This window comes from Nocardioides sp. NPDC092400, from assembly GCF_040684155.1.
GTDB lineage: Bacteria > Actinomycetota > Actinomycetes > Propionibacteriales > Nocardioidaceae > Nocardioides.
The window spans coordinates 1-56685 of the sequence record NZ_JBFBFJ010000002.1; the positions used below are offsets into that span (position 1 = coordinate 1).

Genomic DNA, 56685 nt, shown 5'->3' on the forward strand with positions numbered 1-56685 from the left:
GGGATCAGCACCGCACCGATGACCAGGTCGGCCTCGGTCACCTGCTGCTCGATCGCCAGCTTCGAGGACGCCAACCCGTGCACCCGGTTGTTGTAGCGCCAGAACGACATCCGCAGCTTGTCCAGGTCGGTGTCGAGCAGCGTCACGTCCGCACCCATGCCCAACGCGATGTTCGCGGCGTTCTGCCCGCTGACACCGGCACCGATGATGACGACCTTCGCGTTCGCCACACCACCGACACCACCCATCAGCACCCCCCGGCCACCCTCGGCCTTGAGCAGGCTGTAGGCACCGACCTGCGGGGCCAGGCAACCCGCGACCTCCGACATCGGGTACAGCAACGGCAACCCGCCCGAGGGCAGCTGCACCGTCTCGTAGGCGATCCCGGTGACCTTGGCGGCCAACAGCTGCTCGGTCAACGCCTTGTCGGCCGCCAGGTGCAGGTAGGTGAACAACGTCAGGTCCTCACGCAACCGGTGGTACTCCTCAGCCACCGGCTCCTTGACCTTCAACACCATCTCCGCAGCACCCCAGGTCTCGTCGGCGTCCCCGACGATCCTCGCGCCCGCCGCGACGTACTCCTCGTCCGGGATCGACGACCCCACACCCGCACCCGCCTCGACCAGCACCTCATGGCCGTGCGCGACCAGCTCGTGCACCCCGATCGGCGTGATCGCGACGCGGTACTCGTGGTTCTTGACTTCCTTCGGCACGCCGATGCGCATGTCTGGCTCCTGGATCTGGGTGAGGTGGCTGTGGGTGGTGGCCCCGAGACGGGCCCCGAGAGATGAGCCCCGAGAGGCGCCCCCGGCGGTGGCCGCCGGGGGGTGAAGCGGGTGCTGCGTGGGTCAGCCGGTGACTGCGCCGGCGACCCGCATGAGCGCGCGGTCCCGGCTCAGGACGTTGGCCGCCCACTCGTCCGGGTGCTGCTCGGCGTGGAGGTCGTCCGCGACGCGGGCGACCAGCTCCGCCGGCCACTCCTCGACCTCGCCGTGCTCGGCGCCCATGCGGAGGTACGCCGGGCCCATCAGCTCGGCGTGCCGGGTGAGTCCGCCGCGCGTGTTGAGGTCGGCGGTGGCGAACGGCCCGAGGACGGCCCACCGGCGGCCGAGCCCCTGGCTCACGACCCGGTCGACGTCCGTGGCCGAGGCGACCCCGTCGCGCACGAGCCGGTAGGCCTCGCGCAGGAGGGCGCCCTGGAGGCGGTTGAAGAGGAAGCCCTCGACCTCCCGCTCGACCCGGACCGGCGCCATGCCGGCGGCGAGCAGCAGGGCGTGGGTCCGCTCGACGGCGTCGGCGGAGGTGAACTCCGCGGGAACCAGCTCGGCGACCGGGAGCAGGTAGGGCGGGTTGCCCGGGTGGACGACGAGGCACCGGTCGCGGCCGGGAAGGTCGGCGGCGAACCGGGAGACCGGCATCATCGACGAGGAGGACGCGAGCACCGCGGTCGGCGACGCGACCCGGTCGAGCACGGCGAAGAGCTCGCGCTTGACCTCCTCGGACTCCACGACGCACTCCTGGACGTGGACGGCCGGGCCGACGACCTCGGCGAGGTCGTCACCGACCTCGACCCGCGAGGCGAGGGCCTCCGGATCCGCGAGGAGTCCGTGGGCGGCCAGCTCGTCGGCCCGCTCCCGCACCTCGCGGGGCACAAGGTCCCGGCGGGCGGCGTCCACGTCGTGGACCCGTACCTGGTGCCCGGCGCGGGCGAAGACCACGGCCCACGCGACGCCGATGCTGCCGGCGCCGACGACGGCGACCGCGGAGCCGCTCACGCGCGGCCCTGCTTGCGCAGGTGCGCCCGCCAGGTCGTGGCCCAGCGGTCGGGATCGTCGAGCGAGGAGCCGTCGATCTGGCCGACGACCTGGTGGTGCGGCGAGGTGCGGACCAGCTCGGGGTCGGCCCGGCCCTCCTCGAGCACGTGCGCCATCACGTCGATCCAGTAGTCGATGTCCTCCAGCGACCACGTCTCGCCGGCCTCGGGGGTGAACGGCTCCGGAACGATCCACGGCTCGTGGCTCATCCAGAACGCGTCGATGCCGTGGTCGGTCATCCGGTTCTGGACGTCGGCGGCGGTGAGCCCCGTCTCGGCGGTGTACTCCTCGAGGCTGAAGCGGGTCATCTCCAGCCGGTGCTGGGTGGCCTCCGGCACCGACTTGGTGACGCCGCGCAGCCCGAGGAGCCGCTTCTCCATGTAGTTGTTGGCGAGCACCGAGAGGTCGGCCGCCTCCTTGATGCCGTCGCCGCCCATGGCCAGCAGCCATGAGTAGGCCTTGACGACCTGGTTGACGTTGCCGAGGTACTCGCGCACCCGTCCGACACCGCGCTCGTTCTCGCGGCGCACGAACCCGTCGGGCGTCTCCTCGACCAGCGGACCGGGGAGGTACGGCGCGAGCTCGGCCGTGCAGCCGTAGGCGCCGACCGCCGGCCCGCCGCCGCCCTTCGGCACGCCGAAGGTCTTGTGCAGCATGAACATGCAGGCGTCGAAGCCGAGCTCGGCGGCCCGCAGCCGGCCCATCACGCCGTTGAAGTTGGCGTGGTCGTAGAAGCAGAGCCCGCCGACCTCGTGGACGGTGCGCACCCACTCCTTGACGTGGGGGTTGTAGATGCCCATGTCGTCGGGGTTGTTCATCATCAGCGCCGCCGTGCGCTCGGAGACGACCGCCTTCAGGGCGTCGAGCGAGGGGTAGCCGTCGGCCTCGACCGGGAGCGTGATGATGTCGAACCCGGCCGCGGACGCCGTGGCGGGGTTGCAGGGGTGGGCCTGGGCGGTCGTGATGATCTCGCGCCGGGTCCCGAGCTCCCCGCGGTCGGCGAAGTAGGCACGGGTGACCGCGGCGTGGGTGAACGCCGCGGCCGCGCCGCCGCCGGGCTGGAAGACGAAGCGGTCCATGCCCGAGAGCCCGCGCAGCATCAGGTCGAAGCGGTGCACCGCCTCGAGCAGGCCCTGGATCGTGCTGTCGTCCTGGTCGGGGTGGATCTCGGCCAGGCCGTCGCGGGCGGCAAGCTGCTCGTTGAGGCGGGGGTTGTACTTCATGGTGCAGGTGCCGAACAGGCTGATCCCCACCATCCCCATCGTCTCCTGGGAGAGGTGGAGGTAGTGGCGCAGGACGTCGGGCTCGGCCACCTCGGGCAGCGCCGGGGCGACCGCGCGCAGCAGGCCGGCCGGGAGCGCCGCTGCCGGGTCGAGCGCCTCGATCGGCTCGGGGGGAACGTTGCCGCGGCGCCCGGCGCCGCTCATCTCCATGATGAGCGGCTCGTCCCAGACCGGGGCCTGGTACCGGCGCAGTCGTGCCGCCGCGGAGGGAGTGGTCTCGGTCATGACAGCACCTCTTTCAGGGCCTGCACCAGGTGGTCGATGTCGTCGGCGGTGTGGATCTCGGTCACGCAGAACAGGGCGGACTGACCCAGCCAGGGGAAGTCCGCGGAGAGGTCCTTGCCGCCGAAGATCCCGTGCTCGCGCAGGCCGGCGTTGACCTCCGCGACGGTGCGGCCGGTGGCGGTGAGGTCGACGACGAACTCCTTGAAGAAGCTGTCGGGCCAGCGCACCTCGACGCCGTCGACCTCGGCGACCCGCCCCGCGGCGTACCGCGCGTTGGACAGGATCGTCCGGCCGAGCTCGGCGAAGCCCTCGGGTCCGAGCAGGGCCATGTAGACGGCGTTGGCGACGGTCCACAGGTAGACCGAGTTGCCGGTCCAGTCGTTGCCGTCCTCGCGGGAGCCGTAGGACGTCTGGTGGAACAGCGCCATGCCGAAGGTCCGCTCCCCGCGGACGGTCTCGGCCAGGCTGACCTGGAGCGTGGGGTACTCCCGCGCGTAGCGCTCCTCGTCACGGGTGGCGATGAACCCGCCCACGCCGCCGCCGGCGTGGAGGTGCACACCGAGGGGCTGGGTCGAGCCGACGACGATGTCGGCGCCGAGGTCGCCGGGCGCCGCGAGCAGCCCCAGCGAGACCGGGTCCACGCCGAGGACGGTCTCGGTGCCGTTGGCACGGCACGCCGCGGCGATCGCCGCGGTCGCGGTCTCGACCACTCCGAGGTGGTTGGGCGTCTCGAGGTAGACCGCCGCGGTGTCCGCGTCGAGGGCCAGCGCGGAGACGTCGACGCAGCCGGTGGCCGGGTCGACGTCGACGAGCCGCACCGCGATCGGCTGGTTGCCCTCCGCCAGGCCGCAGTAGGTGCGGATCACCGCGAGTCGCTCGGGGGAGATCGAGGCCGGTACGACGACTTCGCCACGACCGGTGAGCCGGGCCGCCATCCGCAGCGCGTTGCCCGCGGCGGCGCCCCAGCTGTAGACCGGCAGGCCGACGAAGTCCATGCCGAGCAGCTCGCCGAGCATGGAGGCGTACTCGAACCAGGCCTGGTTGCGGCCGAGGTCGGAGGACGGCGTGCCCCAGACCGGGGTGAGGAACTCGCTGCGGCCCACGATCTCGTCGACGACGGCCGGCACGTGGTGCTGCCAGGTCCCGGCGCCGAGGAAGCTGAGGTTCCCGACGCAGTCGTCGTTGCGGTCGACCAGGGTGCGCACGCGGCGGCGCAGGGTCGCCTCCGACCTGATCCCGGGGGCGAGGCCGTTGCCGGAACGGGAGACGTGGTCGGCCGGGATCTGCTCGAACAGCTCCTCGACGTCGTCCACGCCGACGTACGCCAGCATCCTGGCCTTGGCCTCGGCCGTGGAGTTGGGCATGTAGGGATGTGCCACTCGGGCTCCTCTCGTCACGCGGCTCACGCCACGACCCTCAGGACGGTGCTGCGGGACGGCCCCGTGCGCACCCGGCGGTAGCCGACCAGGCGGGATGCCAGGCCGGGGTCGTCGATGTCGACGTGGAGCACCGGCTGGGCCAGCGCGTCCACCTTCGCAGGGGTCGCCAGGACCTCGATCCGGTCGGTGCCGACCGCGGCCAGGACGGCCGGCGACAGCTGCTGGTTGCCGCGGCCGAGCAGGAAGCCCTGACCTCCCACCACGCCGAGGACCAGGCCGGCCCGGGGGTGCTCGGCAAGCAGGGCGAGCAGATCGGCCTCGCTGGCGTCCACGGCCACCGAGCGCCCGTCGAGGACGGCGTCGACGCCCAGCGCCGTCGTGGGCACGCCCAGCGCGGCTCCGACCTCGGCCACCGTGGTGCCCGGCCCCAGGAGGTAGAGCCGGCCGGGCTCCATCTCCGCGGCGACCCGGCGGGCCAGCGCGGCGGCGTCGTCGGTGGCGGTGCCCGCCGTGCCCTTGCGCGCCTGCACCGCCGAGCGCACCGCGGGCACCTGCACGGTGCCGTGCAGGCGCACGTCGCCGGCCTCGTCGCGGTCGACGACCTCGGCGGGCCGGGTGGCGGTCTCGTCACCGGCCAGGAAGCGGGCGGCGGCGGCGGCCGCCGCCTCCGGCGTGGTGCCGAAGACGCCGGAGTGCATCTTCACCCCGGCCGGGACGCCGAGCACGGGCACGTCACCGACAACGGCGGCGACGTCGCGCGCGGTGCCGTCACCGCCGACGAAGAGCACCAGCCCCACGCCCGACCGGACCATCGCCCGGACGGTCTCGCGGGTGTCCTCGGCGTCGGTGCCGGAGCGCGCGCGCCCGGGGCGCGTCGGCAGCTCCGTGACGTCCCACCCCCGGTCGCGCAGGTGGTCGGCCCCGAGGACCCCGCCGCCGGCCACGACCCGCAGGTGCGGCGCCAGCTGCTGGAGGCGGGCGAGCGCCCGGTCGGCCCGGGCGGGGGCGACCGGGACGGCGCCCCGCTCGAGGGCGCGGTCCAGCCGGCCGTCGGTCCCGTGCAGGCCGACCCGGCCGCCCATCCCGGCGACCGGGTTGACGACGAGGCCGAGGACCGGACCGCTCACGCGAGGCCGAGCTCTCGGCACACGTCGTCGAGGGCCTGGCGGGTCCCCGCCACCATCTGGTCCAGCTCGGCCTCGGTGACCACGAACGGCGGCGAGAAGGAGATCGTGTCGGCATTCGGCAGCGCCCGGGTGATGACCCCGAGCTCGCGGGCCCGCTTGACCAGCGCGCCGGCGACCTTGCCGCGCGGCTCGAAGCGGCGCAGGCCCTCCTGGGACTCCACCAGCTCGACGGCGCCGACCAGGCCGTGCCCGCGGACCTCCCCGACCAGGGGGTGGCCCTCGAAGGCCTCGCGGAGGCGGGCGTGCAGGTGGTCGCCGCGCGCCTTGGCCTGACCCATCAGCCCGTCGCGCTCGATGATGTCGAGGTTCGTGAGCGCGGCGGTCGCGGCCAGCGGGTGCGCGGAGTAGGTGTAGCCGTGGCTGAAGAGCCCGTAGGTGTCCGAGCCCGACGCGATGACGTCCCAGACGGCGTCGGAGACCAGGCAGGCCGACAGCGGGACGTAGGCCGAGGTGATGCCCTTGGCCACGGTCATCAGGTCCGGCTCCATGCCGAACGCCTGGGAGCCGAACCACTCGCCGGTGCGGCCGAAGCCGCAGACGACCTCGTCGGCGATGAGCAGCACGTCGTGCTTGCGCAGCACCTCCTGGATCGCCGGGAAGTACGACGCCGGGGGCACGATCACGCCGCCGGCCGCCTGCAGCGGCTCGGCGATGAAGGCGGCGACCGTCTCGGGCCCCTCGGCGATGATCTGCTCGTCGAGCTCGCGGGCGAGGCGGGCGACGAACTGCTCCTCGCTCTCCCCCTCCTGGCCCTCGAAGCGGTGGTGGGGCGCGCGGGCGAAGCGGACCATCGGCAACGGCAGGTCGAAGCCGGTGTGCATGCCGGGGAGGCCGCACAGGCTGCCGGACATGACGGTGACGCCGTGGTAGCCCCGCTCGCGGGAGATGATCTTCTTCTTCTCCGGGCGGCCCAGGACGTTGTTGTAGTACCAGACCAGCTTGACCTGCGTGTCGTTCGCGTCCGAGCCGCTGTTGCCGAAGAAGACCTTCGCCATCCGGCCCGGGGCCTCGGTCACCAGACGGTGCGCGAGCCGCGCGACCGGCTCGTTCCCCATCGAGGCGAAGGTGTGGTAGTAGGCCAACGTCCGGGTCTGGGCGGCCAGCGCCTCGGCCATCTCCTCGTTGCCGTAGCCGATGTTGACGCACCACAGGCCGGCCATCGCGTCGAGGTACTCCCGGCCCGACACGTCGACGAGCGTCGACCCGCGCCCGCTGGCGATCATCAGCGGCCCGGTGCGCTCGTGGTCCTTCGCGTGCGTGAAGGGGTGGAAGAAGTACTGGCGGTCGAGGTCGTCGACGTTGCTCGCGATCGTCATGTCTGCCTGCATCTCGGGAGTCCGGTGAGTCCTGGGAACCGTAGCACTTTTCGTGCGCAAAGCGTACGATTGGGCGCAGACCGGCCACAACCTTGTCGGCCGCGACCAGAGAGGCACCTGTGAACACGACTTTCGAGGCCGACCGGTTGACCGATCGGGCACTGCTGCGCACCCAGCTGTTCATCGACGGCGAGTGGCGCGACGGCGCCGGGGAGCCGTTCGACGTCCTCGACCCCGCGACCGGTGACCTGGTCGCGACCATGGCGGCCGCGGACGCCGCCGATGTCGAGCGAGCGATCGCCACGGCTGAGGTCGCCGGCCACGCCTGGGCGGCCCGGCCCGCGCCGGAGCGCGCGAAGGTGATGCGCCGCTGGTACGACCTGATCGTCGAGCACGCCGACGACCTCGCCGCGATCCTCACCGCCGAGCAGGGCAAGCCCCTGCACGAGGCGCGCGGGGAGATCCTCTACGGCGCCGGCTTCGTCGAGTGGTACGCCGAGGAGGGCAAGCGCACCTACGGCGAGGTGATCCCGAGCAACGTCCCGGGTCGCCGCCTCGTGACCGTCCGCCAGGCGATCGGCGTCACCGCGGCGATCACCCCGTGGAACTTCCCCTCCGCGATGATCCTGCGCAAGGCGGCGCCCGCGCTGGCCGCCGGCTGCTCGATGATCATCAAGCCCGCCGCCGAGACGCCGCTCTCGGCGACGGCACTGGCCGAGCTCGCCGCCCGTGCCGGCGTGCCCGCCGGCGTGCTGAGCGTCGTCACCGGCCCGGCACGCGTGGTGGGCGAGGTGATCACCAGCAGCCCGGTTGTCCGCGCGCTCAGCTTCACCGGCTCCACCGAGGTCGGGAAGCTCCTGATGGCGCAGAGCGCCGGCACGGTGAAGAAGCTCGCCCTCGAGCTCGGCGGCAACGCTCCCCTCATCGTCTTCGACGACGCCGACCTCGACCAGGCCGTCGCCGGGGCGATGGCCTCGAAGTTCCGCAACGCCGGACAGACCTGCGTCTGCGCGAACCGGATCCTCGTCCAGTCCGGGATCCACGACGCCTTCGTCGCGCGGATGCGGGAGGCCGTCACCGCGCTGCAGGTCGGCAACGGGTTCAGCGAGGGCTCCCAGCAGGGCCCGTTGATCTCGGCGGAGGCCGTGGATAAGGTCCGGCGCCACATCGCCGACGCGGTCGGCGCCGGTGCCCGGGTCGAGGTCGGCGGGGACGTGCACGAGCTGGGCGGCACCTTCTTCCAGCCCACCCTGCTCACCGGCGTGCGCGGCGACATGCTCGTGGCCCGGGAGGAGACCTTCGGCCCCCTGGCCCCGATCATCTCCTTCGAGACCGAGGAGGAGGCCGTGCGGCTGGCCAACGACACCGAGTTCGGGCTCGCGGCCTACTTCTTCACCCGCGACTCGGGGCGCACCTGGCGCGTGGGCGAGGCGCTGGAGTTCGGGGTGGTCGGCATCAACACCGGCCTGATCTCCTACGAGGGCGCCCCGTTCGGCGGGGTCAAGGAGTCCGGGCTGGGCCGCGAGGGCTCGCGGCACGGCATCGACGAGTTCACCGAGATCAAGTACCTCTGCATCGACGGCGTCGGCTGAGCAGCCGGCGCCGTCAGGCGTCGCCACGCCCTTCGGGGCCGACCTGGGTCCCGACGGCCATGCCGTCGCGGACCCAGGTCATGCACGCCCGGGTGTTGGGGACGTCGTCGACGACGACGAGGCACTCGAAGCAGACGCCCATGCCGCAGAAGAGCCCCCGCGGCTCGCCGTCCGCGGTGCGGCGCAGGGCGAGGTCGCCGCTGTCGGCGATCATCGCGGCCGCGACGCTCTCGCCGACGTAGCAGTCGACCGAGCGGCCGTCGACGGTGATGCGCGCGCGCGGGCCGCGGTCGACCCCCGGCTGGGGGTCGATCCGGGCGCTCCTGCGGTCGCGCCTCACGCCGGCTGGTCCTGCCGCTCGTCCGCGGCCAGCAGGCCCTCGCGGACGAGGACGGCGCGCATCTCGGCGAGAGCGGCGGGGTCGGTGACGGGCAGGCGGGGACGGCGCACGTGCCCGGCCGGCTGGCCCAGCATGTGCATCAGGGCCTTGAGCTGGCTCTGGTAGGCCCCGTACTTGCCGGCCCAGCCGCCCGGCAGCCACAGCTGCGGGAAGAGGCGGTCGGAGCGCACGGCGTGCGCGCGGGCGGCGTCGATGTCGCCGGCCCAGACGTCCTCCCAGTACTGCGGGTCGGGGCGCCCGAACAGCGAGCCGCCGCCGACGGTGCCGTCACCGCCGTGCGTGGTGAGCTCCTCGAGGCCCCGCTCGCCGAGGTAGGGCCCGAAGACCCGCACCCGGTCGCGGACCCGGCGCGAGGTCGCGAAGAACTGGTCCGCGTCGGGCGTGCTGTCCTTGATCGCCACGACGTTCGGGACGTCGGCGAGCCGGTCGGCGAGCTCGGTGTCGATGTCCACGCCGCTGCCCCAGGGCCAGTTGTAGACCGTCAGCGGGCCGTCGACCAGCGCGCTGATCTCCTCGTAGAACGCCACGACCTCCGGCGCGAAGAGCTTGGCGTAGGGCGGCGGCGAGACGAGCACGCCGTCCACCCCGGACGCCAGGGCGTGGCGGCCGAGCTCGGCGCTCTGCTCGGCGGTGTACGCCGTGCAGCCCACGATGACGCGCAGGCGGCCGGCGGCCTGGGCCGCGGCGGCCTCGGCGACCTGTCGCCGCTCGTCGTCGGTCTGGGAGAACCACTCGCCGCAGGTGCCGTTGACGACGATGCCGTGCATGCCCTCGGCCACGTAGTGGTCGACCAGCGCGGCGAGCGTGTCGAGGTCCAGGTCGCCGTCGGCGGTGAACGGGGTCACGAAGGCCGGGAAGTAGCCCTGCCAGTCGACGTCGTCGCGGTTCATGTGTGCGTCTCTCCTCGGGTGGTGGGGCTCGCCGGGGGGCGTCCCTCAGGTGTGCAGGCGGTCGAGCGCGTAGCGCTCGGGAAAAGGGTCGTGCTCGCCGGGTCGCACCATCTGCTCGGCGAGCTGGCGAGCGAACATCGGGCTGAAGGTGAAGCCGGTGCTGGCGACGCAGGCATGGAAGCCCGGCACCCGCCGCGACTCCCCGACCACCGGGGACATGTCGTCGGTGAAGACGATGACGCCGGACCAGGTGCGCACCACGCGGGCGTCGCCGAGCCGGGGCACCACGTCGAGGGCGACGTTGACGTTGCCCGCGGCGCTCTGCCACCGGGTCGGGTAGCGGCGCGGGAGCGGCACGGCCGGCGAGGGCCAGCCGCCACCGATGATGAAGGTGCCCTGCTCGCTCTGCTTGAGGGTGAGCCGGCGCCCGATGTGCTGGACCATCGAGGGCAGCAGCGCCGGGCGGCGCTCGGTGACGTTCACGTGGAGGCCCTCGTGGCGCACGGGGAAGCGCAGGCCGACCATCGCGGCCAGCTCGCCGGACCAGGCGCCCGCGCAGTCCACGACGCGGTGCGCCCGCACGGGCCCGGCCGTGGTCTCGACGGTGAACCGGTGCGCCCCGCCGGCGTGCTGCTCGACGCTGCGGACGCCGACGTGGGTGCGCACCTCGGCGCCGTGCTCGACCGCGCGGGCGGCGTACAACGGGGTCACCGCCAGCGGGTTGGCGTGCCCCTCGGTCGGGCAGTACGTCGCCGCGAGGACGCGGTCGGAGAAGTACGGCGCGCGGTCGCGCAGCTCCGCGCCCGTGACCACCTCGGTCTCGATGCCGGCGAGCAGCTCGAGCTCGTGCTTCTCGTGCAGCACGCGCACCTGCTCCGGGGTCTCGGCGACCATCCAGCCGCCGGTCTGGTGGAGGTCCACCGACCCGTCGAGCTCGCGGTCGAGGTCCTGCCACAGCGCGTAGGCCTCGAGGCTCAGCCGGGCGTCGGCGAGCAGCCGGTCCCGGTCCGCGCCGGTCCCCTTGCCCGAGAGCTGGTGGATGGCCAGCTGGAGGTGGAAGCTGCCGGCGTTGGTGCCGGAGGCCTCGCGGTTCAGCTCGCCACGCTCGAGCAGCACCACCTCGACGCCCTCCCGGGCAAGGTAGTAGGCCACGGCGGCGCCGGCGATCCCGCCGCCGACGACGACCACGTCGGTCTCCTCCGGCAGCGGCGCGCGGAGGGAGGCGAGGGGTGGCACGGCGGCCGTCACGAGCGGTCCTCCTGCTCGGCGACGAACAGGCCGGGATCGGCGACGGTGGCGTCGGCGATCGCCCGGATGGGCACGGGCCGCAGCGGCATCCGCGGGGTCGCCAGGTCGATCTCCCCCACCGGACGGCCGTGGGTGCGGGCGACGAGCGCGGCGACGTGGCGCTGGCAGTTGCGGCCCTGGCAGGGGCCCATGCCGGCGCGCGTGACCGCCTTGACCACGCTGACGTCGTCGGTCGAGGCGACGGCCCGCACGAGCTCCTGCTGGCGGACGTTCTCGCAGCGGCACACCGTCGTGGTGTCGTCGGCGAGCTCGTGGATGCCGTCGCCGACCCGGTACATCCGCCGGGTCGCACGGGCCAGCGCCCGTCGGCGGCGCAGCCGGCGGCGCGGTCCGGCCGCGCGGTCCTCGACGGTCGCCCGGTCGAGGACGCCGGCGTCGAGCGCCACGCCGAGGGCGGCGAGCTCCCCCTCGTCGATAGCGACGTAGGAGCCCTCCACGCCGGTGCCGTCGCCCGCGGCGTACACGCCCGTGGTCGAGGTGCGGCCCCAGTCGTCCTTGGTGACCACCCGGCCACCGAGGTCCTCGTCGTGCTCGGTCGAGCAGTCCAGCAGGCGCAGCAGCTCCAGCGAGGGGACGAAGCCGTAGCCGACGCACAGGACGTCCGCCTCGACGGTCTCCTCGGTGCCCGGCACGGGCCGCCAGTCGCGGTCGACGGCGGCGTGGACGACGCGCTCCACGCGTCCCTCGCCCTCGGCACGGACGACGATGCGTCCGTAGTGCAGCGGCACGCGGTGGCGGAGCAGGCCCCCGCGGTAGCGGGCGGCGTCGCGCAGCAGCGAGGTGTTCCCGCGCAGCGCCGCGGCGACCCGGAGCGCGTCACCGGGGCGCGGCGCGGGGCCGGCCTCGAGGGCGGCCACGAGGTGCGCGCCGTAGTGCGCGAGCTGGGCGGGGAAGGCGAGCGCGACCGGGCCGGAGCCGGCGAAGACCATCCGCCGCCCCGGGAGCACGGCCTGGCTCTTGGCCATCGACTGCATGCCGCCGGCGGTCACGACGCCCGGCAGGGTCCAGCCGGGGAAGACCACCGGCCGGTCGTGCGCGCCGGGTGCGACGAGGACGCGGCGGGCGCGCAGGGTGGTGGCCGGCTCGCCGTCCCGGACGAGCACGACCGCGAAGCCGTCCTCCTCCTGCTCGGCCGCCACGACCGAGGTGCGCAGCGCGACCGCGGCCTCCGAGCGCTCGACCGAGGCGATCAACGACCGGCCCGAGCGGGTCTGGCGGTCGGCCGCAGCCGGGTCCGTGACGGTGAAGCCCGGACCCGGCTGCTTGTAGATCTGGCCGCCCAGCGACGGCCGCTCGTCGACGAGCAGCACCTGCATGCCCGTCCCCGCCGCCGTCCGGGCGGCGGACATCCCTGCGGGTCCGCCCCCCACGACGAGGAGGTCGAGGTGCTGCGCGTCGTCAGGCACAGGTCAGCACCCACCCGGCATGGTCGGGAAGTCGTCGACGCCGAAGTTCTTGCTGTACGCCGCGGCGAGGTCGCCGCCCTCCTGCGCGTCGCACAGGAACTCGTCGAGCTGCTCGACCAGGGCGGTGTTGCCCTTCTGGACCGCCCAGCTGCCGTAGCCGATGGCCAGCGGCTCGGGCAGGTCGGCGACCTTCAGCTCGCCCTCGTTGGCCTCGATGTACTGCGCAAGGATGTAGTCCTCGAGGACGGCGCCCTGGGCACGACCGGTGGCGACCTCGAGCAGCGCGGAGTTCTGCTGGCCGAAGCCCTCCACCGACGCGTTCGGGAAGGTGTCCTTGGCCAGCTGCTCGCCGGAGGAGCCCTGGAGCGCGGTGATCGTGTTGCCCTCGACGTCGTAGTTCTCGATGGTGAACGGGCCCTCGTCGTCCTCCGGGACGGCCAGGACGCTGACGTAGGGGACGTACTCGCGGCTGAAGTCGACGACCTGCTTGCGCTCGTCGGTGGCCGTCAGGCCGACCGAGACCATGTCGAACTTCTTCGACTGCAGGCCGGGGATGAGGCCGTCGAAGTCGAGGTTGACGATGTCGAGCTCGACGCCCATCTCGTCGGCGAGCTGCTCGAGCAGGTCGACGTCGTAGCCGGCGGGCTCGTTGTTCTCGTCGAGGTACATCTCCGGCTCGAACTGGAGGTTCATGCCGACGGTGAGCACGCCGTCCTCCATCAGGCCCGAGCCACCGCCGGACCCCTCCTCGGAGGAGGCGTCGCTGTCACCGCCGCAGGCGGCGAGGGACAGGGCGAGGACGAGCGAGGTGCCGACGACGGCGGAGCGTCGCCACAGCGACGTACGGGTGTTTGCGGGCACAGCAGTTCCTTCCGGAGGGGTGTATCGGTGGTTGGTGCGGGATTGACCGGGCCACCGAGATCACCCGGACGTGTGTGGGTCAGGCCGCCAGCTCGGTGATGAGGGCCTGGATGCGCCGCTGCTTGCGGCCGCGCAGCAGCTTGGAGACGCCGCCCTTCGGCGGGCTGGAGAGCGAGGCCTCGAGCAGCCGGAAGAGGAGGTCGACACCGAAGGCCGCGAGCACGTAGATGGCGGCGGCCGCCGTGTAGAGGACGAAGGGCTGGAAGGTCTGGGCGTTGACGTTCTGGGTGACCCGGACGACCTCGAGCAGCCCGATGACCGTGAAGGTCGAGGTGTCCTTGATCATCCCGATGAACATGCTGCCGATGTTGGGCAGCGCGATCTTGAACGCCTGCGGGGCGACCACGGAGGAGAAGATCCGGGCGTCGCGCATGCCGAGGGCCTGGCCGGCCTCGCGGTGGCCGTGGGGCACCGCCTGGAGGGCGGCGCGGAAGATCTCGGCCATGAACGCGCTGTAGAGCAGCGAGAGCGCGATGACACCGGCCTGGAAGACGCTGAAGTTCACCCCGAGCAGCAGCGAGACGCCGAAGTAGATCCAGATGACCGTGACCAGCGCCGGCATGCCGCGGAAGACGTTGATGTAGATCGCCGCGATCCACGACATCGGTGCCTTGCCCATCCGCAGGATGGCCAGGCCCAGGCCGCCGACCGTCGCGATGACCAGGGCGACGACCGACACCTCGAGGGCGGTGAGCAGTCCTCGGAGCAGGTCGCCCCGGTAATCCCAGACGAGGGACCAGTCGTAGTCGGTGATTCCCATCAGCGCACCGCCCGGATGAAGTCGCGGGTGCGCGGGTTGGAGGGCTCGTCGAAGATCTCGGCGGCCCCCGTCTCCACGATCGCACCCTGGTCCATGAACACGTTGAGGTCGCCGATCTCGCGGGCGAACCCGAGCTCGTGGGTGACGACGACCATGGTCATCCCGGCGTCGGCGAGCTCGTGCATGACGCGGAGCACCTCGCCGACCAGCTCGGGGTCGAGCGCGGAGGTCGGCTCGTCGAACAGCATCACCTTGGGGTCCTGGCTCAGCGCCCGCGCGATCGCGACCCGCTGCTGCTGACCGCCGGAGAGCTGGCCGGGGTAGTGGGCGGCCCGCTGGAGCAGGCCGACCTGGCGCAGCGACTCCGCCGCGCGGCGCATCGCGTCCTCCTTGCTCATCCCCTTGACCGACCGCAGCGGCAGCGCGACGTTGTCGAGCGCCGTGAGGTGGGGGAAGAGGTTGAACTGCTGGAAGACCATCCCGACCTTGCGGCGCAGCTCCATCGGCTTGCCCCGGCGCACCGACTTCTCGCCGGCGAAGCCCGGGCCGTACTCGACGCCGTCGACGCAGACGGAGCCGCAGTCGGGCTCCTCGAGCAGGTTGATGCTGCGCAGGACCGTCGACTTGCCCGACCCGGAGGGTCCGAACAGGACGACGTGCTCGCCGGCGTGCACGTCGAGGTCGATGCCGTGCAGGACCTCCAGGCTGCCGAAGGACTTCTTCAGCCCGCGCATCCGCACGACCGGCTCGCCGGCGGCGGCGGTGGACGCGAGCGGGCCCCGGGCCGTGGCCGGCGACGCCGGGACGGACGCGTGGGAGGCCGGCTCGGCGGGCGTCGCGGCGGACCCGTCGGGCGGCAGCGCCGGCGGGGTGACCGGCGGGGTCACCGCGTCGGTCGTGACGGCACTCGGGCCGGTGGGTTCGAGGGTGCTCATGCGCGTACCTCCGTCACGCAGACGTACAGGTCGTCGGGGTCCTTGAAGTAGGCGTAGCGCCAGGTGCCGCCCTCGCCGACGTCGAGCGCGGCGGGCTCGCCGACCAGCTCGATGCCGAGACCACCGAGGTGGTCGACCGCGCTCTCGAGGCAGCGTGCGCCGATCGCGAACTCGAAGGTGCCGAGGTGGCCCCACTCGCCGCGCATGTCGGGCGAGGCGGGGTAGTGCTGCACCGGCTCCAGGGCACCGCCGATGGGGCTGGTCAGCAGCATCATCCGCTGGCGCGGCGGCGTCCGGTCGCCGAACCAGGGGTGCATCGGCTCGAAGTACCCGTCGGACTCGAAGAGCTGGCCGGTGAAGCCGAGCGCCTGGTAGAAGGTGCGCGTCCGCTCGATGTCGGTGACGCCGAACGCCACGTGGTTGACCCCGTGCGGGCCGTCCTCGAGCGGCCAGCCGGCCGCCAGCGTGGACCACTCGATCAGCTCGATCTTGGCGCCGTCGGGGTCCTCGACGTACGACAGGCCGCAGTGGGTCTGGTACGGGTCGAGGTCGGCCTCGTTGGGGTCCATCAGGTTGGTGTGACCGCGCGCGACCAGCTCCGCGTGGAAGTCGGCCTGGCCGTTGACGTGCACGCAGACCTCGCAGATGCCGGGCTCGCCCCACGCCTGGCCCTCGGGCCGGGGTGGGGGCGTCCGGTCGAGGACCTGGACCAGCTTCACGCCGGCCCGCCCGAGCACCGTCGGGGTCCCGGCACGCAGGTAGAGCACCCGGGCCCGGGTCTCCGCGTGCCCGGTGAGGCCGGAGATCCCCGGCAGGGTCCCGGTGTAATCGAAGGACTCGTCGGTGAAGCCCAGCTCGCCGTAGAACGACCGGGCCGCGTCGATGTCGGTGACACCGATGCCGATGTGGTCGAGGCCGACGAGGGTGCCGAACTGCCGGTGTGTCGGCGTGGAGACTGCCATCCGCGACGAATTCCTCTCGGAGTGGGGACGCATCGGGGAGGATGTTCGCAGATCGGTGTGATGTGCGCAATACGTACGGACTAACCGCTTTGCGTTTTTTTGTGCGCTTGACGCACACCTGACGGCTCGCGACACTGACCTCGTGCCGATCGCCCTCGGGGTCAAGCTGCCCCACACCGGACCCGTCGATCCTTCCTCGATCCCCGCCCGCGCGCGTGCGTTGGAGGAGGCCGGTTTCGACTCGTTGTGGGTCAGTGACCACGTCGTGATGCCGATGACGATCGGGTCCTACTACCCCTTCGCCGGCGACGGCCGGGCGCCCTGGACCGGCGACATCCCCTACGTCGAGGCGCTCGTCGCTCTCGCCGCCGCCGCCGTTGCCACCGAGCGGGTGCGGCTGGGGACGGCCGTGCTGGTCCTGCCCCAGCGCAACCCGGTGCTCCTCGCCAAGCAGGTCGCGAGCCTCGACGCCCTCAGCGGCGGCCGGATCGAGCTCGGGGTCGGCGCGGGCTGGCTCCAGGAGGAGTTCGCCGCGCTCGGCTCGCCGTTCGAGGAGCGGGGCAAGCGGATGGAGGCCTGGCTCGGGCTCCTCCGCGACCTGTGGACCGGTCGCCCGGCGGCCAACGACGGGGTCTACCCGCTGGCCGACGGCCTGGTGCAGCTGCCCGCCCCCCCGCACCCCGTCCCGCTCCTCGTCGGTGGGCACACCAAGGCCGCCTTCCGCCGCGCCGGTTCGCTCGGCGACGGCTGGCTGGCCCAGCAGGCCGTGCCGGCCCTCGACGTCGACCACCTGGCCACCGAGGTCGACGCGGTGCGCGCCCAGGCCGAGAAGGCCGGCAAGGACCCCGCCGCCCTCCGCTTCGTCCTGCGCCTGGTCGAGTCGACCGGGCAGGAGGCGGTCGTCGCCTCACGACTGGCCGACCTCGACGCCATCGGGTTCCACGAGGTCGTCGTGGACACCGCTCTGGACGGCGACCCGGCAGCGGTCCTCGACGTCCTGCGCGAGGCCACCCGGTGACCACCGCTGCCCCCGAGGCACCCCTCCTGCCCGGTCGTCGCGTCCTGGTCACCGGCGCCCGGCGCGGCCTCGGCGCCGCCATGGTCGAGACCTTCGCCGCGATGGGGGCCGGCGGCGTCGCCGTCGACCTCCCGGGCACCCCCTGGACGCTCCCGGCCGGGTGGACCGGAGTCGACGCGGACGTCACCGACGAGGCGCAGGTCGCCGGCGCGGTCGCGCACGCGGCCGGCCACCCGGACGGCATCGACGGCGTGGTCGCCGCGGCCGGCGTCGTACCCACCTGGCAGGAGCCGGGCGACCTCGACCTCGACGACCTCGACCGGGTCCTCTCGGTCAACGTGCGCGGCGTCGCCGCCGTGCTCAAGCACGCGGGCGCGGTCCTGCGGCCGGGGTCCTCCGTCGTGGTCGTCGGCTCGCTGAACTCCTGGCGCGGCGACCCGCGGATCTGGTCCTACGTCGCCAGCAAGCACGCCGCCCTCGGCCTCGCCCGCTCCGCGGCGGCCGCGCTGGGCCCCGACGGGGTGCGGATCAACTGCGTCGCCCCGGGGCCGGTCGCGACCGACGCCCTGCTGGACCGGATGCGCTCGCGGGCCGGCAGCACCGGCCTGAGTCCCGAGCAGGCGCTCGCCGCGGCCGCGGACCAGACCGCGCTGCGGCGCACCGCGACGACGGCGGACGTGGTCAATGCGACCGCGTTCCTCCTCAGCGACCTCGCCGCGGGCATCACCGGCCAGCTGCTGCCCGTGGACGGAGGCCTCCTGTGAGCGCCTCCGCGACACCCGCACCCACCGGCGCGCTGGCCGGTCGCACCGTCCTGCTGACCGGCGCCTCCGGCGGCATCGGCTCCGCGACGGCGCGGGCCCTGCTCGCGGCCGGCGCCGACGTCGTCGGCCAGTACCGCACCGGGCGGGCGGCGGCCGAGGCCGCCGTCGCCGGACCGCACCGCGACCGGGCGCATCTCCTGGAGGGCGACCTGTCCGGGCCGGACGCCGCGCGCCGGCTCTGGGCCGACGCGGAGGCGGTGCGTCCGATCGACGTCGTCGTCGTCAACGCCGCCACGATGGCGCCCACCCCCTTCGACGGGACCGACGAGGAGTGGGACGCCGGCTGGGAGCAGTCGCTGGCCGTCAACGTCCTCGGCGCCGGCGCCCTGCTGCGCGAGGCCGTCCGCGCCTTCGCCGGCCGGGGCGGCGGCACCGCCGTCGTGGTCTCGAGCTGGGCCGCCGAACAGGGCTCGCGGATCCTCGACGTCAGCGGGTACGCCGCGTCCAAGGCGGCGATCCGCAACCTCGCGCAGACGCTCGCCCGCCACCACGCCCGCGCGGGGGTCCGGGTCCACGTCGTGGCGCCCGGCGTCGTCGACGCCGGCATGGGTATCGCCGACCAGGACTCTGAGCACCGGCAGGCCGTCGCCGAGGGACTGGCCATGGGGCGCCTCGTCTCACCGGACGAGGTCGCCTCCCTGATCACCTACCTGGCGTCCGACGCGTGTCCTAGTCTCTCCGGGGCCACGCTGGACCTGAACGGTGCGTCCTATGTCCGGTGAAGTGGATGGGAGAACTCGGGTGGCGACGACGAGGTCGAGCGATGTCGACGAGCAGGCGGAGGCCGCGATGACGGAGCCGGCGATGGCGGAGTCCGAGGAGGCCTCGAGCGGGAAGCACCGCGACTTCGTGCAGTCGCTCGAGCGCGGGCTGGCGATCATCCGGGTCTTCGACGCCGACCGGCCCCGGCTGACGGTCTCCGAGATCGCCCACCTCGCCGGCCTCACCCGGGCCGCCGTGCGCCGCTTCCTGTTCACCCTCACCGAGCTCGGCTACGTCCAGACCCACCGTGACGGCTACCAGCTGACCCCGCAGGTGCTGGAGCTCGGCTACTCCTACCTCTCCTCGCTGACCTTCCCCGACGCCGCCTTGCCGCACCTCGAGCGGCTGGTCGCCGAGACCGGCGAGGCCAGCGAGGGCTCGGTCCTGGACCGCGGCGACGTCGTGTACGTCGTGCGGGTGCCCGGGCCGGCCCTGATGACGATCTCGGTCAGCATCGGCGCCCGCCGGCCGGCGTACGCGACGTCGATGGGGCGGGTGCTGCTGGCGAACCTGCCGCCGGCCCAGCTCGACGCCTACCTCGAGAACACCCACCTGGACCCGATCCTCCCGAACACGATCACCGACGTGACCGCCCTCCGCGAGGAGCTCTCGAAGGTCAGGCAGCAGGGGTACGCCCTGGTCGACCAGGAGCTCGAGATCGGCCTGGTCGCGATCGCGGTTCCCGTCCGCGACCGGCACGGGCGCACCCGCGCGGCGGTCAACCTCTCCACCCACATCGGGCGCAGGTCCGCCGCCGACATGGTGGCGCTCGCGCCGCGGGTGCAGCAGGCCGCCGCCGACATCGAGCTGGGCATGCGCCACTCCGTCAGCTGGTCCGACTAGCCACCCGGGCCCCGCGCACCCCCAGCCGTCACCACCCGAGGACCCGCGACCCGGCGGGTCGCGCGGTCCGTCACGCCCTCCTGCAAGAGAGGCCGGCATGTCCTCCGACCCGACGGGGCCTCCCGTGCGCGCCCGCACGGCCGTCGCCTTCGTGGCGCTCGGCCTGGTGTGGGGCACCACCCCGCTGACCATCAAGGCCGGCCTGCTGGCGGACTGGCAGCCGCTGTGGTTCTGCGCGCTGCGGCTGCTCGGCGCCGCGGTCGTGCTGGCGCCGCTGCTGCTGACGTCGTACGCCGGGCGGCCGCTGGGTCCGGCCGGCTGGCGGGTGATCTGGCCCGTCGGGGTCTTCGGCATGGCGGTCAACTTCGGCGTCACGGTGTGGGGCCAGCAGTTCATCGGCGCGGCGTTGGCCAGCCTCATCGCCGGCACCCAGCCGGTGACGACCGCGCTGGTCGTCCACCTCGCCCAGCGCCGGGTGCCGACCCGACGGTTCGCCGCCGGCCTGACCCTCGGGATGGTCGGCATGGTGGTCGTCTTCCGCGGCGCCGGGGTGCCGGGCCCGAGCGCGGCCGCGGGCGCCGCCGCCGTGCTGGCCGGGGTCACGATCTACGGCGCGGTCTTCGTCTACATCAAGGCCCGCCTCGGCGGGCTCAACCTGCTCCGCGTCGTCGCGGGCCAGAACCTCATCGGCGGTGCCCTGGTCGCGCTCGCCGCGGTGGCGTTCGAGGGGTCGGTGCGGCTGCCCGGCGGGACGCAGGCCTGGTCGGCCTACACCTACCTGACGCTGGTCAGCTCGATCGTCGCCCTGCTCCTGGCCAACTGGCTCATCGGCCGGATGGGTGCCGCGCGGTTCAGCGTGCTGTCGTTCGTGACCCCGCTGGTCGGGGTGGCCGCCGGCGTCGTCCTGCTCGACGAGACCCTCGACGGACCGACCCTCGTGGGAGCCGCGCTGGTCGGCACGGCGCTCCTCGCCACCCTCGGCCCGGAGGCGGAGGCATTAGGACCGCTGCCGGCCGGCGAGACCGCTCGCCCCGACGGACCGCAGGGCGGCCCCTGAGGGGCACCGATCCGCCCTAGCCCCGTGACCCGGACCGCACAGGCGCCGGGCGCTCCTCCCGGGCGACGGCGTCGAGGAGCGCCAGCGCGTGCTGGGCCGCGCTGCCCTCCGCTGCGGTGTAGGTCAGCAGGCGGTGCCCGGGGTTGTCGGGCAGGTGGAGGACCTCGAAACCGAGCTCGACGGCCCCGATCTCGGGGTGGTCGAGCCGCTTGGTCCCGCTCGTGCAGCTGTGGACGGGGTGCTTGGCCCACAGGCGCGCGAAGTCGCGGCTGCTGATGCAGAGCTCGCCGACGAGGTCGGTGAGCTTCCGGTCATCGGTGTGACGACCGGCGACGAGCCGCAGGGAGGCCACGGCCCGCGACGCCTCCTCGTCCCAGTCCGCGTAGAGCTCGCGGGTGTGGGGGTCGAGGAAGAGCATGCGGGTGAGGTTCGGCCGGACGCCGGCCTCCTCGGGAGCTGCCCGGTCGACGTGCCCGGCGACGAGGGCGTGGCCCAGCCGGTTCCAGGCGAGCACCTCGGTCGAACGGCCCAGGACGACGGCAGGGACGGCGGTCATGGCCTCGATCAGGGTCCTGGTGCCGGCGCGCACGTGGTCCCGCCTGGGGCTGCGGAGAGGCGTGGCGGCCCGCGGGCGCGCCAGGTCGTGGAGGTGGGCCCTCTCGTCGTCGCTGAGCGCGAGTGCCCGCGCGAGGGCGTCGACGACCGACGCCGAGGCGTTCGTGCTCTGCCCCTGCTCCAGCCGCGTGTAGTAGGTGGCGCTCACACCCGCGAGCAGCGCCAGCTCCTCACGCCGCAGGCCGGGCACGCGGCGCGCCCCGTGGGACACGATGCCGGCGTCCTCGGGCGTGATGCGTGCCCGACGCGACCTCAGGAACTCCCCGAGCGCAGCCGGGGGCGGTGCTCCTCGTCCATCCACCCGCCCAGTGTCGCCCGTGGACGCGACAGGCGCCTGTCCCTGGCAGGGGTAGGCACAGCCGGCGTAGGCGCGCCGGGCGTGGGCGGGCCGGGGGCCTGGCTGACCTCCGGCGGCTGTCGGACGCTCGTCCGCAGCACGACCCCAGCCCTCGCCCAGCCCTCGACCGGAACGGACCCGCGCATGTCGCACCTCGACGAGCACGCCCCACCGACGCCCTCCGCACCCGCCCCTCCCGCCACCGGCGCCGCGACGAGCGGTCGCGAGCGCCTGGTCCTGGCGGTGCTGCTGACCGCCGGCTTCACGCTCGCGGTGGACTTCTCCATCCTCAACGTCGCCCTGCCCGCCATCGGCACGGACGTGGGGTTCGCGCTGGAGGACCTGCAGTGGGTGTCCACGTCGTTCGCCCTGTTCGCAGCCGGCTTCACCCTGTTGTTCGGACGGGTCGCGGACCTGTTCGGACGCCGCCGGCTGTTCCTGCTCGGCATGGTCCTGCTCGCCGTCTCCTCGCTGGTCGGAGGTCTGGCCACGACTCCCGGGGTCCTGGTCGCGGCCCGGGTCGCCCAGGGCCTCGCGACCGCAATCGTCACCCCGGCGGCGCTGTCCCTGCTCACCACGTCGTTCGCCGAGGGGCCTCGTCGCGACCGCGCGCTGGGACTCAACGGCGCGCTCATGGCCGCGGGGTTCACCACGGGCGCCGTGCTCGGCGGCGTGCTCACCGACCTGCTCTCCTGGAGGTGGGCGTTCCACGTCAACGTCGCCGTCGCCGTGGTCGTCCTGGCCGTCGCCCCCGTCGTCCTGACCGAGAGCAGGCCCGAACGTCGCCCTCGCCTCGACGTGCCCGGCGCCGTCACCGTGACCCTGGGCCTGCTCGCGATCGTCTACGGGCTCACCGTCGCGGGCGAGCAGTCCTGGCAGGACCCCGCCGCGCTGGTCCCGCTGCTCCTCGGTGCGGTGCTGCTGCTCGCCTTCCGCGTCGTGGAGAGCCGCGTCGAGGAGCCGCTGGTCCCCTTCAGCCTGCTGGCGCGGCGTGCCGTCGGGTGGGGCAACGTGGCCGGCCTGATGGCGTTCGTCACCGAGACGTCGCTGGTGTTCCTCCTGACCCTCTACCTGCAGGACGTGCTCGACTACTCCGCGCTCGCCGCCGGGCTCGCGTTCGCCGTCCTCGGTGCGGGCACCGTCCTCGGCGGCCTGCTCGCCCCGAAGGTCATCGCTGCCGTCGGCAGCCCCCGGGCCATCGTGGGCGGCCTCGTCGCCCAAGGGGTGGCGACCGGTTCGCTGGTGCTGCTCGGGACCTCCCCGGCCTTCATCGTCCTGCTGCTGGTCGCGACCTTCGTCGGCGGCGTCGCGAACCTGGTGGCCATCGTCGGCTTCATGGTCTCCGTCACCGCGGGTGTCCCGGACGACGAGCAAGGACTCGCGACGGGGCTCGCGACGATGAGCCAGCAGGTCGGCATCACCCTGGGCATCCCGGTGATGTCGGCGATCCTCACCGCCACCGTCCACACCCGTGACGCCGCGACCGACTCGACCGACTCCTCCGGCATCCTGACCGGCCTCACCGTCGCCATCGGCGCCAACGCGGTCCTCTGCCTCCTCACCGCGCTGCTCGTGCACGCCTTCCTGCGCACGCCGGGACGACGTTCGCCGACTCCCCGCACCCCGTGACCGCGACCGGTGGACCGGCCGGTCAAGGTCAGGACGTCGACTCCCGGGCATCCGTCCGCCCCGTGCCGGCATCACCGCTTCGGGCTGTCGTGGCGTACCGCGCCGCCAGGACGCCGAAGGCGTCCGCGAGCGCCGGGGGGCCGAGGACCTCCATGGCGACCTCGAAGCGGCCGAAGGAGGCGGCCAGTGACGCCCAGGACCACGAGCCGACCTCGAGGCTGCACCGGTTCTCGTCGATGGCTCGGACGACTCCGCCACCGGCGAAGGGCAGGACCTCCCGGGCCGGGAGGTCGAGGACGACGGTGCCGCGGCACGGCCACTCGTTCACGTCGCGTCCCTTGAACCGTGCGGACACGAACTCGTGCACGTCGCCACCCGGGACCTCGCGCGGCGTGAAGCGCGGCCCGGTCGGGACGCGGGGGGTGATCCGTTCGACGCTGAACAGGCGCCAGTCCTCCCGGTCGAGGTCCCAGGCGAGGAGGTACCAGCGCCCCTGCGAGGCGACGACGTGGTGCGGCTCGACCCGACGCGGCGGGAGGGTCGGCCCTGCGTCCGGGTCGGCGTCGCGGGCGGCGTAGTCCAGACGCAGCACCTCGCGGGCGCGGACGGTGGTGGCGAGCGAGACGAGCACGTCGGTCGAGACCCGCGCCGGGGCTCCGCTGCCCGGGCGGTCGGTGATGGCGGTGACCTCGAGGGCGTCGAGCCGGTGCCGCAGCCGTGAGGGCATGACCTGCCGGATGGTCGCGAGCGCGCGGATCGCGCCCTCCTCGATGCCCACGCCGGCGGCCGGGGCCGTCCGCAGGGCGACGGCCACAGCGACGGTCTGGTCGTCGTCGAACAGCAGCGGCGGCAGCTCGGTGCCCGCCCCGAGGCGGTAGCCGCCCTCCGGCCCCATGGTCGCCTGGATGGTGTAGCCCATCTCGCGGAGCCGGTCGATGTCGCGCCGCACCGTGCGGTCGCTGACCCCCAGCCGCTCGGCCAGCAGCGAGCCGGGCCAGTCCCGACGGGTCTGCAACAGCGACAGCAGGTCGAGGAGACGCGATGCGGTGGTGGTCATGGTCCAGGTTCGCCTCGGTCTAGGACGAGAACCGTCCTAGTCGTGCCGAAGGGTATCCCTTGCGCGGCCGGTCCGGCCGCGCAACACCTCGCAAGGAGCAGCCATGACCATCCAGACCACTCCCCACCTCAACTTCCGCGGCGACGCGCGCGCGGCGCTCGAGCACTACCAGTCCGTGTTCGGTGGGCACACGGTCATCAACACCTACGCCGACCTCGGGATGCCGAAGGAGCTCCCGGGCGCGGAGAACGTCGTGTTCGGCCTCGTCGCCTCCGAGAACGGCTTCCGGGTCATGGCCTACGACATCCCGGGCGAGACCGGCGGCACCATCGTGGGCGGCACGTCCACCAGCCGCGAGAACGGCACCACGACCACCGACCAGGCGCTGTTCGTCTCGGTCGACGCCGACACCCTCGAGGAGGCGCAGGGCTACTGGGACGGGCTCGCCGCCGACGCCACCGTCGTCGAGCCCCTCGCCGCGTCCGCGTGGAGCGCCGGCTTCGGCATGCTCACCGACCGCTTCGGCGTCACCTGGAGCGTCGGCGTCACCGCCGCTTGACCCCGCCGCGCCCTCGGCACGCGCACCCGACGGAGCCTCGGGCCCGCCGACCTGCCCGACACGGATCGGCGGTCCGAGGCCGAATCGGTCGTCATCGCCGCAGGCGGCCGTCCTCAGTGCGCCATGTCGACGAAGCGCGAGTAGTGGCCCTGGAAGGCCACGGTGATGTCGCGGGTGGGGCCGTTGCGGTGCTTGGCGACGATGAGGTCCGCCTCGCCGGGGCGGGTCGACTCCTTCTCGTAGACGTCGTCACGGTGCAGGAGCACCACCATGTCGGCGTCCTGCTCGATCGAGCCGGACTCACGCAGGTCGCTCATCATCGGGCGCTTGTCGCCGCGCTGCTCGGGGCCACGGTTGAGCTGGGAGAGCGCGATGATCGGGATCTCCAGCTCCTTGGCGAGCAGCTTGATCTGCCGGGAGAACTCCGAGACCTCGAGCTGGCGGGACTCGACCTTGCGACCCGACGTCATCAGCTGGAGGTAGTCGATGACCATCAGCTTCAGGTCGTGGCGCTGCTTGAGCCGCCGGGCCTTCGCGCGGATCTCCATCATCGTCATGTTCGGGCTGTCGTCGATGAAGATCGGGGCCGAGGAGACCTCGCCCATCTTCCGGGCCAGCTTGGCCCAGTCGTCGTCGTTCATGTTGCCGTTGCGGATGTGGTTCAGCGGCACCTTCGCCTCGGCCGAGAGCAGGCGCATGGTGATCTCCGAGCGCGTCATCTCCAGGCTGAAGAAGCAGCTCGTGAGGTTGTTGTGGATCGAGGCTGCCCGGCAGAAGTCCAGCGCCAGGGTCGACTTGCCCATGGCGGGACGCGCGGCGACGATGATCATCTGGCCCGAGTGCAGGCCGTTGGTCAGGTCGTCGAGGTCGGCGAAGCCGGTCGGCACGCCGTACAGGCCCGCCTCGCGGTTGCTGATCGCCTCGATCTCGTCGAGGACGCCGTCCATGATGTCCGAGAGCGGGACGTAGTCCTCGCTCGAGCGCCGGTCGGTGATCTGGTAGATCTCGGCCTGCGCCCGGTCGACCACGTCGTCGACGTGACCCTCGCCGGCGTAGCCGATCTGCACGATCTTGGTGCCCGCGTCGACCAGGCGGCGCAGGATCGCCTTCTCCCGGACGATCTCGGCGTAGTAGGCGGCGTTCGCCGCGATCGGCACGTTGGCCGAGAGCGTGTGGAGGTACGGCGCGCCGCCGATCCGCTGGAGCTCGCCGCGCCGCTGCAGCTCGGCCGCGACGGTCACCATGTCGACCGGCTCGCCACGCCCGAAGAGGTCGATCACCGCGTCGTGGATGGTCTCGTGCGAGGGCCGGTAGAAGTCCGGCCCACGCAGCACCTCGGTCACGTCGGCGATCGCGTCCTTGGAGATGAGCATCGCGCCGAGCACCGACTGCTCGGCCGCCATGTCCTGCGGCGGCGTCCGGTCACCGGGCGCCGAGGGTCGCTCGCCCGGCGCGTACGGCGCGGGGCCGTCGCCCCACTCCTCGAACGGCGGCTCCGGCACGCCCCGCGTGTCCGACTCGGCGATGCTCACTCGTGCCCCTCCCGTGCGCTCGTGACCGGTCCTGCGGTGCCGGCGCCCGTCCGGGCCGGCCCGCTCCCGACAGTAGGGAGGACCACTGACATCGGCCCGTGACCCCCGGACCGTACGTGGCCCCCGGCGTCCGGCGACACCACCTTGTCCACAGGTCCTGGGGATAACCGGGAACAACCCGTGGACGACACGCGGTGGACTGTGCACAGCTTGGGGAGTTCGCTGTGGAGACACCTCACCCGGATGGCGCACGCACCCCGCTGACCTGCGAAAACGCAGAAGCATGGGTGTGGACGGAAACTATTTCCGGGTGGATGTCGATCCCCGGACCGCCGGGGACCCGCTCCCGGCTGCTTTGTCGACAAAGCGGGTGACAGGCAGGGTTTCCACAGACCACCCGAGGTTATCCACCGGTCTCCCGGTACTACTCGGGTAGGGGACAGGAGGGCCGAAAGCCTCTTACCGGGACTAGGCCGCCCGACCAGGCGGCGCGGCCGAGCGGCTGACTACGCTGGTCCGGTGCGGAGCGAGCGGGACGGTGCCCTGGACCGCGAGATCTGGCGCCTGGCCCTCCCCGCCTTCCTCGCGCTCGTCGCCGAACCGCTCTTCCTCCTCTCCGACGCGGCGATCGTCGGGCACCTCGGCACCCCGGAGCTGGCGGGCCTCGGCGTCGCCGGCGTCGTCCTGCAGACCGCCGTCGGCCTGTGCGTCTTCCTCGCCTACGGCACGACCGCCGCCGTCGCGCGCCACGTCGGTGCCGGCGACCCGCGCGGCGCGCTCGCGCAGGGCGTCGACGGGGTCTGGCTGGCGGTGCTGATCGGGGCCGTCGTGACGGTGCTCGGCGTGCTGCTGACCGAGCCGCTCGTCGCCGTCTTCGACCCGAGCACGGCCGTCGCCGAGCACGCGACGAAGTACCTGCGGATCGCCTTCCTCGGCACCACCCCGCTCCTCGTCATGCTGGCGACGACCGGGGTGCTCCGCGGCCTGCAGGACACCCGCACGCCGCTCGTCGTCGCCGTGGCCGGGAACGCGCTCAACATCGCGCTCAACCTGCTCCTCGTGTACGGCTTCGGTGGCTGGGACGGGCTCGGCCTGGCCGGGTCCGCGATCGGGTCGGTGCTGGCGCAGGTGGCGAGCGCGGCGGCTCTCCTCGCGGTCGTGGTCCGGGGAGCGCGCCGCGCCGGCGCGCCCCTCGGCCCCGACCCGCGCGGCATCCGCGCGGCCGGCCGGGCCGGCGTCGCGCTGGTCGTGCGCACCCTGACCCTGCGCGCCGCCCTGCTCGCGACGACGTACGCCGTGACCCTCGGCGCCACCGGGCGGGACCAGGAGGTCGGTCTGGCCACCCACCAGCTCGCCATGACGCTGTGGACGTTCCTGGCCTTCGTGCTCGACGCGATCGCCATCGCCGCCCAGGCGATCACCGGGCGCTGCCTCGGCGCCGGCGACGTCGCGGGCACCCGCGCCGTGACCGACCGGATGGTCCGCTGGGGCGTGGTGAGCGGCGTGGTCACCGGCCTGCTGCTGGCCCTCGCGAGCCCGGCCCTCGGCCACCTGTTCACCGCGGACCCCGACGTGCGGGCGCTGCTCGTGCCCGTGCTGGTCGTGGCAGCGCTGGGCCAGCCGGTCGCCGGCGTCGTCTTCGTCCTCGACGGGGTGCTCATCGGCGCCGGGGACGGGCCCTACCTCGCCCGCGCGGGCCTGGTGGTCCTGCTCCTCCACGCGCCGGCGGTGCTGGCGGCCGCGCTGCTCGGCGGCGGCCTGGTCGTCGTCTGGGTGGTGTTCGCCGCCGTCTTCATGGGCGCGCGCCTCGCCGTGCTCGTCCGCCGGGCGCGCGGCGACGCCTGGCTCGTCACCGGCGTCCGTAGCCTGACCCCGTGAAGCCCCTCCAGTCCGTCGCCATGGGGCTCGTCGTCGTCGGCCTGACCGCGGCGTTCGGCTCGTACGACGCGCTGGCCGACCCGCTCGGGTGGGTGCTGGTGCTCCTCGGGGTCCTGCGGCTGCCGGCGGACGTCGAGCGCCGCACCGTCCTGGCCGCGCTCGCGGCACTCGCCGGTGCCGTGTCCGTCCCGCTCTGGCTGCCCGCCGTGGCCGAGGCGGTCGCGGACCTCGACGCGTCGGTGTCGTGGGCGCTCGCGCTCCCCCAGCTCGGCTTCGTCGCCGTGCTGTGCCACGTCCTGGCCCGCCGGGCCTCCGCGGCCGGCGACGAGACGGCCGCCCGGCGGCTCCGTCTCGCGGTCACGCTGACCGCGGTGGTCGCCGCGCTCCCGGTGCTCGTCCTGGGGGCGGGCGTCGAGGTGCTCGGGACCCCGGCGGCCGCCCTGGCGGTGCTGACGCTGGTCCTCGTCGTGTGGCAGCTCTTCGCCTGCTCGGGCCGGCCCTGGGCCGGCGCACCGGCCCCGCTCGACGCCCCCCGGGCGCCGGGCCGTCCCGGCGGCGACAGCCCCGCGGCCGACCGGTCTGGACCATAGCCTCTCCGGGCTCCGGCCGTTGTGTCCCGCAGAAGAGAGAGGGAGGCACCATGCCCACCACCCGTCTGCGCCGGCTCGCCGTGCTGCCCGCGACCGCCCTGGTCCTCGCCGGCCTCGCCGTGCTCGGCCCGGTCGCCGCGCCCGCGGCCGCCGAGCCCGTCTGCCTCAGCGAGGCCGTCACCGGCCAGGCCCTCCCCGGCATCCTCGGCGCGACCTGCGACGACGAGGTGCCGCCGGTCGTCGACGGCGAGGTCGTGGTCACCCCGGCCCCGCGCGCCCAGGGCTGGGTGGGCAGCAAGCAGCTGACGTTCTCCTTCACCGGTCGCTTCACCGACGCCGACGCCGACGCGCTCGGCTTCCAGTGCCAGCTCTCCTCCCGGACCACCGCCGACCAGCCGTGGACCGCCTGCGGGACCTACGACGCAGCCGCCGAGGTCTGGCGGCAGTCCTACAACGGGCTCGAGGAGTCCGAGGCGCTGCCGTACACGTTCCGGGTGCGCGCCGTGGACACCGGCGACGCCGCCCGGGACCCCCGGTCCACCTGCGGCCTCGGGTGCAGCACCGCGCGGACCGACCTCGACGACGTCTCGGCACCCGCCACGGTCCAGGTGCGGGTCGACACCGTCGCGCCCGCGGGCTCGGTCCGCGTGAACGGCCTGGTGGACGAGGAGAACCCGACCTGGCCGATGGTCACCTCGCGCACGCTCCAGGTTGTGCTCGGCGCGGGCGGCAGCCAGGACCGCAGCCCGGTCGGCTTCTCCTGCACGCTGACAGGGCGGGCCGTCCCGTGCGCCCTGGGCCCGACCGACCTGCGCGACCTGCCGCCCGGCGACCAGCGCTTCGAGGCCGTCGCCCGCGACGCCGCCGGCAACGTCGACCCCACCCCCTCGGTGCTGACGTTCTCGGTGCCCCGCGACCTCGCCGCCCCGAAGCGCTCCGGGTGGAAGCAGGTGCGCCAGGGCGGCTACTTCGACGGCGACTTCCTGCAGACCACCCGGCACGGCGCGACCGTCTCCGCGCCCGGCAGGAACGTCCGGGAGCTGCGCCTGGTCGCCCCGCGCGGCCCGGGCCTGGGCAAGGTCTCGGTGCGGGTCGGCCAGGGCCGGTGGTACACCGTCGACCTGGGCGGCCCGAGCTACGAGCGCTTCCACGTCTACCAGGTCCGCGACCAGTTCGAGCCGCTGGTCAGCGGCCGGGTGCAGGTGCGGGCGGCCGAGCTCGGCCGCGCGGAGACCGTCCGCGTCGACGCCGTCCTCGCCCACTGACCGGCCAGCCGCCGGGACAGGCCGGCGGCCCCGGCGTACGACGCAGGGGCCGCCCCTCCTCGCGGAGGGGCGGCCCCTGTCGTCGGTGCAGATGGTGCGTGCTGCCGCGAGCGGCAGCGGAGGATCAGGCCGGGATGACGTTGAGGGCCACCGTGGCGGACACCTCGTCGTGCAGCCGGACCGAGACCTCGTGGTTGCCGAGCGCGCGGATCGGGTTCTTGACCGCGATCGTGCGCTTGTCGACGGCCTCGCCGGAGGTCGCCTGGAGGGCGTCGGCGATCTCGGCGGTGGTGACGGCGCCGAACAGGCGGCCCCCGGCACCGGCGCGGACCTTGACGGCCACCGCGTTCGCCTCGAGCTTGGCCTTGATCTCCTCGGCGTGGCCGAGGTCGCGGACCGCACGCGTGGCGCGGGCGGCCTTGATCGACTCGACGGTCTTCTCGGCACCGCGCGTCCAACGGATCGCGACGCCGCGAGGGACGAGGTAGTTGCGGCCGTAGCCGTCCTTCACCTCGACGATGTCACCGGGGCCACCGAGACCGGTGACCTCCTGGGTCAGGATGAGCTTCATCGTTCCCGCTCCTCTCAGCGACCGGTCGAGGTGTAGGGCAGCAGGGCGACCTCACGGGCGTTCTTGACGGCCGTGGCCACGTCGCGCTGGTGCTGGACGCAGTTGCCGGTCACCCGACGGGCGCGGATCTTGCCGCGGTCCGAGATGAACTTGCGGAGGAGCGTGGTGTCCTTGTAGTCGACACCGGTCGCCTTCTCCTTGCAGAACTGGCAAACCTTCTTCTTGGGCTTGCGCATCACTGCCTTGGCCATTGTGGTGCTTCCTTCCTAGAAGCCCGACCCGGCGCCGCCGCGAGGGCGGGCAGGGGCGGAATGGTTGAGGGATGTGCGTGGATGGTGGTGCTGGACCAGCTGGTGGGCCGAGGAGCCGAGGCTCAGAACGGGGGCTCGTCGGAGCCCACGCCCGGTGCGCCCCAGGGGTCGTTCGCGGGAGCGCCGCCACCCTGGGGTGCGCCGCCTCCGTAACCGCCCTGGCCGCCGCCGGGAGCGCCGCCGCCGTACCCGCCCTGGCCGCCGCCCTGGCCGCCGCCGCCCTGCTGGGGCGCCGGGGTGGCCCACGGGTCGTCCCCGCCGGAAGCGGCACCGCCGCCACCGCCGGAGAACCCGCCACCGCCGCCGCCACCGGAGCGCTGGGCCCGGGTGACCTTGGCCGTGGCGTACTTCAGCGACGGACCGACCTCTTCGACCTCGATCTCGAAGACGGTCCGCTTCTCGCCCTCACGGGTCTCGTACTGGCGGGACTTCAGGCGGCCCTGCACGACGACACGCATGCCGCGCTGCAGGGACTCGGCGACGTTCTCCGCCGCCTGACGCCAGACCGAGCAGGAGAGGAACAGCGCGTCGCCGTCCTTCCACTCGTTGGACTGCCGGTCGAAGGTGCGCGGCGTCGACGCGATCCGGAAGTTCGCCACGGCCGCACCCGAGGGGGTGAAGCGCAGCTCCGGGTCGTCGACGAGGTTGCCGACCACCGTGATGACGGTCTCGCCTGCCATGAGGGTCTCCTTGGCTTCGTGCTGGTCAGAGTCGTGTGTGCGTCCCGCTCATCGTTGCCGGTGGCACCGACGTCGGGAAGGGGTCATCCACAGGGACGACGTCCGTGAGGGTCCCGGCTGTGCCGGAGCCACCTCAGCGAGCGTCGGGCCGGATGACCTTCGTGCGCAGGATGGACTCGTTGAGCGTGAGCTGACGGTCGAACTCCTTGACCGTCGCCGGCTCGGCGTTGATCGAGATCACCGCGTAGATGCCCTCGGCGTTCTTCTTCACCTCGTAGGCGAGGCGACGACGTCCCCAGACGTCGACGGACTCGACCGAGCCGCCGTCGTTGCGGATGACGTTGAGGTAGCGGTCGAGCGAGGGCTGCACGGTGCGCTCGTCGAGGCTGGGGTCGAGGATGACCATGACTTCGTAGGCACGCAAAGCGGTCTCCACCTCCTGTGGACTTCGGCGGCCACGGTCTCTCCGTGGCAGGAGGGCTTGCGTCCCGCCGGCAGCAGGAGCCGCACGACGGGTGTCCGCCGCTCCCGGTCCCGTCGGTGGGTGGTCGCGTGCGGACAGGACAAGGTACCAGCGGGCGCGGACCGCCCCGAAATCACGCGCCCACGGCCGCGGGCGCGGTCTCCGCCCGTGCCCCGGGCACCGTCGGCGGCTCCTCGTAGGGTGGCGCGCATGGCCACCCCCCTGTCGATCGGCGCCCACGTCGACCAGACCGACCCGATCGCCGAGGCGCAGGCGCGCCAGGCGCCGCTCGTGCAGTTCTTCCTCGGCGACCCGCAGGACTACAAGGGTCCGCAGGTGCGCTACGCCGGCGGCGCGGCCGCGCTCAAGGAGGCTGCCGAGGCCGCCGGGGTGGACCTCTACGTCCACGCGCCGTACGTCATCAACGTGGCCACGACGAACAACCGGATCCGGATCCCGAGCCGCAAGCTGCTCCAGCAGCACATGGACGCCGCCGCCGAGGTCGGCGCCCGGGGGCTCATCGTCCACGGCGGCCACGTCAACAAAGCCGACGACCCCGAGAAGGGGTTCGACAACTGGCGCAAGGCGATCGAGGCGACCGACATCAAGGTCCCGCTGCTGATCGAGAACACCGCCGGCGGCGACAACGCGATGGCCCGCCACCTCGACCGGATCGGCCGGGTCTGGGACGCGATCTCCACCGCCGAGGGGTTCGAGGACGTCGGGTTCTGCCTGGACACCTGCCACGCCCACGCGGGCGGCAACGCGCTGGAGACGGTCGTCGACGACGTACGCCGCATCACCGGGCGGATCGACCTGGTCCACTGCAACGACAGCCGCGACGACTTCGACTCCGGCGCCGACCGGCACACCAACTTCGGGTCCGGTCGGATCGACCCCGAGCTGCTCGCCGGCATCGTGCGCGACGCGGCCGCACCGGTGGTGTGCGAGACCCCTGGCGACGCCGAGCAGCACCGGGCCGACTTCGCCTGGCTGCGCGAGCGGGTCTGAGGACAAGTAGCCTCGCCACGTGCTGACCGTCCGCGAGATCTCCGAGACCGAGCACCTCGCCTTCGTGCGGGCGCAGCGCTCCGCGTCGTTCCTGCAGACCCCCGCCTGGGGCAAGGTGAAGTCCGAGTGGCGCCGCCAGTCCATCGGCTGGTTCCGCGACGGCCAGGACGCCCCGGTCGGCGCGGCGCTGGTGCTCTACCGCCAGCTGCCGAGGGTGCGCCGCTACCTGGCCTACCTGCCCGAGGGCCCCGTGCTCGACTGGGCCGACGAGGACCTCGCCGCCTGGCTGGCCCCGATGGCCGCCCACGTCAAGGCGCAGGGCGCCTTCGGCGTGCGGATCGGGCCGCCGGTGGTCACCCGCCGCTGGGACGCCGCGACGATCAAGGAGGGCATCGCCGACGAGGGGGTGCACCGCCTCGGTGAGCTCGCACCCACCGAGCGCGACGGGACCGGCGCCCGGGTCGTCTCCCAGCTCCACGAGCTCGGCTGGCGCTCCCAGGCCGTCGCCGGCGGCTTCGCCGCGGGCCAGCCGCAGCACGTCTTCCAGGTCCCCCTCGCCGGGCGGTCCGAGGAGGACGTCCTGGCCGGGATGAACCAGCTGTGGCGCCGCAACATCAAGAAGGCCACCAAGGCCGGCGTGGAGGTCACCTCCAGCAGCACCGCCGAGGGCATCGGCGCCGAGCTCGAGGCGTTCCACGACCTGTACGTCCACACCGCCGAGCGGGACCGGTTCACCCCGCGCCCGCTGTCGTACTTCCGCACCATGGTCGAGGCGCTCGCCGCCGAGGAGCCCGACCGGATCACCCTCCACCTGGCCCGCCACGAGGGCGACCTGGTCGCGGCGACGATCGCGATCCGGGTCGGCACGCACTCCTGGTACTCCTACGGCGCCTCCTCGACCGAGAAGCGCGAGGTGCGGGGCTCCAACGCCGTGCAGTGGGCGATGATGCGCGCCGCGATCGCCGCCGGCGCCGACGTCTACGACCTGCGCGGCATCACCGAGACCCTGGACCCCGACGACCCGCACGTGGGCCTGATCCAGTTCAAGGTCGGGACCGGCGGCGAGGCGGTGGAGTACGTCGGCGAGTGGGACCTCCCGCTGAACCGGCCGCTCTACCGGGCCTTCGACCTCTACATGAAGCGCCGGGGCTGAGCATGGGAGCAGCGCGATGAGCCTCGTCCTCCACGTCGCCGGCGACCGCTGGCGCACCCACCTGCGCTCGGTGGCCGACGCCCACCCGGGCCTGGTCCCGGTGTGCAAGGGCAACGGCTACGGCTTCACCCTGGGGCGGCTGGCCCGCAAGAGCCAGTGGCTCGGCGTCGACACGATCGCCGTGGGGACCTACGACGAGCTGCCGCACGTCGCGAGCCGCTTCGACGGCAGCCTGCTGGTCCTCACCCCGTGGCGCCCCTTCGGTGCCGCCCTCGACGTCGACCCGGCGCTCGGGGACCGCGTCGTCCACACCGTGAGCCGCCCGCAGGACGTCGACGACCTGCTCGGCCGCCAGCCCGACGCCCGCCTGGTGCTGGAGCGGATGACCAGCATGCAGCGCCACGGCCACTCCGCACGCGAGCTGCGCGCCGCCGCCCGCAGCCTCGCCGGGCACCCGCGCGCCCGCCTCGAGGGCGTCGCGCTGCACCTGCCGCTGGCCCAGGGCTCCCACCTCGGCGAGGTCGACCGGCTGCTCAACGACGTCGTCGCCGCCGAGCTCGGCACGCGCACCATCTGGGTCAGCCACCTCACCGACGCCGAGCTCGCCACGCTCCGCGCGTCGTACGCCGACTACGACATCCGTCCGCGGACCGGGACCGCCCTCTGGCTCGGCGACCGCGGCGCCCTCCGCGTCACCGCGAGCGTGCTCGACGTCCACCCGGTCGAGCGCGGCGACTCCTTCGGCTACCGCGGGCGCACCGCCCCGAAGTCCGGTCACCTGCTCGTCGTCAGCGGGGGCACGGCCCACGGCATCGGCCTCGAGGCACCCACGGGGGACTCCAGCATCCGGGCCCGCGCGGCCACGCTGGCGCGCGGGGGCCTCGACGCGGTCGGCTTCGTCCGCTCGCCGTTCTCCATCGACGGCAAGCAGCGGCTCTTCGCCGAGCCGCCGCACATGCAGGCCTCGATGCTCTTCCTCCCGCACGGCTCGCGGGTGCCCGAGGTGGGCGACGAGGTCGACGTGCGGGTGCGGTTCACCGCGACCGCGTTCGACCGCGTCCTGGTCGAGTAGGACGCCTGGCCGCTCAGCCGACGAGCGCGCGCGAGCGCGGTGGCGGGGCGACCCACCCGGTCTCCCGGACCGGGTCGTGCCGGGGACGCAGCACGTCGCGGGCGACGATCCCGACCAGGTAGAGCTCGCAGGCGACCCGCGCGAGGATCGCGACCCAGTAGAAGCCGACGTCGCCACCTCCGGCCGGCGCGAGGTACCCGCCGAGGTACCACCACACCGAGGCGAAGTAGAGGACCTCGCCGGCCTGCCAGACCAGCTGGTCGCGCCAGCGCGGCCGCGCCAGCACGGCCAGCGGCAGCAGCCACAGGACGTACTGCGGGGAGTAGACCTTGTTGACCAGCAGGAACCCGGCGACGACCAGGAACCCCAGCTGGGCCAGCCGCGGCGTCTCGGGCGCGCGCAGGCCGAGCACCAGCACGCCCAGGCACCAGGCGCCGAAGAACAGCCACGAGCCGACGTTGATGGTGTGGGCGCTGATCGTGGTGTCGAGCGCCTGCTGCGCCACCAGCCACACCGAGCCGAGGTCGGCGCCGCGCTCGGAGTTGAAGGACCAGAAGACCCGCCACTCCTCCGGACCCGAGAGGTACGCCGGCAGGTCGGCCAGCACCCAGGCGGCGGCCGCGGCCCCCGTGGCGACCGCGACGTCGCGCAACCGCCTGTCGCGCAGGCAGATGACGAGGATCCCGCCGAGCAGGAACAGCGGGTAGAGCTTCGTGGCCGTGCCGAGGCCGATCAGCACCCCGGTCAGCAACGGCTTGTCCCGCGACCACGCCCAGGTCGCGGCGGCGACGAACCCGACGGCGAGCAGGTCCCAGTTCACCAGCGCGGTCAGCGCCAGCGCCGGGGACACGGCGTACATCAGGGCGTCCCAGGGCCGTCGTGGGTGGGTGCGCGAGACGAACCACGCGGTCAGCAGCGCGACGGCGGCCAGGCCGAGCGCGTTGACCACGACGTACCAGCGGATCTCCGACTGGACCTCGCTGTCGCCGAAGAGCGAGTCCACCGGCTGCCGCGCCCGGTCGGCGAGGTCGGGCACGCCGACGTGGTCGGCGACCTGCGCCACCCAGGCGGTCCCCCAGGCCCAGTAGGAGATCCCGACGGGGTACTCCATGACCTCGTAGCGGGACCGGACCTCCGCGTCCTCGGTGTAGGGCCAGGCCCGCTCGACCATGCCGCGGCCGGTGTAGAGGTAGGGCAGGTCGGAGTAGCACATGTGCGCGTAGCGCTGCTGCCCGTCGCTCCAGGTGTCCTCGAAGCAGCTCTGCTTCTGCACCATCCCCAGCGCGAAGCACAACGCCGTCAGCGCCAGGACCACCCGCAGCGGCGTCCACCAGCGGTGCCCCGCGCCGCGGGTGCCCATCGGGCCGCCGATGCCCTCGCTCAGCGAGCGCGCGACCGGGTCCTCCCGGGTGGGGTGGACGTGGTCGGGCACCTGCGGCTCCATCAGTGCTCCCTCAGCGGGCCATCGGCGGGGTACCTGCCGCGCGGGCGGGTCAGCCCCGTCCGCGCGGTGCGGTCTCGCGCGACGGCCCCGCGGCCGGCGACGCGCTGCCGCTCGGCGCCTGGCTCGGCGGCGGCGAGCTGGGCGGCGGCGAGGACGGCTCGCCGCAGCCGAGGATGTCGCAGCTCGGCGACGGCTCGGCGGTGGGCGTCGGCTCCTGCGACGGGGTCGGCTCCTGGGAGGGCTCCGGCGTCTCCGACTCGATGCCCGCGCTGGGCTGCGGCTGCTGGGGCTGCGGATCCGGCTCGCCGGTCGGGGTGGACGGCGGGACGTACGGCGCGTGGCCGTCGCTCGGCGCGTCGCCGTCGACGTACACCGGGTCGGGGAAGTCCTCGACCGGCAGCCCGTCCATGAGGACCTCCATCGCGTGGGTCCAGGTGCGGGCGGGGTAGGAGCCGCCGAAGTACTCCGGAAGCCAGCCCATCAGCTGCTCGTTGCCCTTGCCGCGGACGTACATCACCGCGGTGGCCATCTGGGGGGTGTAGCCGGCGAACCACGCCGAGGACACCTCGTCGCGGCCATTGGTGGCCGTGCCGGTCTTGCCGGCCGCGGGCCGCCCGAGCGCGAGCGCCGCGGTGCCCGACCCGCCGGTGACGTTCTGCTGCAGGGCGTAGGAGACGTCCGCGGCGATGTCGGCGTCGAGGACGCGCTTGGGCTCGGGGCCCTGCTCCGCGTGGGAGTAGCGGGTCTCGCCGCTGTCGTCGACGACCTTCTCGATGATGAACGGCTCGGCGTACACGCCCTCGTTGGCGATCGTGGCGTAGCCGTTGGCCATGTTGATCGGGCTGACGGTCGCGCTGCCCAGCGCCACGGTGGCGACCGGCTCGAGGCCCGGCGAGGTGTTCGGGAAGCCGGGGTCGTTGCGGCCCGCCTCGGTCGGCGGGATGCCCATGGCGTTCATCATCTTGACGACCTTCTCCGGGCCGCCGTCCATGCTCGTCGTCATGTCGACGAAGGCGGAGTTCGCCGACTTCTGCGTCGCGAAGATCATGTTGATCGCCGAGCCGAAGCTGTCGTCGCCCTGGTTGGTGACCTCGGTGCCGTCGGGCAGCACGAACGGCGAGTTGCCGTCGAAGGTGTCGTTGAGGGAGAAGCCGTCCTTGATCGCGGCCGCGAGCGCGAACGCCTTCAGGGTCGAGCCGGCCTGACCGCCGGAGACCGCCCAGTTGATCTGGGACTGGAGGTAGTCCTGGCCGCCGTAGAAGCCGCGGACCGCTCCGGTGCCAGGCTCGACGCTGGCGACCCCGACGTGCAGCTCCTTGTCCTTGAAGCCCTCGGGGCGCTCCTCGAGGACCGCCTCCTTGGCCGCGGCCATCGCCTTGGGCGTGAACGTCGTCGTCACCCGCAGGCCGCCGCCCTCGATCTCCTGGGGGGTGAACCCGAGGCGGTCGAGCTCCTTGCGGACCATCGTGAGCATGTGGCCCTTCTGGTCGCCGTAGGTGCTCTCCGCCCGCTCCTGCGGGAAGTCCGGCAGCCGCTTCTTGGCCTTGGCCGCCTCGTCCTCGGTGATCATGTCGAGCTCGGCCATCTGGTTCAGCGTGTACTCGTAGCGGCCCGTGAGCGCCTCGCGCGAGTCCTTGCCGTTGGCCGGGTCGAAGCGGCTGGGGTTGTTGAGCACGCTCGCGAGGACGGCGCTCTGGCGCAGGTCGAGGTTCTTGGCCGGGCGCTGGAAGAACGCCTGGGCGGCGGCCTCCACGCCGTACGCACCGCGACCGAAGTAGATGGTGTTGAGGTAGCCCTCGAGGATGCGCGACTTGCTCTGCTGGCGCTGGACCTTCAGCGACAGGATCGCTTCCTTGATCTTGCGCTGGTAGCTGCGCTCCTGGGAGAGGTACAGGATCTTGACGTACTGCTGGGTGATCGTCGAGGCGCCCTGGCGGGCGTTGCCCTGGGCGTTGTTGAACGCCGCGCGGACGATGCCCTTGGGGTCGATGCCGCTGTCGGTCCAGAACGTCTCGTTCTCCGCCGCGACCACCGCGTCCTTGAGCGACTGCGGCATCTGCTCGAGGTCGATCGACACCCGGTTCTGGGTGGCGAAGCGACCGAGCTCGGTCTTGCCGTCGTCGAAGTAGACGAACGTCGTCTGGGTCTCGAAGTCCTTGTTCGGGTCGGGGATGTCGATCGTCTGGTAGAGCACGACGAACGCCGCGCCGACCAGGAGCGCACCCACCAGCCCGAGAGCGAGGAGCCAACGCCCGACCCGCCACACCTTCTGCTTGCGGGTGCGGGGTGCCCGCTTCGGGGACTTCTTCACGGCAGGACCTGCGGCCCGGCGCTTGCCATCTCTCACGCTGGTGTTTCTCCTCCGGTGCACGGCTGCGTGCCACGTCCCGGCCCCGAGGGGGCCGGCCGCGACCCAGGACAGGGTACGCATCGGGGCCGCCCCACCGGCCTCCGCGCGATCCACGCCACTTCCGGCGGCCTGTGACACGCACTCGACAGGTCAGATGTTCGCAACCGGTGGATATATCGCTACGATAGGTCGCGTGGCACGTCGTGGAGAGACCATCGAGCTCGCAGTCCTCGGACTGCTGCACGAGGGACCCATGCACGGCTACGAGCTGCGCAAGCGGCTGAACCTCATGCTCGGGTGGGGCCGGGTGCTGTCCTACGGCTCGCTCTACCCGACGTTGAAGAAGATGCTGCGCGGCAACCTCATCGAGGAGTCCACCAGCACGAACGTCCCCACCAGCCGTCGGCCGCGGATCGTCTACCAGGTGACCGAGGCCGGCACGCGTGAGTTCGAGCGCCTCATGTCCGAGGTCGGCCCGGCCGCGTGGGAGGACGACAACTTCGACATCCGGTTCGCGTTCTTCGGACGCACCGACATGGAGATCCGGCTGCGCGTGCTCGAGGGCCGACGCATCCGCCTCCAGGAGCGGCTCGACCGGGTGCAGCGGGAGCTGCAGATGACCGTCCAGGAGGTCGACCGCTACGCGGCCGAGCTCCAGCGACACGGCGTGGAGTCCGTCGAGCGCGAGGTCCGGTGGCTCTCGGACCTCATCAACGCCGAGCGGAACCTGGGTCAGGCACCGGTGCAACCGGCCGGTCCGACGCCCGAGCAGACCCCCTGACGAGCAGCAGCAGACCAGCAAGCCGCGCACCAGCGCAGCACACACAGACCTCCGTACAGGTTCAAGGAAGGAAGACCCGATGGGTTCGGTTCGAGTAGCGATCGTGGGGGTGGGCAACTGCGCCACCTCCCTGGTGCAGGGCGTCGAGTACTACAAGGACGCCGACCCCGCGGGCACCGTCCCCGGCCTGATGCACGTCGCCTTCGGCGACTACCACGTCAAGGACGTGGAGTTCGTCGCGGCGTTCGACGTCGACGACAAGAAGGTCGGCAAGGACCTCTCCGAGGCCATCAACGCCTCGGAGAACAACACGATCAAGATCGCCGACGTCCCGACGCTCGGCGTCGAGGTCCAGCGCGGCCCGACCCTCGACGGCCTCGGCAAGTACTACCGCCAGACCATCGAGGAGTCCGGCGCCGAGCCCGTCGACGTCGTCCAGGTCCTCAAGGACCGCGAGATCGACGTCATGGTCTCCTACCTCCCGGTGGGCTCCGAGGAGGCCGACAAGTTCTACGCCCAGTGCGCGATCGACGCCGGCGTGGCCTTCGTCAACGCCCTCCCCGTCTTCATCGCCTCCGACCCCGAGTGGGCCAAGAAGTTCGAGGACGCCGGCGTCCCGATCGTCGGCGACGACATCAAGTCGCAGGTCGGCGCCACCATCACCCACCGCGTGATGGCGAAGCTGTTCGAGGACCGCGGCGTGACGCTGGACCGCACCTACCAGCTCAACGTCGGCGGCAACATGGACTTCAAGAACATGCTCGAGCGCGAGCGCCTGGAGTCCAAGAAGGTCTCCAAGACCCAGGCCGTCACCTCGAACCTCACCGGCTCGCTGTCGGGCAAGGTCCACGACAAGAACGTGCACATCGGTCCCTCGGACTACGTCGCCTGGCTCGACGACCGCAAGTGGGCCTACGTCCGCCTCGAGGGCCGCGCCTTCGGTGACGTCCCGCTGAACCTGGAGTACAAGCTCGAGGTCTGGGACTCCCCGAACTCGGCCGGCATCATCATCGACGCGATCCGCGCCGCGAAGATCGCCAAGGACCGCGGCATCGGCGGCCCGATCATCTCGGCCTCGTCGTACCTGATGAAGTCCCCGCCGGTGCAGCTGCCCGACGACGAGGGCCGCCGCCGCGTCGAGGCCTTCATCGCCGGCGAGGAGTGACCTCCTCCCACCGCTGAGCCCTCGCGGCTCGACGTTCGCACGACGGCCCGCCCGGTCCTCCGGGTGGGCCGTCGGCGTCTCCAGGCTCTTTCCTGTCACCCGGATCGTTCAATTGAACGGTTCGGGTGGCTCGTCGGGGCGTTCGACGCCTCCGGGCCACCGCGATCGCGCAATTGAACGATCCTGGTGGGGTCCGGTCCTCCACAGCGTGGTGAATACCTGTGGATGACGGGAGCACCGCGCCGCAGGCCGGTGCCAAGGTGCCGAGCCATGGACGAACGACGACCCTTCACGCGCGCCGACGCCGTTGCCGCCGGCATCAGCCCGTGGCTGCTCCGAGGGTCGCGGTACCGACGGATCTTCCGGGGCGTGTTCATCAGTGCCGAGGTGGAGCCGACCGACGAGGAGCGCGTCATCGGTGCCTTGCTCGTCCACCCCGCGGGGGCGTGGGCGAGCCACCGGACCGCGGCCGCCTGGTGCGGTGTCGTCGTACCGGACTCCTCCTTCGTCCACGTGAGCGTCACGAAGGCCAAGGACCGTCGGTGGCTGCCCGACATCAAGCCCCACGTCGCGCCGGTCGGCACGCCCACCCGGATGTGGCGCGGCATCCGGGTCTCCGACCCGGTGCGGATGTTCGTCGAGCTCGCGTCGATGCTCGACCTGGTCGACCTCGTCGTCGCGGGCGACAACCTCCTGCGGGTGTTCCGGATGACCGCCGCCACCCTGCGAGCCGGGCTGGAGAGGACGCGCGACTACTGGTCACCGGCCGCGCGACACGCCGCGGCGTACGTGCGCGACGGCGTCGACTCGCCCATGGAGACGCGGCTACGGATGCTGATCGTGCTCGCCGGGCTCCCCGAGCCCGTGGCCGGCCACGCCGTACGAGCCGAGAACGGCGACGTCCTGGTGAGGTTCGACCTGGCCTACCGCGAGCAACGGCTCGCCATCGAGTACCACGGCACGCACCACCGCGACGACCCACGCACGTGGGAGCGGGATCTCCGCCGGAGCGAGCTCGTCGACCAGCTCGGGTGGCACCTGGTCCACGTCACCTCGAAGGACCTCTTCGACACGCCGGGTGGGACGCTCCGTCGCATCTGGCTCGCAGCCGCGCGGTTGGGCCTCACCGTCTCGCCGCCCCAGCCGGGGTGGGAGCCGCACTTCATCAACCGGGCGCCGCGACCGGCGAGTTGAGGTGCCACCCGGATCGTTCAATTGAACGATCCCGGTGGGGGCAGACACGCCTGACGCAGGTCCCGCCACCACAACAGCGCAATTGAACGATCCGAGTGCCAGGAGTGCGACCGACGCCTCAGCCGAGCGCCTCGGCGGCGGCCTTGATGTTGCCGAGGGTCTCGGTCATGCCGGCGCGGAGCTCGTCGGTGAAGGTGTCGACGCCGCCGAGGGCGACGCGGGTCAGCACCAGCGAGAGGGCGGAGATGCCCTCGGTGGTCTCCCGGCGGTTGGTCAGCAGGGTGCCGCCGTCGGGGGTGGGCTGGAGGGTGAAGGACCAGGTGGTCCGGTTCTCCGTCACGCGGAAGGCGAAGCGCACGTGCGGGTCGAACGTCGTGACCTTCGCCGTGGTCGGCCACACGAGCGGGCCGCGGTGGTTGAGGTTGAGGAAGGTCGTGCCCTCCTGGACCGGCCGGCCGCGCACGAAGGTGCGCAGCACCTGCGGGCTCCACTCCCGGGCACGGGTCGGATCGGCCACGAGCGACCACACGGTCGCGGGCGGGGCAGCGACCTCGACGGTCGCCTCGAGGTCCTGGGCGGTTGCGACGCTGGCCATGCCGGCACCCTAGTGGCCCCCGGGGGCGACCCCGGCTCCGACGACCTGGCCGACGTCCACGAGGACGCCGACTCCCCCGAGGTGCTCGGTCCCACCGACGAGGTGGCGTACGCCGCCGGGCCGGCCGCGGTCCTCGCCCACGACCTGGCCTCGGGCGACCGCCGCGAGGTGGCCGGCTCGTTCTCGGACGTCTGGGGGGACGACTGGTTCGCGGACCTGCACGACCGCGGCGCGCGCTCCAGCCCCGCCGGCACCTGGTCCATCAGCGACCCGGACGCCTGCGGCGACCCTCGGCTCCACCCCGTGGCCGGCGGGGAGCCGGTCGACACCGGCCTGCCCACCGTCGCCCGTCGACCCCCCGGACGTCGCGGGACGCCTCAGGCCGAGCGGGCCGCCCACCAGGCGAGGAGCTCCTCGCGGGCACGGTCCTCGCCGAGGGGCCCGTGGTCCATCCGCAGCTCCAGCAGGTGCTGGTAGGCCTGCCCGACGTCGCGGCCGGGCCCGATGCCGAGCAGCTCCATGATCTGGTTGCCGTCCAGGTCGGGGCGCAGGGAGGCCAGCTCCTCCTCCTCCGAGAGCCGGGCGATCCGTTCCTCGAGCTCGTCGTAGGTCCGGGCGAGCCGCGCGGCCTTGCGCTGGTTGCGGGTGGTGCAGTCGGCCCGGGTGAGCACGTGCAGGCGCTCGAGCTGGTCGCCGGCGTCGCGCACGTAGCGGCGGACCGCGGAGTCGGTCCACTCCCCCGTGCCGTAGCCGTGGAAGCGCAGGTGCAGCTCGACGAGCTTGGTGACGGCCTCGATCTCGTCGTTGGAGAAGCGCAGCGCCTTCATCCGCTTGCGGGTGATCTTGGCGCCGACCACGTCGTGGTGGTGGAAGGTGACGGTGCCGTCGTCGACGAACCGGCGCGTGCGCGGCTTGCCCACGTCGTGCATCAGCGCGGCGAACCGGGACACGAAGTCCGGCTCCCCGCCGAGCCGGTCCTCGAGGTCGATGGCCTGCTCCAGCACGGTCAGCGTGTGCTCGTAGACGTCCTTGTGCCGGTGGTGCTCGTCGCGCTCCAGCGCCAGCGCCGGCAGCTCGGGCAGCACCAGCTGGGCGAGCCCGGTCTCGACCAGCAGGGTCAGGCCGAGCCGCGGGTACGGCGCGCACACCAGCTTCACCAGCTCGTCGCGGACCCGCTCGGCGGAGATGATCGAGATCCGCTCGGCCATCGCGGTCATCGCCTCGCGGACGCCGTCGTCGACGGTGAACCCGAGCTGGGCGGCGAACCGCGCGGCCCGCATCATCCGCAGGGGGTCGTCGGAGAAGGAGTCCTCGGGCCGGCCCGGCGTGCGCAGCACCCGGTGGGCGAGGTCGACCACGCCGCCGTACGGGTCCTCCACCTCGCGCCCGGGCAGCCGCACGGCCATCGCGTTGACGGTGAAGTCGCGGCGGCCGAGGTCGCCGTCGAGGGAGTCGCCGAAGTCGACGTCGGGCTTGCGCGAGTCGGGGTCGTAGCTCTCCGAGCGGTACGTCGTGATCTCGACCTGCCACTCGCCCCGGCGGCAGCCGATCGTCCCGAAGGCGCGGCCCATGTCCCAGATCGCGTCGGCCCACCCCTTCAGCAGCCGCTCGGTCTGCTCGGGCCGGGCGGAGGTGGTGAAGTCCAGGTCGTTGTGCTGGCGGCCCAGCATCGCGTCCCGGACGGGGCCGCCCACCAGGGAGAGCTCGTGCCCGGCGTCGGCGAAGCGGCGACCCAGCTCGTCGATGACCGGCGCGATGCGGTCGAGCTCCTCGCTCACCGAGCGCTGGACGTCGGCGAGCTGCAGGTGGGGAAGCGGGGCGTCGGGCACGGGGCACGATTCTAGGTGCGGCCGGGCGGATAGTGTCGTCCGCATGCTTCGCCCCCGGTCGCCGCGGCCTGCCCTCGTGGCGGCGGCCCTGGCGCTGGTGGGCCTCGGAGCCGGTACGGCGGTGGTCCCGGCACCGGCCGACGCCGCCGGAGCGCCCGTGGCGGTCTCCTCCGCCGCCACCTCCGCCGTCGTCGACGACGAGGCCGCGCTCGAGGTGACGATCGACTCCCTGACCCCCGGCGCGATCCCGCGGCGCGGCCCGATCCGGGTGAGCGGCTCGGTGACGAACCGCAGCGGGGAGACCTGGCGGCGGATCAACCTCTACCCGTTCCTCGGCGAGACGCCGATGACGACCTCCGAGCAGCTGGCGGCTGCCGCCACCGTCCCGGCCGGCGAGTACGTCGGCGGCCGCATCACCGACGTGAGCGACACCATCGAGGAGCTCGAGCCCGGCGGCTCCCAGCAGTTCTCGATCCGCCTGCCCCGCGCCTACACCGCCACGCGCACCGCTCCCGGCGTCTACTGGTTCGGCGTCCACGCATCCGGGGAGTCCTCCGCCGGCCGCGACGACGTCGCCGACGGCCGCGCCCGGACCTTCCTCCCGCTGGTGCCCCGCAGCACGCGCGGCCAGGTGGAGACCGCCGTGGTGGTCCCGCTGCGCCGCGCGCTCACCCGCGAGCCCGACGGCTCGCTGGCCGACGTCCCCGGCTGGATCCGCACCCTGGGCAGCGAGGGGTCCCTGCGGTCCCTGGTCGACCTCGGCGCGTCGGCCGGCGACCGCCCGGTCACCTGGCTGGTGGACCCCGCGCTCGTCGACGCCGTCCGCCGCCTCGCCGCCGGCAACCCGCCGCGCTCCCTCGCCCCCACCCTCGGGGGGCAGCCGATCGCACCCTCCGACCAGCCCGACGCCGCCTTCTCCTCGGACCCCTCCGCCTCGGCGAGCGCCGACGAGGACGGCGAGGACGGCGAGAACGGCCAGGACGGCGAGCAGGGCGAGGGCGACGGCCAGGGCGGGGACGGCGAGCCCGTCCACGAGCCCACCGCCGAGGAGGCCGAGGCCGCGCAGGTGGCGTCGGCGTGGCTGGGCCGGCTCAGCGAGGCGATGGAGGGCGACGACGTGCTCGCGCTGCCGTACGGCGACCTCGACGTGGCCGGTGCGCTCACCCATGACCCGGACCTGCTCACCCGCGCCCGTGCCCGCGCCGAGGAGGCGACCAGCTCCTGGGAGGTGGCGACGTCACCGGCGCTGGGCTCCCCCACCGGGTTCCTCGACCCCGCCGCGGTCGTCGCCGTCGAGCCCGACACCACGATGCTGGTCACCGACCGCGAGCTCGGAGCGGACGCCCCGGGCGTCGCGAAGGTCCGCGGCCGCCGGCTGGTCGTCACGTCCTCGGGCGCGGCCGCCGGCGGGCCCGGACCCGACGACCCGCTGGCCGCCGTCTCGCTGCGCCAGCGGGTGCTGGCCGAGGCGGCCGTGCGCCTGCTCGGCCCCGGCCGCAAGCCGCTGGTCGTGCAGCTGCCGACGGGGTGGTCCCCGGGCTCGACCACCGGCTTCTTCGACGGCCTCGACGAGGACTGGGTCGACGTCAGCACCGTGGGCGACGTGGCCGGCCGCGAGGGCACGGCCGTGGCGCTCGACGACCTGGACTACCCCGAGCGCCAGGTCCGGCAGCGGCTCGACGAGGACGCCTTCGAGGCGGCGACCGGCCTGATCGACGCCGGGGAGGTCCTCCAGCACGTGCTCCGCGACAACACCCGCGTGGCGGCCGAGGTCGCCGACGAGGCCCTCGCGTCGCTGTCGTACTCCTCCCGCGACCGGCCCACCACGGCCCGGCTCGCCGTGCTCGGCTCGCGGCAGGAGATCGACAGGCTCCTCGGCAGCGTCGTCATCGAGGCGCCCCGCGGCGTCGCGCTCTCCAGCGCCAGCGGCGGGTTCGGCGCGAGCGTGGTCAACGGCCTCGACGAGCCGGTCGAGGTGAGCATCGAGGCCGTCACCGACGACCCCGCGGCCGTCTCCATCACCGGGCCCGAGACGATCGAGGTCCCGGCGCGCGGCCGCACGCCGGTCCTGCTCGAGGCCACCACCCGGGAGCCCGGCGTGCACCGGGTGCGGCTCGTGCTGACCGACCACACCGAGGACCCCGACGACCGGCACACCCCGCTGGGCTCGACCGACGAGCTGTCGATCCGCTCCATCCAGGCCAGCGCCGTGATCTGGGTGATCATGGGCGTCGGGGCCCTGCTGCTGTTCAGCGCGATCGCCGTGCGGCTGGTGCGCCGTGTGCGCCGGGCCCGCCGCGAGGAGGAGGCCACCACATGACCCGCACCGAGACCGGGACCGACGCCGAGGTCCCGAACGACGAGCGCTCGGTGCTGTCCAACAGCGCCGTCATGGCCGCCGGCACGGTCGTCTCCCGGCTGAGCGGCTACGTCCGCACGCTGCTGCTGGCCGCGGCGCTGGGCAACGTGCTGCACGCCGACGTGTTCAACATCGCGAACACGATCCCCAACATGCTCTACATCCTGCTGGCCGGCGGTGTCTTCAACGCCGTGCTGGTGCCCCAGCTGGTGCGGGCCGCCAAGAACGACGCCGACCGGGGCGAGGCGTACACCAACCGCGTCGTCACGCTGGCGGCCCTCTTCCTCGGCGTGGTCACCGTCCTCCTGGTGCTCGCGGCGCCGTGGGTGATGGACCTCTACCTCGACGCCGACGTGCCGCCGGACGCCCGCGAGTCGGTCGTCGACTTCGCCCGCTGGTGCCTCCCGCAGGTCTTCTTCTACGGGATGTTCGTGCTGGTCGGGCAGATCCTCAACGCCCGCGGCCGCTTCGGGCCGATGATGTGGGCGCCGATCGCGAACAACGTCATCTCGGTCGCCGTCCTGCTGCTCTACCTCGTCCTCTTCGGCACCGCCACCGAGGCCGAGCGCTCGGCCGGCTTCTCGGCCGACCAGGAGCTCGTCCTCGGCCTGGGCTCGACGCTGGGCATCGCCGCGCAGCTGCTCATCCTGCTGCCCTACCTGCGGGCGGCCGGCTTCAGCTACCGCCCGCGGTTCGACTTCCGGGGCACCGGCCTGGGCCACACCCTGCGCCTGGGCATCTGGACGGTGCTGTTCGTCATCGTCAACCAGGTCGCCTACACCGTCGTGGTGCGGCTCGCGTCCAGCGGCACCGCCGACGGGGCCTCCGACAGCACCGGCTACTCGGTCTACTCCGCGGCGTTCCTCATCATCATGGTCCCGCACTCGGTGATCACGGTGTCGCTGGCGACCGCGATCCTCCCGGGGCTCTCCCGCCGGGCCGCGGAGCGCGACCTGCCGGGGCTCGGCCGCTCGCTGTCCTCGACGCTGCGCACCGCCCTGGCCGTCGTGCTGCCCTTCGCCGCCCTCCTGCCGGTGATCGCGCCCGAGCTGGCGCGGGTCATCTCGCTCGGGGCGGCCGCGGACACCTACGAGAACTACATCGGCACGCTGGCCGTCTTCGGCCCCGGCCTGGTCCTCTTCACCGTCCACTACCTGATGCTGCGCGGCTTCTACGCGCTGGAGCAGACCCGCACGGTGTTCTACGTCCAGTGCGGCGTCGGGGTCACCAACGTCGTCGCCGCGCTGGTGCTGGTCGCCACCACCGACGACGCCGCGACCGCGCCCGCCCTCGCGGTCGCCTACGCCGCGGCGTACCTCGTCGGCGCCCTCCTCTCCTACACGGTCCTGGCCCGCCGGCTCGGCGGGCTGGGCTCCACGGTGCTGGTCCGCTTCCTCGTCCGGATCGCGATCGCCGTCGCGGTGTCGACCGCCGCCGCGTGGCTCGCCTCGATGCTCCTGGACAGCCTGGGCGACACCTCGACGTACGCCGTCTCCGTGGTCCGCGCCGTCGTGGTGACCGGCGTCGACGTCGCGGTGTTCCTGGTCCTGGCCCGGCTCCTGCGGCTGACCGAGGTGACCTCGGTGGTCGAGACACTCACCCGACGGCTTCCGCTGCCCCGCAGGCGCTGACGGTCCTACGATGACCCGACCGGGGCGACCCGGGGCCCGAGAACGTCGAAGGGATGAGGAGGCTGTGCCGCAGACCGCCCGGCCAGGAGACGTCCTCGCCGACCGCTACCGCCTCGTCGACCTGCTCTCCGAGAGCCGCGGGGGGCGGTTCTGGCGGGCCCACGACCGGGTCCTCGAGCGGCACGTCGCCCTGCACGTCATCGACGCCGCCGACGACCGCGCTCCGGGGCTGATCGACGCGGCGCGGCGCTCGGCCACGGTCCTGGACCGGCGCGTGCTCAGGGTGCTCGACGCCGAGCGGCTCCAAGGCGTCTGCTACGTCGTCAACGAGTGGGGCACGGGGGTCTCCCTCGACATCCTGCTCGCCACCACCGGCCCGCTGAGCCCCCGCAAGGCGGCGTGGCTGGTGGCCGAGGTCGCCGACTCGATCGCCACCGCGCACGCCGCGGGCGTCGCCCACGGGCGCCTCGTGCCCGAGAACGTCCTCGTCGAGCACACCGGCCAGGTCAAGGTCATCGGCCTGTCGGTCGACGCCGCCCTCCACGGCCTGCCCGCCGACCGGCCGGCCACCGACGTGACCGACCTCGCCGGGCTGCTGTACGCCGCGCTGACCGGGCGGTGGGCCGGCGTCTCGCCCTCCGCGGTCCCGTCCGCGCCGCAGGAGGCCGGCCACGTGCTGCGGCCCCGGCAGGTCCGTGCCGGCGTCCCGCGACCGCTCGACGCGCTCTGCGAGGCGCTGCTCAACCCCTACGCCGCGCGGCGCGACCTGCTCGAGGTGAGCACCGCCCGCGGGGTGGCCGACTACCTCCAGGAGTTCGTCGGGGACCCCACCGGCGTGCCCGAGGCGCTCGCCGCGGCCGCCCCCTCGCTGCACCGCCCGCAGACGATCGTCCTGCCCGCCGTCCCCGACGTCGTGCCCCACGCCGACCAGCACGGCGACCCGGGCGAGGAGCAGCAGGACTCCGGCACCAGGGCCGGCGGGCAGGCCCCGTCCGCCCCTCCCCCGCGGCACGCCGACCCGGCGCCGGCCACCCCCGCCACCCCCGCCGCGGCCGAGCTGCCGACCGAGGCCGGCCTCCCGATCTTTGACGACGCCACCGACGACGTGTCGTGGCTCGAGCGGCGCACCGAGCCCGTGCCGCCCCCGCCGCCCTTCGAGGAGCCGCCGAGCCGGCCCCTGTTCGCGCCCGACCCGGCCGACGGCGCGCCCGCGCGGCGACCGAGGCCGGGGGTGGTCCACAGCAGCGCCGGCCCGCACGCGTTCGCTGCCGGGACGGCCGGCGGGTCGTCGTACTGGCCCTGGGACACCGGTGACGGCCGGGCCGTCGACAGCGCTCCGCCGGCGGACGACGAGGAGACGGGCACGCTGGACCGGGTGCCCGGTCGTCGCTGGATGCGGCTGGCGATCGTCCTGGCGGTCTGCGCGGTGGTGCTCGTCGTCACCGTCGTGGCGGTCAACGTGGGCCGCGGTCGCGGCCCGCTCGGCACCCAGCCCGACGACGACCCCACCACCAGCACGAGCCCGGTCGCGCGACCCCTGCGCGACCTGCCGGTCGAGGCCGCCACCGACCTCGACCCCCAGGGCGGCGACGGCTCGGAGAACGCCGAGCTGACCGCCCTGGCCGTCGACGGCGACCCGGCAACGGCCTGGCGCACGGCGACCTACCGCCAGCAGCTCGGGCCCGAGGGGCTCAAGACCGGTGTCGGCCTCGTCCTCGACCTGGGGTCCTCCCAGCGGGTCTCCGAGGTGGGCCTGACCCTCGGTGGCGCCCCGACCGCGGTGTCGGTCCACGTCACCGAGTCCGCGCCCGTCGCGGTCAAGGACCTCGCCGTGGCCGGCGCCGACACGCTCGAGGAGCGCGGCCGGGTCGAGCTCGAGGAGCCGGTGTCCGGGCGGTACGTCGTCGTGTGGCTCACCTCCCTGCCGGAGGTCCCCGGCGGCTACCGCGGCGAGGTGGCCGAGGCCGTGGTCCGCGGGTGAGCGAGCGGACCGACGACCGGACCGACGCCGAGCTGCTCGCCGCACACGTGGCCGGCGACCACGAGGCGTTCGGACGGCTCGTCGCCCGGCACCGGGACCGGCTCTGGGCCGTCGCCCTGCGCACGACCGGCAACCGCGAGGACGCCGCCGACGGGCTGCAGGACGGCCTCGTCGCGGCGTACCGGCGGGCCGGGTCGTTCCGCGGCGACGCCGCGGTCACCACCTGGTTGCACCGCGTGGTCGTCAACGCCTGCCTCGACCGTCTCCGCGCGGCGCGGGTGCGCCGGACCGAGAGGCTGCCCGACGACCTCGAGGAGTACGGCGACCGCGGCACCGCGTCGCCGGACCCCGGCGTCGAGGACCCGGCCGACGCGAGCGTGCGCACCGAGCGGCGGCGCGCCGTGCTCGCCGCCCTCGCCGCACTGCCCGCCGAGCAGCGGGCCGCGCTCGTGCTGGTCGACATGGAGGGCTACCCCGTCGCCGAGGTGGCCGTCATCCTGGGCTGCGCCGTGGGCACGGTGAAGTCGCGCTGCTCGCGGGGGCGGACCAGGCTGGCCGAGCTGCTCGAGCTCGAGCGTCCGGTGCGGCCACCGTCACCTGGGAGGAACCTCCGGGCGGGCCGACGCGTCCCAGGACGGGCCGACCTGACAGGATCTGCGGCCGCCCCGACACCCGGGACGACCGGGGGCACCGACACCGGTGGCACCCGTGACCACGCCCAGGACAGCCAGGACACCCAGAACACCGAGCCCGCCGGAGGAGGTGCGCCATGACCGGTCCCGAGACCGTGCCCGACCCCCGCGAGGAGGAGGTGCGCCGCCTGCTGGCCGACGTCCGGCACGCCGAGCCCGTGCCCGTCGACGTCGCCGCACGGCTGGACCGGGTGCTCGCGCAGCTGGCCGAGGGTGAGGACGTCCCCTCCTCGGCCGACGAGCTCGCGGTGCGCCGCCGGCGCCGCGCGGCCGGGCTGCTCGCCGCTGCCGCGGTCGTCACCGTGGTCGGCCTCGGCCTCGGACAGGTCCTTCCCGCGGGCAGCGGGAACGACGACTCCACCAGCGCCGGGTCGAGCGCCGCGGGCGGCGGTGCTGCCGAGGACGGCGGTCGCCGGGACGGCGGGGGCGGCTCCACGCAGGACCGCACCGACGGCGTGCCCGGCGAGGCCGCACCCCGCCCCTCGACCGGCTCCACCGGCTCCGCACCGGGGGCGGTGCAGGACGAGAGCGCCTTCGGCGCGCTCGTCGCGTCGGCCCGCCGGCCCGTCCGGCTGCGCTCGGACCGGTTCGCCGCCGACGCGCTGCGTGCCCGGGACCGCGTCGACGCGGGCCGGACCGACGTCCGGGACCTCGACGGCGGCCTGGAGCGGGACCGGCCCCGGGGCACCGACCGCCGGACCGACGGCGCGGCGTACTTCGAGTGCACGCCGGCCGACTGGGGCGCCGGCGCGGCGGTCCCGGTGCTCTACGACGGGGAGCCGCACGTCCTGGTGTTCCGGGCGCCCGCCGGCGACAGCCAGGTCGCGGACCTGCTCCAGTGCGGGACCGGCGACATCCTGCGCTCCACCACCCTCCCGGCCGACTGACGCACGCAGCGCGACAGCCCTCCCCGGCGGCGCCTCACCCAGGTCCGGCGCGGAACATTCCTCGCCTACGATCGGTTGGACCAGCCAGCACCCCATCGTCCGGCGCGAGCGAACGCCGGCAGCCACCGCATCGCGAGGAGACGTCGACTCCATGTCCGACACCGCACCCCGTCAGGTCATCATCATCGGCTCCGGCCCCTCCGGGTACACCGCCGCGGTGTACGCCGCCCGGGCGAACCTGAACCCCCTGGTCTTCGAGGGCTCGGTGACCGCCGGCGGCGCGCTGATGAACACCACTGACGTCGAGAACTTCCCCGGCTTCCGGGACGGGATCATGGGCCCGGCGCTGATGGACGAGATGCGCGCCCAGGCCGAGCGGTTCGGCGCCGAGCTGGTCCCCGACGACGTCGTCGAGGTCGACCTGACCGGCGACGTCAAGGTCGTCAAGACCGCCACCGGCACCCACACCGCCCACGCGGTGATCCTCGCGACCGGCTCGGGCTACAAGAAGCTCGGCCTGCCCAAGGAGGACGAGCTGTCGGGCCGCGGGGTGTCCTGGTGCGCGACCTGCGACGGCTTCTTCTTCCGCGAGCAGCACATCGCCGTCGTCGGTGGCGGTGACTCCGCGATCGAGGAGGCGACGTTCCTGACCCGGTTCGGGTCCAAGGTGTCGCTGATCGTGCGCCGCGACGAGCTGCGCGCCTCCAAGATCATGCAGGACCGCGCCTTCGCCGACCCCAAGCTCGAGATCGAGTGGAACTCGGTCGTGGAGGAGATCCACGGCACGGACCGGCTCGAGGGCATCACGCTCAAGGACACGGTCACCGGCGAGACCCGCCGGATGGACGCCACCGGGCTGTTCATCGCGATCGGCCACGACCCCCGCTCGGAGCTGCTCCGCGGCCAGGTCGACCTCGACCCGAACGGGTACGTCGTCGTCGAGCACCCCTCGACCGGCACCAACCTGCCGGGTGTCTTCGCCGCCGGTGACCTGGTGGACCACCACTACCGCCAGGCGATCACCGCCGCGGGCACCGGGTGCGCCGCCGCGCTGGACGCCGAGCGGTTCCTCTCCGCCCTCGACACGGTCTCGGCCACCCCCGCGGAGGCGCAGGCGCGCATCGACGCCGAGGTGGCCTCCGAGACCGTGCAGACCGCCGGCGCCTGACGCTCCTCGCCCGACACCCACCGGGGGCCGGAACAACCGTCGGCGCACCGGTGTTCACTCCTCAGCAGCACCCCGCAGCACCAACACTCCAGGGAAGGATCCTCACGTGGGCAACATCGCAGCCGTGACCGACGCCGAGTTCGAGGCGCAGGTCCTCAAGTCCGACAAGCCGGTCCTGGTCGACTTCTGGGCCGAGTGGTGCGGTCCGTGCCGCCAGGTCGCCCCGATCCTCGACGAGATCGCCGGTGCTCACGGCGACAAGATCGAGTTCTTCAAGATGAACGTCGACGAGAACCCGGTCACCCCGTCGTCCTACCGGGTCACCGGCATCCCGACGATCAACGTGTACCAGGGCGGCGAGGTCGTGAAGACCATCGTCGGCGCCCGCCCGAAGGCGACGCTCCTCAACGAGCTCTCGGAGTTCATCTCCGCCTGACGCGGGTCCCTCAGGACCGCTCCACGGCCCTCGGCACCGTCCCCCGGGACGGAGCCGGGGGCCGTACCGGTCCCGGGGCCGGCCGGACGACGCCGCGCAGCCGCTCCAGCGCCGCCTCGAGCTCGTCCTTCCAGGTCAGCGCCGAGCGCAGCTCCATCCGCATCCGCGGGTTCGTGGGGTGCGCCCGCTGCGTGCCGAACCCCACGCTGGACAGGAAGCCCGCCGGGACCAGGCAGGGCGCCACCGGTCCGGGCAGCGTCGTCCCGAACGCCTCGACCGCGCGGATGCCGCCGCGGCGGATCAGGTCCCGCGCCATGCCCTGCACCAGCATCCGGCCCAGCCCGCCCCCGGCGTGCCGCGGGTCGACCTGGACGGTCGTCAGCAGGACCGCGTCGGCGCTGACCGGAGCCGTCGGGATCCCGGCGGCTCCGGGGACGTACGCCGCGGGCACGTAGACCAGGTGGCCGACGGGCTCGTCGTCGACCAGCGCGACCCGGCCGCAGGAGCCCCACTCGCGCAGCACCTCCGAGAGCCAGGCGTGCTTCTCCCCCGCGGCGTCCTCCACCCGGTGGCGCGAGACGGGGTCGAGCTCCCAGAACAGGCACGTGCGGCACGGCGCCGACAGCGCGTCGAGGTGGTCGAGCGTCAGGCGGACGACCTTGCGGGACATGGGCGCACCTCCTCCTCGCTCATCGTAGGCACGGGCCTGCGAGGATGGGCGGGTGCGCCAGATCCGCCAGAGCCGCAAGCTCCGCAACGTCCGGTACGACGTCCGCGGTCCGATCCTGGTCGAGGCCCAGCGCCTCGAGAGCGAGGGCCACCGGATCCTCAAGCTGAACATCGGCAACACCGCGCCGTTCGGCTTCGAGGCGCCCGAGGCGATCGTGGCCGACATCGTGCACCACCTGCCGGACTCCCAGGGGTACGCCGACTCGCGCGGCATCTACGAGGCCCGCACCGCGGTGATGAACTACTACCAGTCGCGCGGCCTGCGCGACGTCCGCGTCGACGACGTCTTCATCGGCAACGGCGTCTCCGAGCTGATCTCGATGGTGCTGCAGGCGTTCGTGGACGACGGGAACGAGATCCTCGTGCCGGCGCCGGACTACCCGCTGTGGACGGGCGCGGTCACGCTCGCCGGCGGGACCGCGGTGCACTACCGCTGCGACGAGGACGACGACTGGAACCCCGACCTCGCGGACATCGAGTCCAAGATCACCGAGAACACCCACGCGCTCGTGATCATCAACCCCAACAACCCCACCGGCGCGGTCTACAGCGAGGAGACCGTCAAGGGCCTGGTGGACATCGCGCGGCGCCACGACCTGGTCGTGATGGCCGACGAGATCTACGAGAAGATCCTCTTCGAGGACGCCGTCCACCACCACGCCGCGACGTACGCCGGCGACGACGTGCTCTGCCTGACGTTCAGCGGGCTCTCCAAGGCCTACCGGGTCTGCGGCTACCGCGCCGGCTGGGTGATGATCTCGGGCCCCAAGGAGCTGGCGGCCGACTTCATCGAGGGCCTCACGCTCATCGCGAACATGCGCATGTGCGCGAACGTGCCCGCCCAGCACGCCATCCAGACCGCACTCGGGGGCTACCAGTCCGTCGAGGAGCTGATCGGCCCGGGCGGTCGCTACTACGAGCAGGCGATGCTCGCGCACCGGATGCTCAACGAGATCCCCGGTGTCAGCAGCGTCAAGCCCCGAGGCGCGCTGTACTGCTTCCCGCGTCTGGACCCCGAGGTCTACGCCATCGAGGACGACGAGGCGTTCGTCATCGACCTGCTGCGGGCCAAGAAACTGCTGGTCACGCACGGCACCGGCTTCAACTGGCCCGATCCCGACCACTTCCGGCTCGTCACGCTGCCCGCCGTGGACGTGCTGGAGGAGGCGATCGGCCGGATCGCCGACTTCCTCGCCGTATGTCGCTGACGACCCGCGAGCGGCGACGGGGGCCGGCCCCCTACGCTCACCGCATGCGCGACATCAGCTACCCCCCGATCATCTGGACGGCGAAGACCGCGTTCCGCCTGCTGGGGCAGCGGTTCCAGCTCAGCGGGACCGAGCACGTGCCGCGGGACGGCGGGGTGCTGCTGGCGTTCAACCACGTCGGCTACCTGGACTTCATCTACGGCGGGTTCGCCGCGCACCCCTCCCGCCGCCTGGTCCGGTTCATGGCCAAGAAGGAGATCTTCGACCACGCCGTCGGTGGGCCGGTCATGCGCTCGATGCACCACATCGCGGTCGACCGCGGGGAGGGCCTCACCTCCTACCGCTCGGCCATCGACTACCTCCGCGCCGGCGAGGCGGTCGGGATCTTCCCCGAGGCCACCATCTCCCGGTCCTTCGAGGTCAAGGACATCAAGACCGGCGCCGTGCGGATTGCGGCCGAGGCGGGCGTCCCCCTGCTCCCGGTGACGCTGTGGGGCACCCAGCGCATGTTCACCAAGGACCACCCCCGCGACTTCGCCCGCGGCAAGACCATCGCGATCCGGGTGGGGGAGCCGCTGCACCCCACCGGGGCCGACCCCGTCGCCGAGACCGCGGAGCTGCACGCCGCGCT

General features: G+C 73.2%; 52 protein-coding genes and 1 pseudogene (1 of these 53 only partly in view). 27 read left to right on the forward strand and 26 right to left on the reverse strand.

The features are described from left to right. From AB0N29_RS07505 to AB0N29_RS07530, 6 genes are all read right to left on the reverse strand, one after another. The coding region (locus tag AB0N29_RS07505) for an FAD-dependent oxidoreductase (protein WP_364865506.1) at positions 1–725 on the reverse strand (725 nt) is incomplete at its 3' end. Positions 726–848: 123 nt separating this feature from the next. Next, entirely contained in the window at positions 849–1775 is a 927-nt protein-coding gene (locus AB0N29_RS07510) for a 3-hydroxyacyl-CoA dehydrogenase (RefSeq protein ID WP_364865508.1), read from the reverse strand. Then, positions 1772–3322, reverse strand: a complete 1551-nt coding sequence (gene gcvPB / locus AB0N29_RS07515; RefSeq protein ID WP_302268780.1) for an aminomethyl-transferring glycine dehydrogenase subunit GcvPB — start codon at positions 3320–3322, stop codon at positions 1772–1774. Before gcvPB ends, AB0N29_RS07510 begins: the two co-directional genes overlap by 4 nt. Beyond that, positions 3319–4701 (reverse strand): aminomethyl-transferring glycine dehydrogenase subunit GcvPA, encoded by a 1383-nt coding sequence (gene gcvPA, locus AB0N29_RS07520; protein ID WP_364865510.1) that lies wholly within the window; start codon positions 4699–4701, stop codon positions 3319–3321. The genes gcvPB and gcvPA overlap by 4 nt, the downstream gene beginning before the upstream one ends. A 23-nt stretch (positions 4702–4724) precedes the next feature. Then, positions 4725–5828 (reverse strand): NAD(+)/NADH kinase, encoded by a 1104-nt coding sequence (locus AB0N29_RS07525; protein WP_364865512.1) that lies wholly within the window; start codon positions 5826–5828, stop codon positions 4725–4727. Then, the gene (locus AB0N29_RS07530; protein WP_302268784.1) at positions 5825–7204 is read right to left on the reverse strand and encodes an aminotransferase; all 1380 of its coding nucleotides are present in this window, start codon (positions 7202–7204) and stop codon (positions 5825–5827) included. The genes AB0N29_RS07525 and AB0N29_RS07530 overlap by 4 nt, the downstream gene beginning before the upstream one ends. Before the next feature lie 182 nt (positions 7205–7386). Here AB0N29_RS07530 and AB0N29_RS07535 point away from each other — a divergent pair, with 182 nt between their 5' ends. Continuing rightward, positions 7387–8796: an NAD-dependent succinate-semialdehyde dehydrogenase gene (locus AB0N29_RS07535; RefSeq protein ID WP_364866829.1), complete on the forward strand. Its 1410-nt coding sequence runs from the start codon at positions 7387–7389 to the stop codon at positions 8794–8796. Between the two features lie 13 nt (positions 8797–8809). Here AB0N29_RS07535 and AB0N29_RS07540 read toward each other — a convergent pair whose 3' ends face one another. The 8 genes and pseudogenes from AB0N29_RS07540 to AB0N29_RS07575 form a co-directional block, all read right to left on the reverse strand. Continuing rightward, on the reverse strand, positions 8810–9136 hold the full coding sequence (locus tag AB0N29_RS07540) for a (2Fe-2S)-binding protein (protein WP_364865515.1): 327 nt from the start codon (positions 9134–9136) through the stop codon (positions 8810–8812). Next, a complete protein-coding gene (locus tag AB0N29_RS07545; protein WP_364865517.1) occupies positions 9133–10086 on the reverse strand; it encodes a dihydrodipicolinate synthase family protein in 954 nt (317 codons plus the stop codon). The genes AB0N29_RS07540 and AB0N29_RS07545 overlap by 4 nt, the downstream gene beginning before the upstream one ends. 126 nt (positions 10087–10212) lie before the next feature. Continuing rightward, positions 10213–11334: pseudogene (locus AB0N29_RS07550) on the reverse strand (FAD-dependent oxidoreductase); the annotation flags it as partial. Next, positions 11331–12800, reverse strand: a complete 1470-nt coding sequence (locus AB0N29_RS07555) for an FAD-dependent oxidoreductase (RefSeq protein WP_302268788.1) — start codon at positions 12798–12800, stop codon at positions 11331–11333. The pseudogene AB0N29_RS07550 and the gene AB0N29_RS07555, both read right to left, overlap by 4 nt. Before the next feature lie 3 nt (positions 12801–12803). Further along, positions 12804–13661, reverse strand: a complete 858-nt coding sequence (locus tag AB0N29_RS07560; RefSeq protein WP_302268789.1) for an ABC transporter substrate-binding protein — start codon at positions 13659–13661, stop codon at positions 12804–12806. Between the two features lie 79 nt (positions 13662–13740). Beyond that, positions 13741–14481 carry an amino acid ABC transporter permease gene (locus AB0N29_RS07565; protein WP_302268790.1) on the reverse strand — a complete coding sequence of 247 codons (741 nt, stop codon included), beginning with the start codon at positions 14479–14481 and terminating at the stop codon, positions 13741–13743. Next, entirely contained in the window at positions 14481–15215 is a 735-nt protein-coding gene (locus tag AB0N29_RS07570; protein ID WP_302271747.1) for an amino acid ABC transporter ATP-binding protein, read from the reverse strand. The genes AB0N29_RS07565 and AB0N29_RS07570 overlap by 1 nt, the downstream gene beginning before the upstream one ends. Positions 15216–15412: 197 nt before the next feature. Next, complete coding sequence (locus tag AB0N29_RS07575) at positions 15413–16378, reverse strand: VOC family protein (protein ID WP_364865520.1); 966 nt, start codon at positions 16376–16378, stop codon at positions 15413–15415. A 142-nt stretch (positions 16379–16520) separates the two neighbouring features. Here AB0N29_RS07575 and AB0N29_RS07580 point away from each other — a divergent pair, with 142 nt between their 5' ends. The 5 genes from AB0N29_RS07580 (at position 16521) to AB0N29_RS07600 (ending at position 20882) form a co-directional block, all read left to right on the forward strand. After that, the gene (locus AB0N29_RS07580; protein WP_364865522.1) at positions 16521–17396 is read left to right on the forward strand and encodes a TIGR03619 family F420-dependent LLM class oxidoreductase; all 876 of its coding nucleotides are present in this window, start codon (positions 16521–16523) and stop codon (positions 17394–17396) included. Then, entirely contained in the window at positions 17393–18160 is a 768-nt protein-coding gene (locus tag AB0N29_RS07585) for an SDR family oxidoreductase (RefSeq protein ID WP_364865524.1), read from the forward strand. Before AB0N29_RS07580 ends, AB0N29_RS07585 begins: the two co-directional genes overlap by 4 nt. Then, positions 18157–18942 (forward strand): SDR family oxidoreductase, encoded by a 786-nt coding sequence (locus AB0N29_RS07590; protein WP_302268795.1) that lies wholly within the window; start codon positions 18157–18159, stop codon positions 18940–18942. Before AB0N29_RS07585 ends, AB0N29_RS07590 begins: the two co-directional genes overlap by 4 nt. Before the next feature lie 19 nt (positions 18943–18961). Next, on the forward strand, positions 18962–19825 hold the full coding sequence (locus AB0N29_RS07595) for an IclR family transcriptional regulator C-terminal domain-containing protein (protein ID WP_302268797.1): 864 nt from the start codon (positions 18962–18964) through the stop codon (positions 19823–19825). Between the two features lie 124 nt (positions 19826–19949). Continuing rightward, entirely contained in the window at positions 19950–20882 is a 933-nt protein-coding gene (locus AB0N29_RS07600; protein ID WP_364865527.1) for a DMT family transporter, read from the forward strand. A gap of 16 nt (positions 20883–20898) precedes the next feature. Here the strand turns inward: AB0N29_RS07600 and AB0N29_RS07605 are convergent, their stop codons facing one another. Then, positions 20899–21798 (reverse strand): helix-turn-helix transcriptional regulator, encoded by a 900-nt coding sequence (locus AB0N29_RS07605; RefSeq protein ID WP_364865529.1) that lies wholly within the window; start codon positions 21796–21798, stop codon positions 20899–20901. A 180-nt stretch (positions 21799–21978) separates the two neighbouring features. Between AB0N29_RS07605 and AB0N29_RS07610 the strand changes: the two genes are divergently transcribed. Next, a complete protein-coding gene (locus AB0N29_RS07610) occupies positions 21979–23463 on the forward strand; it encodes an MFS transporter (protein WP_364865531.1) in 1485 nt (494 codons plus the stop codon). Positions 23464–23491: 28 nt separating this feature from the next. Here AB0N29_RS07610 and AB0N29_RS07615 read toward each other — a convergent pair whose 3' ends face one another. Next, positions 23492–24520, reverse strand: coding sequence for a WYL domain-containing protein (locus AB0N29_RS07615; protein ID WP_364865533.1), 1029 nt, complete (start codon positions 24518–24520; stop codon positions 23492–23494). A gap of 103 nt (positions 24521–24623) precedes the next feature. Here AB0N29_RS07615 and AB0N29_RS07620 point away from each other — a divergent pair, with 103 nt between their 5' ends. Then, positions 24624–25079, forward strand: a complete 456-nt coding sequence (locus tag AB0N29_RS07620; protein ID WP_364865535.1) for a VOC family protein — start codon at positions 24624–24626, stop codon at positions 25077–25079. 113 nt (positions 25080–25192) lie between these two features. Here AB0N29_RS07620 and dnaB read toward each other — a convergent pair whose 3' ends face one another. After that, a complete protein-coding gene (dnaB, locus tag AB0N29_RS07625) occupies positions 25193–26611 on the reverse strand; it encodes a replicative DNA helicase (RefSeq protein WP_364865537.1) in 1419 nt (472 codons plus the stop codon). A gap of 519 nt (positions 26612–27130) precedes the next feature. Here dnaB and AB0N29_RS07630 point away from each other — a divergent pair. Genes AB0N29_RS07630 through AB0N29_RS07640 form a run of 3 tightly spaced genes read left to right on the forward strand, consistent with a single transcriptional unit; the run spans position 27131 to position 30344 of the window. Further along, entirely contained in the window at positions 27131–28489 is a 1359-nt protein-coding gene (locus tag AB0N29_RS07630) for an MATE family efflux transporter (protein ID WP_364865539.1), read from the forward strand. Further along, positions 28486–29079 carry a hypothetical protein gene (locus AB0N29_RS07635; RefSeq protein WP_364865541.1) on the forward strand — a complete coding sequence of 198 codons (594 nt, stop codon included), beginning with the start codon at positions 28486–28488 and terminating at the stop codon, positions 29077–29079. Before AB0N29_RS07630 ends, AB0N29_RS07635 begins: the two co-directional genes overlap by 4 nt. Before the next feature lie 50 nt (positions 29080–29129). Continuing rightward, a complete protein-coding gene (locus AB0N29_RS07640; protein ID WP_364865543.1) occupies positions 29130–30344 on the forward strand; it encodes a hypothetical protein in 1215 nt (404 codons plus the stop codon). A 124-nt stretch (positions 30345–30468) separates the two neighbouring features. Here AB0N29_RS07640 and rplI read toward each other — a convergent pair whose 3' ends face one another. The 4 genes from rplI to rpsF all read right to left on the reverse strand — a co-directional run bounded on the left by rplI (position 30469) and on the right by rpsF (position 32330). Further along, positions 30469–30915, reverse strand: coding sequence for a 50S ribosomal protein L9 (gene rplI, locus AB0N29_RS07645; RefSeq protein ID WP_302268809.1), 447 nt, complete (start codon positions 30913–30915; stop codon positions 30469–30471). Between the two features lie 14 nt (positions 30916–30929). Next, complete coding sequence (gene rpsR / locus AB0N29_RS07650; RefSeq protein ID WP_154612378.1) at positions 30930–31166, reverse strand: 30S ribosomal protein S18; 237 nt, start codon at positions 31164–31166, stop codon at positions 30930–30932. A gap of 122 nt (positions 31167–31288) precedes the next feature. Next, on the reverse strand, positions 31289–31906 hold the full coding sequence (locus tag AB0N29_RS07655; RefSeq protein WP_364865546.1) for a single-stranded DNA-binding protein: 618 nt from the start codon (positions 31904–31906) through the stop codon (positions 31289–31291). A gap of 133 nt (positions 31907–32039) precedes the next feature. Then, positions 32040–32330, reverse strand: a complete 291-nt coding sequence (gene rpsF, locus AB0N29_RS07660; protein ID WP_166189603.1) for a 30S ribosomal protein S6 — start codon at positions 32328–32330, stop codon at positions 32040–32042. A 249-nt stretch (positions 32331–32579) separates the two neighbouring features. Between rpsF and AB0N29_RS07665 the strand changes: the two genes are divergently transcribed. Genes AB0N29_RS07665 through AB0N29_RS07675 form a run of 3 tightly spaced genes read left to right on the forward strand, consistent with a single transcriptional unit; the run spans position 32580 to position 35605 of the window. After that, positions 32580–33380, forward strand: coding sequence for a deoxyribonuclease IV (locus AB0N29_RS07665; RefSeq protein ID WP_364865548.1), 801 nt, complete (start codon positions 32580–32582; stop codon positions 33378–33380). 19 nt (positions 33381–33399) lie between these two features. Then, positions 33400–34533, forward strand: coding sequence for a peptidoglycan bridge formation glycyltransferase FemA/FemB family protein (locus tag AB0N29_RS07670; RefSeq protein ID WP_364865550.1), 1134 nt, complete (start codon positions 33400–33402; stop codon positions 34531–34533). Between the two features lie 16 nt (positions 34534–34549). Beyond that, complete coding sequence (locus AB0N29_RS07675) at positions 34550–35605, forward strand: alanine racemase (protein ID WP_302268815.1); 1056 nt, start codon at positions 34550–34552, stop codon at positions 35603–35605. Between the two features lie 13 nt (positions 35606–35618). On the opposite strand, the gene AB0N29_RS07680 is transcribed toward AB0N29_RS07675, so the two are convergent. Together AB0N29_RS07680 and AB0N29_RS07685 are read right to left on the reverse strand one after the other, a co-directional pair. After that, positions 35619–37049 carry a glycosyltransferase 87 family protein gene (locus tag AB0N29_RS07680; RefSeq protein ID WP_364865553.1) on the reverse strand — a complete coding sequence of 477 codons (1431 nt, stop codon included), beginning with the start codon at positions 37047–37049 and terminating at the stop codon, positions 35619–35621. Positions 37050–37098: 49 nt separating this feature from the next. Further along, positions 37099–39360: a transglycosylase domain-containing protein gene (locus tag AB0N29_RS07685; RefSeq protein WP_364865555.1), complete on the reverse strand. Its 2262-nt coding sequence runs from the start codon at positions 39358–39360 to the stop codon at positions 37099–37101. A 232-nt stretch (positions 39361–39592) separates the two neighbouring features. On the opposite strand from AB0N29_RS07685, the gene AB0N29_RS07690 reads away from it, so the two are divergent. From AB0N29_RS07690 to AB0N29_RS07700, 3 genes are all read left to right on the forward strand, one after another. Then, positions 39593–40180, forward strand: a complete 588-nt coding sequence (locus AB0N29_RS07690) for a PadR family transcriptional regulator (RefSeq protein ID WP_302268818.1) — start codon at positions 39593–39595, stop codon at positions 40178–40180. A 79-nt stretch (positions 40181–40259) separates the two neighbouring features. Then, on the forward strand, positions 40260–41345 hold the full coding sequence (locus AB0N29_RS07695) for an inositol-3-phosphate synthase (RefSeq protein ID WP_364865558.1): 1086 nt from the start codon (positions 40260–40262) through the stop codon (positions 41343–41345). A gap of 270 nt (positions 41346–41615) precedes the next feature. Next, positions 41616–42539, forward strand: coding sequence for a hypothetical protein (locus AB0N29_RS07700; protein ID WP_364865560.1), 924 nt, complete (start codon positions 41616–41618; stop codon positions 42537–42539). 118 nt (positions 42540–42657) lie between these two features. Here AB0N29_RS07700 and AB0N29_RS07705 read toward each other — a convergent pair whose 3' ends face one another. Further along, on the reverse strand, positions 42658–43134 hold the full coding sequence (locus AB0N29_RS07705) for an SRPBCC family protein (RefSeq protein ID WP_364865562.1): 477 nt from the start codon (positions 43132–43134) through the stop codon (positions 42658–42660). Between the two features lie 12 nt (positions 43135–43146). Here AB0N29_RS07705 and AB0N29_RS07710 point away from each other — a divergent pair, with 12 nt between their 5' ends. Further along, the gene (locus tag AB0N29_RS07710; RefSeq protein ID WP_364865564.1) at positions 43147–43611 is read left to right on the forward strand and encodes a hypothetical protein; all 465 of its coding nucleotides are present in this window, start codon (positions 43147–43149) and stop codon (positions 43609–43611) included. Here AB0N29_RS07710 and AB0N29_RS07715 read toward each other — a convergent pair. Beyond that, positions 43512–44939 (reverse strand): CCA tRNA nucleotidyltransferase, encoded by a 1428-nt coding sequence (locus AB0N29_RS07715; RefSeq protein ID WP_302271749.1) that lies wholly within the window; start codon positions 44937–44939, stop codon positions 43512–43514. The two genes, AB0N29_RS07710 and AB0N29_RS07715, sit on opposite strands and share 100 nt — an antisense overlap. A 67-nt stretch (positions 44940–45006) precedes the next feature. Between AB0N29_RS07715 and AB0N29_RS07720 the strand changes: the two genes are divergently transcribed. The 7 genes from AB0N29_RS07720 to trxA all read left to right on the forward strand — a co-directional run bounded on the left by AB0N29_RS07720 (position 45007) and on the right by trxA (position 54117). After that, a complete protein-coding gene (locus AB0N29_RS07720) occupies positions 45007–47283 on the forward strand; it encodes a DUF6049 family protein (protein ID WP_364865566.1) in 2277 nt (758 codons plus the stop codon). Beyond that, positions 47280–48953 carry a murein biosynthesis integral membrane protein MurJ gene (gene murJ / locus AB0N29_RS07725; RefSeq protein WP_364865568.1) on the forward strand — a complete coding sequence of 558 codons (1674 nt, stop codon included), beginning with the start codon at positions 47280–47282 and terminating at the stop codon, positions 48951–48953. The genes AB0N29_RS07720 and murJ overlap by 4 nt, the downstream gene beginning before the upstream one ends. A 64-nt stretch (positions 48954–49017) precedes the next feature. Then, a complete protein-coding gene (locus tag AB0N29_RS07730; protein ID WP_364865570.1) occupies positions 49018–50934 on the forward strand; it encodes a protein kinase family protein in 1917 nt (638 codons plus the stop codon). Continuing rightward, on the forward strand, positions 50931–51707 hold the full coding sequence (sigM, locus tag AB0N29_RS07735) for an RNA polymerase sigma factor SigM (protein ID WP_364865572.1): 777 nt from the start codon (positions 50931–50933) through the stop codon (positions 51705–51707). Before AB0N29_RS07730 ends, sigM begins: the two co-directional genes overlap by 4 nt. Next, positions 51704–52513, forward strand: coding sequence for a hypothetical protein (locus AB0N29_RS07740; RefSeq protein WP_364865574.1), 810 nt, complete (start codon positions 51704–51706; stop codon positions 52511–52513). The genes sigM and AB0N29_RS07740 overlap by 4 nt, the downstream gene beginning before the upstream one ends. 151 nt (positions 52514–52664) lie before the next feature. Beyond that, positions 52665–53681 carry a thioredoxin-disulfide reductase gene (gene trxB, locus AB0N29_RS07745; protein ID WP_302268827.1) on the forward strand — a complete coding sequence of 339 codons (1017 nt, stop codon included), beginning with the start codon at positions 52665–52667 and terminating at the stop codon, positions 53679–53681. A gap of 106 nt (positions 53682–53787) precedes the next feature. Beyond that, positions 53788–54117 carry a thioredoxin gene (gene trxA, locus AB0N29_RS07750; RefSeq protein WP_302268828.1) on the forward strand — a complete coding sequence of 110 codons (330 nt, stop codon included), beginning with the start codon at positions 53788–53790 and terminating at the stop codon, positions 54115–54117. 10 nt (positions 54118–54127) lie between these two features. Here trxA and AB0N29_RS07755 read toward each other — a convergent pair whose 3' ends face one another. Beyond that, positions 54128–54787, reverse strand: a complete 660-nt coding sequence (locus tag AB0N29_RS07755) for a GNAT family N-acetyltransferase (RefSeq protein WP_302268829.1) — start codon at positions 54785–54787, stop codon at positions 54128–54130. A 52-nt stretch (positions 54788–54839) separates the two neighbouring features. Here AB0N29_RS07755 and AB0N29_RS07760 point away from each other — a divergent pair, with 52 nt between their 5' ends. Together AB0N29_RS07760 and AB0N29_RS07765 are read left to right on the forward strand one after the other, a co-directional pair. Then, complete coding sequence (locus AB0N29_RS07760; protein WP_364865578.1) at positions 54840–56054, forward strand: pyridoxal phosphate-dependent aminotransferase; 1215 nt, start codon at positions 54840–54842, stop codon at positions 56052–56054. Between the two features lie 44 nt (positions 56055–56098). Further along, positions 56099–56685, forward strand: partial view of a lysophospholipid acyltransferase family protein gene (locus AB0N29_RS07765; protein WP_364865580.1) — the 5' portion only. 181 nt of this gene lie beyond the right edge of the window; 587 of the gene's 768 nt are visible here — the first part of the coding sequence; its start codon is at positions 56099–56101; its stop codon lies beyond the right edge, outside the window.

Bases quoted from the DNA above. Each gene is read 5' to 3' on its own strand.
- gcvPB (WP_302268780.1), bottom strand. From the start codon at position 3,322: ATGACCGAGACCACTCCCTCCGCGGCGGCACGACTGCGCCGGTACCAG.
- AB0N29_RS07530 (WP_302268784.1), bottom strand. From the start codon at position 7,204: ATGACGATCGCGAGCAACGTCGACGACCTCGACCGCCAGTACTTCTTC.
- AB0N29_RS07545 (WP_364865517.1), bottom strand. From the start codon at position 10,086: ATGAACCGCGACGACGTCGACTGGCAGGGCTACTTCCCGGCCTTCGTG.
- AB0N29_RS07565 (WP_302268790.1), bottom strand. From the start codon at position 14,481: ATGGGAATCACCGACTACGACTGGTCCCTCGTCTGGGATTACCGGGGC.
- AB0N29_RS07570 (WP_302271747.1), bottom strand. From the start codon at position 15,215: ATGCGCGGGCTGAAGAAGTCCTTCGGCAGCCTGGAGGTCCTGCACGGC.
- AB0N29_RS07575 (WP_364865520.1), bottom strand. From the start codon at position 16,378: ATGGCAGTCTCCACGCCGACACACCGGCAGTTCGGCACCCTCGTCGGC.
- AB0N29_RS07610 (WP_364865531.1), top strand. From the start codon at position 21,979: ATGTCGCACCTCGACGAGCACGCCCCACCGACGCCCTCCGCACCCGCC.
- AB0N29_RS07615 (WP_364865533.1), bottom strand. From the start codon at position 24,520: ATGACCACCACCGCATCGCGTCTCCTCGACCTGCTGTCGCTGTTGCAG.
- AB0N29_RS07620 (WP_364865535.1), top strand. From the start codon at position 24,624: ATGACCATCCAGACCACTCCCCACCTCAACTTCCGCGGCGACGCGCGC.
- AB0N29_RS07640 (WP_364865543.1), top strand. From the start codon at position 29,130: ATGCCCACCACCCGTCTGCGCCGGCTCGCCGTGCTGCCCGCGACCGCC.
- rplI (WP_302268809.1), bottom strand. From the start codon at position 30,915: ATGAAGCTCATCCTGACCCAGGAGGTCACCGGTCTCGGTGGCCCCGGT.
- rpsR (WP_154612378.1), bottom strand. From the start codon at position 31,166: ATGGCCAAGGCAGTGATGCGCAAGCCCAAGAAGAAGGTTTGCCAGTTC.
- AB0N29_RS07655 (WP_364865546.1), bottom strand. From the start codon at position 31,906: ATGGCAGGCGAGACCGTCATCACGGTGGTCGGCAACCTCGTCGACGAC.
- AB0N29_RS07665 (WP_364865548.1), top strand. From the start codon at position 32,580: ATGGCCACCCCCCTGTCGATCGGCGCCCACGTCGACCAGACCGACCCG.
- AB0N29_RS07675 (WP_302268815.1), top strand. From the start codon at position 34,550: ATGAGCCTCGTCCTCCACGTCGCCGGCGACCGCTGGCGCACCCACCTG.
- AB0N29_RS07680 (WP_364865553.1), bottom strand. From the start codon at position 37,049: ATGGAGCCGCAGGTGCCCGACCACGTCCACCCCACCCGGGAGGACCCG.
- AB0N29_RS07695 (WP_364865558.1), top strand. From the start codon at position 40,260: ATGGGTTCGGTTCGAGTAGCGATCGTGGGGGTGGGCAACTGCGCCACC.
- AB0N29_RS07700 (WP_364865560.1), top strand. From the start codon at position 41,616: ATGGACGAACGACGACCCTTCACGCGCGCCGACGCCGTTGCCGCCGGC.
- AB0N29_RS07705 (WP_364865562.1), bottom strand. From the start codon at position 43,134: ATGGCCAGCGTCGCAACCGCCCAGGACCTCGAGGCGACCGTCGAGGTC.
- AB0N29_RS07720 (WP_364865566.1), top strand. From the start codon at position 45,007: ATGCTTCGCCCCCGGTCGCCGCGGCCTGCCCTCGTGGCGGCGGCCCTG.
- murJ (WP_364865568.1), top strand. From the start codon at position 47,280: ATGACCCGCACCGAGACCGGGACCGACGCCGAGGTCCCGAACGACGAG.
- AB0N29_RS07740 (WP_364865574.1), top strand. From the start codon at position 51,704: ATGACCGGTCCCGAGACCGTGCCCGACCCCCGCGAGGAGGAGGTGCGC.
- trxB (WP_302268827.1), top strand. From the start codon at position 52,665: ATGTCCGACACCGCACCCCGTCAGGTCATCATCATCGGCTCCGGCCCC.
- AB0N29_RS07755 (WP_302268829.1), bottom strand. From the start codon at position 54,787: ATGTCCCGCAAGGTCGTCCGCCTGACGCTCGACCACCTCGACGCGCTG.